General features: G+C 65.0%; 46 protein-coding genes and 1 tRNA gene (2 of these 47 cut by a window edge). 25 read left to right on the forward strand and 22 right to left on the reverse strand.

All coding sequences use genetic code 11. The annotated features are described in order from the left end of the window. The 4 genes in view from ACZZZM_RS09115 to nadA are tightly spaced (at most 57 nt apart) and all read left to right on the forward strand, a layout consistent with a single transcriptional unit that may run on beyond the window. A protein-coding gene (locus ACZZZM_RS09115; RefSeq protein WP_463594788.1) for an MBL fold metallo-hydrolase crosses the window boundary here: on the forward strand, window positions 1-760 show its 3' portion. 98 nt of this gene lie to the left of the window's left edge; the window shows 760 of its 858 coding nt (coding positions 99-858); the start codon falls outside the window, past its left edge; its stop codon occupies window positions 758-760. Beyond that, a complete protein-coding gene (locus ACZZZM_RS09120; RefSeq protein WP_463594789.1) occupies window positions 757-1443 on the forward strand; it encodes a DUF4230 domain-containing protein in 687 nt (228 codons plus the stop codon). The genes ACZZZM_RS09115 and ACZZZM_RS09120 overlap by 4 nt, the downstream gene beginning before the upstream one ends. A 57-nt stretch (window positions 1444-1500) precedes the next feature. Then, the gene (locus ACZZZM_RS09125; RefSeq protein ID WP_463594790.1) at window positions 1501-2301 is read left to right on the forward strand and encodes a hypothetical protein; all 801 of its coding nucleotides are present in this window, start codon (window positions 1501-1503) and stop codon (window positions 2299-2301) included. Between the two features lie 29 nt (window positions 2302-2330). After that, window positions 2331-3359 carry a quinolinate synthase NadA gene (gene nadA, locus ACZZZM_RS09130; RefSeq protein ID WP_463594791.1) on the forward strand — a complete coding sequence of 343 codons (1029 nt, stop codon included), beginning with the start codon at window positions 2331-2333 and terminating at the stop codon, window positions 3357-3359. On the opposite strand, the gene ACZZZM_RS09135 is transcribed toward nadA, so the two are convergent. Further along, window positions 3356-3967 (reverse strand): hypothetical protein, encoded by a 612-nt coding sequence (locus ACZZZM_RS09135; protein WP_463594792.1) that lies wholly within the window; start codon window positions 3965-3967, stop codon window positions 3356-3358. The two genes, nadA and ACZZZM_RS09135, sit on opposite strands and share 4 nt — an antisense overlap. 100 nt (window positions 3968-4067) lie before the next feature. Beyond that, window positions 4068-5039 (reverse strand): phytanoyl-CoA dioxygenase family protein, encoded by a 972-nt coding sequence (locus ACZZZM_RS09140; protein ID WP_463594793.1) that lies wholly within the window; start codon window positions 5037-5039, stop codon window positions 4068-4070. Between the two features lie 100 nt (window positions 5040-5139). Between ACZZZM_RS09140 and nadC the strand changes: the two genes are divergently transcribed. Both nadC and ACZZZM_RS09150 read left to right on the forward strand, forming a co-directional pair. Further along, the gene (gene nadC / locus ACZZZM_RS09145) at window positions 5140-5985 is read left to right on the forward strand and encodes a carboxylating nicotinate-nucleotide diphosphorylase (protein WP_463594794.1); all 846 of its coding nucleotides are present in this window, start codon (window positions 5140-5142) and stop codon (window positions 5983-5985) included. Between the two features lie 11 nt (window positions 5986-5996). Next, a complete protein-coding gene (locus ACZZZM_RS09150; protein WP_463594795.1) occupies window positions 5997-6716 on the forward strand; it encodes a ribonuclease T2 family protein in 720 nt (239 codons plus the stop codon). A 3-nt stretch (window positions 6717-6719) separates the two neighbouring features. Here ACZZZM_RS09150 and ACZZZM_RS09155 read toward each other — a convergent pair whose 3' ends face one another. The 3 genes from ACZZZM_RS09155 to ACZZZM_RS09165 are packed head-to-tail and all read right to left on the reverse strand — an operon-like array spanning window position 6720 to window position 9084. Continuing rightward, window positions 6720-7121, reverse strand: coding sequence for a DUF4112 domain-containing protein (locus ACZZZM_RS09155; RefSeq protein ID WP_463594796.1), 402 nt, complete (start codon window positions 7119-7121; stop codon window positions 6720-6722). A gap of 22 nt (window positions 7122-7143) precedes the next feature. Next, window positions 7144-8589 (reverse strand): ABC transporter substrate-binding protein, encoded by a 1446-nt coding sequence (locus tag ACZZZM_RS09160; protein WP_463594797.1) that lies wholly within the window; start codon window positions 8587-8589, stop codon window positions 7144-7146. 9 nt (window positions 8590-8598) lie between these two features. Continuing rightward, window positions 8599-9084 carry a MarR family transcriptional regulator gene (locus tag ACZZZM_RS09165; protein ID WP_463594798.1) on the reverse strand — a complete coding sequence of 162 codons (486 nt, stop codon included), beginning with the start codon at window positions 9082-9084 and terminating at the stop codon, window positions 8599-8601. 70 nt (window positions 9085-9154) lie between these two features. On the opposite strand from ACZZZM_RS09165, the gene ACZZZM_RS09170 reads away from it, so the two are divergent. After that, window positions 9155-10252: a branched-chain amino acid aminotransferase gene (locus ACZZZM_RS09170; RefSeq protein WP_463594799.1), complete on the forward strand. Its 1098-nt coding sequence runs from the start codon at window positions 9155-9157 to the stop codon at window positions 10250-10252. A gap of 22 nt (window positions 10253-10274) precedes the next feature. After that, window positions 10275-10349, forward strand: a tRNA-Gln gene (locus ACZZZM_RS09175). Between the two features lie 12 nt (window positions 10350-10361). Here ACZZZM_RS09175 and ACZZZM_RS09180 read toward each other — a convergent pair. Beyond that, window positions 10362-11360: a LacI family DNA-binding transcriptional regulator gene (locus ACZZZM_RS09180; protein ID WP_463594800.1), complete on the reverse strand. Its 999-nt coding sequence runs from the start codon at window positions 11358-11360 to the stop codon at window positions 10362-10364. A gap of 169 nt (window positions 11361-11529) precedes the next feature. Here ACZZZM_RS09180 and ACZZZM_RS09185 point away from each other — a divergent pair, with 169 nt between their 5' ends. Continuing rightward, a complete protein-coding gene (locus ACZZZM_RS09185; protein WP_463594801.1) occupies window positions 11530-13818 on the forward strand; it encodes a glycoside hydrolase family 3 N-terminal domain-containing protein in 2289 nt (762 codons plus the stop codon). Here the strand turns inward: ACZZZM_RS09185 and ACZZZM_RS09190 are convergent. The 3 genes from ACZZZM_RS09190 to ACZZZM_RS09200 all read right to left on the reverse strand — a co-directional run bounded on the left by ACZZZM_RS09190 (window position 13809) and on the right by ACZZZM_RS09200 (window position 19694). Next, window positions 13809-15167, reverse strand: a complete 1359-nt coding sequence (locus tag ACZZZM_RS09190; RefSeq protein ID WP_463594802.1) for an MFS transporter — start codon at window positions 15165-15167, stop codon at window positions 13809-13811. The two genes, ACZZZM_RS09185 and ACZZZM_RS09190, sit on opposite strands and share 10 nt — an antisense overlap. Then, complete coding sequence (locus ACZZZM_RS09195; RefSeq protein WP_463594803.1) at window positions 15164-16627, reverse strand: glucoamylase family protein; 1464 nt, start codon at window positions 16625-16627, stop codon at window positions 15164-15166. The genes ACZZZM_RS09190 and ACZZZM_RS09195 overlap by 4 nt, the downstream gene beginning before the upstream one ends. A 76-nt stretch (window positions 16628-16703) precedes the next feature. After that, window positions 16704-19694, reverse strand: a complete 2991-nt coding sequence (locus ACZZZM_RS09200) for a TonB-dependent receptor (RefSeq protein WP_463594804.1) — start codon at window positions 19692-19694, stop codon at window positions 16704-16706. A 218-nt stretch (window positions 19695-19912) separates the two neighbouring features. Between ACZZZM_RS09200 and ACZZZM_RS09205 the strand changes: the two genes are divergently transcribed. Continuing rightward, window positions 19913-20752, forward strand: coding sequence for an endonuclease/exonuclease/phosphatase family protein (locus tag ACZZZM_RS09205; RefSeq protein WP_463594805.1), 840 nt, complete (start codon window positions 19913-19915; stop codon window positions 20750-20752). A 151-nt stretch (window positions 20753-20903) separates the two neighbouring features. Further along, entirely contained in the window at window positions 20904-21221 is a 318-nt protein-coding gene (locus ACZZZM_RS09210) for a helix-turn-helix domain-containing protein (protein ID WP_463594806.1), read from the forward strand. Here the strand turns inward: ACZZZM_RS09210 and ACZZZM_RS09215 are convergent. The 4 genes from ACZZZM_RS09215 to manD all read right to left on the reverse strand — a co-directional run bounded on the left by ACZZZM_RS09215 (window position 21200) and on the right by manD (window position 25558). Further along, complete coding sequence (locus ACZZZM_RS09215; protein WP_463594807.1) at window positions 21200-22111, reverse strand: 1-phosphofructokinase family hexose kinase; 912 nt, start codon at window positions 22109-22111, stop codon at window positions 21200-21202. The two genes, ACZZZM_RS09210 and ACZZZM_RS09215, sit on opposite strands and share 22 nt — an antisense overlap. Next, the gene (locus ACZZZM_RS09220; protein ID WP_463594808.1) at window positions 22108-23109 is read right to left on the reverse strand and encodes a P-loop nucleotide/nucleoside kinase family protein; all 1002 of its coding nucleotides are present in this window, start codon (window positions 23107-23109) and stop codon (window positions 22108-22110) included. Before ACZZZM_RS09220 ends, ACZZZM_RS09215 begins: the two co-directional genes overlap by 4 nt. A gap of 70 nt (window positions 23110-23179) precedes the next feature. Further along, on the reverse strand, window positions 23180-24331 hold the full coding sequence (locus tag ACZZZM_RS09225) for an endo-1,4-beta-xylanase (RefSeq protein ID WP_463594809.1): 1152 nt from the start codon (window positions 24329-24331) through the stop codon (window positions 23180-23182). Between the two features lie 15 nt (window positions 24332-24346). After that, complete coding sequence (manD, locus tag ACZZZM_RS09230) at window positions 24347-25558, reverse strand: D-mannonate dehydratase ManD (protein WP_463594810.1); 1212 nt, start codon at window positions 25556-25558, stop codon at window positions 24347-24349. Between the two features lie 126 nt (window positions 25559-25684). Here manD and ACZZZM_RS09235 point away from each other — a divergent pair, with 126 nt between their 5' ends. Beyond that, window positions 25685-27841, forward strand: coding sequence for an alpha-glucuronidase family glycosyl hydrolase (locus tag ACZZZM_RS09235; RefSeq protein ID WP_463596413.1), 2157 nt, complete (start codon window positions 25685-25687; stop codon window positions 27839-27841). 99 nt (window positions 27842-27940) lie between these two features. On the opposite strand, the gene ACZZZM_RS09240 is transcribed toward ACZZZM_RS09235, so the two are convergent. Continuing rightward, complete coding sequence (locus ACZZZM_RS09240) at window positions 27941-28945, reverse strand: cupin-like domain-containing protein (protein ID WP_463594811.1); 1005 nt, start codon at window positions 28943-28945, stop codon at window positions 27941-27943. Between the two features lie 71 nt (window positions 28946-29016). Here ACZZZM_RS09240 and ACZZZM_RS09245 point away from each other — a divergent pair, with 71 nt between their 5' ends. Then, on the forward strand, window positions 29017-29727 hold the full coding sequence (locus tag ACZZZM_RS09245; RefSeq protein WP_463594812.1) for a DUF6445 family protein: 711 nt from the start codon (window positions 29017-29019) through the stop codon (window positions 29725-29727). A gap of 75 nt (window positions 29728-29802) precedes the next feature. On the opposite strand, the gene ACZZZM_RS09250 is transcribed toward ACZZZM_RS09245, so the two are convergent. Next, window positions 29803-33078 (reverse strand): TonB-dependent receptor, encoded by a 3276-nt coding sequence (locus tag ACZZZM_RS09250; RefSeq protein ID WP_463594813.1) that lies wholly within the window; start codon window positions 33076-33078, stop codon window positions 29803-29805. Between the two features lie 334 nt (window positions 33079-33412). Between ACZZZM_RS09250 and ACZZZM_RS09255 the strand changes: the two genes are divergently transcribed. From ACZZZM_RS09255 to ACZZZM_RS09280, 6 genes are read left to right on the forward strand one after another with little or no spacing between them, the layout of a single operon-like run. Further along, window positions 33413-34909, forward strand: a complete 1497-nt coding sequence (locus tag ACZZZM_RS09255) for a tryptophan halogenase family protein (protein ID WP_463594814.1) — start codon at window positions 33413-33415, stop codon at window positions 34907-34909. A 2-nt stretch (window positions 34910-34911) separates the two neighbouring features. Continuing rightward, window positions 34912-36351: a tryptophan halogenase family protein gene (locus ACZZZM_RS09260; RefSeq protein ID WP_463594815.1), complete on the forward strand. Its 1440-nt coding sequence runs from the start codon at window positions 34912-34914 to the stop codon at window positions 36349-36351. Further along, entirely contained in the window at window positions 36348-37868 is a 1521-nt protein-coding gene (locus ACZZZM_RS09265) for a tryptophan halogenase family protein (protein WP_463594816.1), read from the forward strand. Before ACZZZM_RS09260 ends, ACZZZM_RS09265 begins: the two co-directional genes overlap by 4 nt. Continuing rightward, a complete protein-coding gene (locus ACZZZM_RS09270; protein ID WP_463594817.1) occupies window positions 37865-39370 on the forward strand; it encodes a tryptophan halogenase family protein in 1506 nt (501 codons plus the stop codon). The genes ACZZZM_RS09265 and ACZZZM_RS09270 overlap by 4 nt, the downstream gene beginning before the upstream one ends. Then, a complete protein-coding gene (locus ACZZZM_RS09275; protein ID WP_463594818.1) occupies window positions 39367-41055 on the forward strand; it encodes a glycoside hydrolase family 43 protein in 1689 nt (562 codons plus the stop codon). Before ACZZZM_RS09270 ends, ACZZZM_RS09275 begins: the two co-directional genes overlap by 4 nt. Window positions 41056-41057: 2 nt before the next feature. Beyond that, a complete protein-coding gene (locus ACZZZM_RS09280; protein WP_463594819.1) occupies window positions 41058-42872 on the forward strand; it encodes a glycoside hydrolase family 9 protein in 1815 nt (604 codons plus the stop codon). 143 nt (window positions 42873-43015) lie between these two features. On the opposite strand, the gene ACZZZM_RS09285 is transcribed toward ACZZZM_RS09280, so the two are convergent. Beyond that, a complete protein-coding gene (locus tag ACZZZM_RS09285) occupies window positions 43016-45415 on the reverse strand; it encodes a glycoside hydrolase family 3 N-terminal domain-containing protein (RefSeq protein WP_463594820.1) in 2400 nt (799 codons plus the stop codon). Window positions 45416-45573: 158 nt separating this feature from the next. Here ACZZZM_RS09285 and ACZZZM_RS09290 point away from each other — a divergent pair, with 158 nt between their 5' ends. The 3 genes from ACZZZM_RS09290 to ACZZZM_RS09300 all read left to right on the forward strand — a co-directional run bounded on the left by ACZZZM_RS09290 (window position 45574) and on the right by ACZZZM_RS09300 (window position 50085). After that, window positions 45574-46659 carry a LacI family DNA-binding transcriptional regulator gene (locus ACZZZM_RS09290; RefSeq protein WP_463594821.1) on the forward strand — a complete coding sequence of 362 codons (1086 nt, stop codon included), beginning with the start codon at window positions 45574-45576 and terminating at the stop codon, window positions 46657-46659. Between the two features lie 84 nt (window positions 46660-46743). Beyond that, window positions 46744-48159 (forward strand): sugar porter family MFS transporter, encoded by a 1416-nt coding sequence (locus tag ACZZZM_RS09295; RefSeq protein ID WP_463594822.1) that lies wholly within the window; start codon window positions 46744-46746, stop codon window positions 48157-48159. Window positions 48160-48309: 150 nt separating this feature from the next. Further along, entirely contained in the window at window positions 48310-50085 is a 1776-nt protein-coding gene (locus ACZZZM_RS09300) for an IlvD/Edd family dehydratase (RefSeq protein WP_463594823.1), read from the forward strand. 40 nt (window positions 50086-50125) lie between these two features. Here the strand turns inward: ACZZZM_RS09300 and ACZZZM_RS09305 are convergent, their stop codons facing one another. Beyond that, a complete protein-coding gene (locus tag ACZZZM_RS09305; RefSeq protein ID WP_463594824.1) occupies window positions 50126-50437 on the reverse strand; it encodes a hypothetical protein in 312 nt (103 codons plus the stop codon). A 62-nt stretch (window positions 50438-50499) separates the two neighbouring features. On the opposite strand from ACZZZM_RS09305, the gene ACZZZM_RS09310 reads away from it, so the two are divergent. Next, window positions 50500-51771 (forward strand): hypothetical protein, encoded by a 1272-nt coding sequence (locus ACZZZM_RS09310; RefSeq protein ID WP_463594825.1) that lies wholly within the window; start codon window positions 50500-50502, stop codon window positions 51769-51771. A gap of 36 nt (window positions 51772-51807) precedes the next feature. After that, window positions 51808-52476, forward strand: a complete 669-nt coding sequence (locus tag ACZZZM_RS09315) for a GNAT family N-acetyltransferase (protein ID WP_463594826.1) — start codon at window positions 51808-51810, stop codon at window positions 52474-52476. Between the two features lie 21 nt (window positions 52477-52497). Here ACZZZM_RS09315 and ACZZZM_RS09320 read toward each other — a convergent pair whose 3' ends face one another. The 4 genes from ACZZZM_RS09320 to ACZZZM_RS09335 form a co-directional block, all read right to left on the reverse strand. Next, window positions 52498-53385, reverse strand: a complete 888-nt coding sequence (locus ACZZZM_RS09320; RefSeq protein WP_463594827.1) for an SMP-30/gluconolactonase/LRE family protein — start codon at window positions 53383-53385, stop codon at window positions 52498-52500. Continuing rightward, a complete protein-coding gene (locus ACZZZM_RS09325; protein ID WP_463594828.1) occupies window positions 53385-54179 on the reverse strand; it encodes an SDR family NAD(P)-dependent oxidoreductase in 795 nt (264 codons plus the stop codon). Before ACZZZM_RS09325 ends, ACZZZM_RS09320 begins: the two co-directional genes overlap by 1 nt. Before the next feature lie 36 nt (window positions 54180-54215). Beyond that, on the reverse strand, window positions 54216-55340 hold the full coding sequence (locus ACZZZM_RS09330) for a fumarylacetoacetate hydrolase family protein (RefSeq protein ID WP_463594829.1): 1125 nt from the start codon (window positions 55338-55340) through the stop codon (window positions 54216-54218). 86 nt (window positions 55341-55426) lie between these two features. Further along, on the reverse strand, window positions 55427-56095 hold the full coding sequence (locus ACZZZM_RS09335) for a nucleoside/nucleotide kinase family protein (protein WP_463594830.1): 669 nt from the start codon (window positions 56093-56095) through the stop codon (window positions 55427-55429). 155 nt (window positions 56096-56250) lie between these two features. On the opposite strand from ACZZZM_RS09335, the gene ACZZZM_RS09340 reads away from it, so the two are divergent. Continuing rightward, window positions 56251-56583, forward strand: coding sequence for a hypothetical protein (locus ACZZZM_RS09340; RefSeq protein WP_463594831.1), 333 nt, complete (start codon window positions 56251-56253; stop codon window positions 56581-56583). Here the strand turns inward: ACZZZM_RS09340 and ACZZZM_RS09345 are convergent. After that, on the reverse strand, window positions 56576-57031 hold the 3' portion of the coding sequence (locus ACZZZM_RS09345; protein WP_463594832.1) for a response regulator transcription factor. The gene runs 156 nt beyond the window's last position; the window shows 456 of its 612 coding nt (coding positions 157-612); its start codon lies off the right edge, out of view — the gene reads right to left on this strand; it ends in the stop codon at window positions 56576-56578. The genes ACZZZM_RS09340 and ACZZZM_RS09345 overlap by 8 nt on opposite strands.

Below are 57031 nucleotides of genomic sequence, written 5' to 3' on the forward strand. Positions count from 1 at the left end.
GACCTATCTGGTCGGCACCAGCGAACTGGCCGTGATCGATCCCGGGCCGGACGAGCCAGCGCATATCGAAGCGCTGATGGGGGCGATCGGCGGGCGCAATGTCGCCGCGATCGTCTGCACGCATACGCATCGCGACCACAGCCCGGGCGCGGCGCCACTCAAGGCGATGACCGGCGCGCCGATCATGGGCTGCGCGCCCTTGTCGCTTGCCGATGCTGGGCCGCGTGCCGATGCGGCGTTCGATACCAATTATGCGCCCGACCGCGTGCTCGGCGATGGTGAGCAGGTGGAAGGGCCGGACTGGACGCTGATCGCGGTGGCAACGCCGGGGCACACTTCGAACCATCTCTGCTTCGCTTTACCCGAGAGCGGCGCGCTGTTCACCGGCGACCATGTCATGGGCTGGTCGACCACGGTGGTGGCGCCGCCCGATGGCGACATGGCAGATTATATGGCGAGCCTGGCCAAGCTGATGGAGCGCGAGGACCGCATCTATTATCCCGCGCATGGCGAGCCGGTCGAGAAGCCGCGCCGCTTCGTTCGCGGGCTGATCGGGCATCGCAAGCAGCGCGAGGGACAGATCCTGCGGCTGCTCAAGGCCGATGTCGGCGAGATACCCGCGCTGGTCGAGCGCATGTATGCCGGGCTCGATCCGCGCCTGACGGGCGCCGCGGGGCGCTCGGTGCTCGCGCACCTTATCGACTTGCGTACGCGCGGCATGGTCGCCGAGCATGGCGACGAATGGAGGATCGCCGCATGAGCAAGGGATGCGCCGGCATCATCGGTGCGCTCGCCGCGCTGATCCTGGTGGTCGGGGCCGGCTTCTGGTTCCTGGGCGACCAGATCAAGCGGCAATTCGCTTCGCCCAGCCCGGTGACGGTGGCGCAGGCCAGCCTGGAGGGGCTGCGCGAGCAGAACCGCCTCTCGACGTTTGCGGCGCGCTATGTTGCGGTGGTAACCTCGACGCAGAGCCGGCTCGGTCTTTCCGCTAAGAAGACGCTGATCATGCCGGGCATGGTCCGCTACGAAGTCGATCTGTCCAAGCTCGAGCAGCGCAACCTCAGCTGGGATGCGGGGGCAAACCGGCTGACGATCACGCTGCCGCCGGTCGAAGTCGTCGGGCCCGAAGTCGATATCAACAATATCCGCGAATATGGCGAGGGCGGCATCCTGACCACTTTCACCAATGTCGAGGAACAGCTCGATCAGGCCAATCGCAAGGCGGGGCAGGCCGAACTGGTCCGTCAGGCGCGCGAGGAGATGCCGATGCGGCTGGCCCGCGATGCGACGCGCCGCGCCGTCGAGCGCAGCTTCTCCATGCCGCTCAAGGCAGTGGGCGTGACTGCTAATGTCGAAGTGCTGTTTCCCGACGAGACCAAGGGACCCCGCGAGCGATGGGATGTGTCGCGCAGCGTGGAAGATGTGATCGCTAACCGCCGCTGATATTGAGACTCCTTCGTAGCTGCGCTAGCCTGCAGCAGATCGAGGGGAGAAGACGATATGGCAACGATAGCGGGCCCATTGCCGGGATTGGGCCGGGACGACCGCTTTTTCCTGACCATGGCGATCGTGATGGCGCTGACCGTCGTGGCCGGCTTCTCGGTCCAGCTTGCCATGGGCCGCTCGACCTTCGCCGCGCCGGCGCTGGTCCATTTCCATGCGGTGATCTTTTTCGGCTGGATCGTGCTGTATGTAACGCAGAACGCGCTGGTGACGCGCGGCTCGATCGGTCTCCACCGCCGGCTTGGGTGGCTCGGCGCGGTCTGGGCGGCGGCGACGGTGGCGATGGGCATCTTCACGACGATGGTGATGGTCCGGCGGGGCGCCGCGCCGTTTTTCTTCCAGCCGGCATATTTCCTAGTCATGAATTCGCTGAGCGTTCTCGCCTTTGCCGGATTGACCGCGGCCGCGATCCGCCTGCGCCGCCGCACCGAATGGCACCGGCGGTTGATGTTCTGCGGCACGGCGATGCTGACCGGACCGGCATTCGGGCGGCTGCTGCCGATGCCGCTGATGATCCCTTATGCCGAATGGGGCGTGTTCGCCGGGGTGATGATCTTCCCGATCATCGGCATGGTGGCGGACCTCAGGCGCCGGGGATCGGTGCATCCCTCATGGTGGTGGGGCATAGGCGCGATGGTCGTCACGCAAGTGGCGATGACACTGATCGCGCATGGCCCGCTGGGGCTGGCGATCTACGACGCAGTGACGAGCGGCTATCCCGGGGCCTCGGTTCCAGCGCTCGACTTCCCGCCGCCGCCCGCAGGTCCCTTGATCACCGGGGGCCGTGCGTCCATCTGAGGGGCTCATAGTTGGAAGGCCGTTTCAGGATGAATGCAAATGTGGGCCAGGGCGGCAGCCTGGCGGGGCTGGACCTGCGCGCCGAAATCGATCGGCTGCGCAAGGAGCGCAACGCGGTCATCCTCGCGCATTATTACCAAAAGCCCGAATTGCAGGACATTGCGGACTTTGTCGGCGACAGCCTCGATCTGAGCCGCAAGGCCGCGGAGACCGACGCCGATGTGATCGCATTCTGCGGCGTGCGCTTCATGGCGGAGACCGCGAAGGTGCTGTCACCCGACAAGATCGTCGTGCTGCCCGACATGAATGCCGGGTGCAGCCTGGAGGACAGCTGCCCGCCCGACCAATTCGCGGCGTTCCGCGCGGCGCACCCCGATCATATCGCGCTGACCTACATCAACTGCTCGGTCGAAGTGAAGGGGCTGAGCGATATCATCGTGACCAGCTCATCGGCCGAGAAGATCCTCAGCCAGATTCCTCCGGAGCAGAAGATCATCTTCGGCCCCGACCGCAATCTGGGCGGCTACCTGACCCGCACGCTGGGCCGCGAGATGCTGCTATGGCCGGGGGTGTGCATCGTCCATGAGGCGTTCTCGGAGACCGAGCTATTGAAGCTCAAGGCGCAGCATCCCGGCGCGCCGATCGCCGCGCATCCGGAATGCCCGCCGCACATCCTCGACCATGCCGATTATGTCGGATCGACTCGCGGCATCCTCGATTTCGCCAAGACTTTCCCCGGTCAGACGCTGATCGTCGCGACCGAGCCGCATATTATCCACCAGATGGAGAAGGCGCTGCCGGAGAAGAATTTCATCGGCGCGCCAGGTGCGGACGGCAACTGCAACTGCAACATCTGCCCATATATGGCGCTCAACAATATGGAGAAGCTCTACCTCGCGTTGCGCGACCTGGAGCCGCGGATCGAGATCGAGGAAGGCCTGCGGCTCAAGGCCAAGCGGTCGCTCGACCGGATGCTCGAAATGGCGAGCGCCACCGTCGGGCAGGGCGATCTGGGGCCGGTGCCCGCGGTGGGCGGCAACCCGATGAAGGGCGATTAGCCGGCCGCTTTCGGCAACGAAAGAACCGGCACCGGTGGGGGATTTCCCTTACAATCGGTGATCGCTTCCGATTTCGCCTTCGGGCCATTATCATTGACCATCACGCGGACGGCTCCGTTGGCGGCGCGCTCGATCGGAACCGTGATGCATATCGGAATTTGGCAGTGCCCGTCGCAATAAGCGCGCAGGATCTGGTGATCGTCCTTCGTAATCGGGATCATGGCGCCACGCGGAAGCGGCAGACCATAGGGGTTGATGATCGCCCAGTGCGAATGGTCGCGGTCATCCGTTACCTTGGTCAGGCGAAAGGTCCGCTGCTCGGCGACTCCACCAGCGCGGAAGGACGATGCGCCCACTGCGGCAGCCACGCTCAGATGGCCTAAGACTGTGCCCAAGAGCGCGCCGATGACAATCAGCGAAATGCGTTTGAACCGGTCCATCGCGTCGCCCCTCAGCCGCCCGATCAATTGGGCTAGGCGAGATCCCACTGCAGCGCCGAGGATTACTCCGGCACTATCGGCAGCGGGTGAAACAGGCGTCAGCAGCTGCCACCCTGGCCCGAGGGAATAGAAAATTCCGGCAACGAAAAGCGGTGCCAGGATCGTCATCTGCGCCCCGGCCCAATCTCTTGGCCACCATTTCCCGAACCGCATACGGCCGCCCTTTTTCATGCGACGTCGACGCACCAGCGCGCGCGTGCCGGAGGCACTACAGCCACTCGGCGTGCCGCGTAAGCGCTGGCGAATACATGTTCACATATTGCGCGAGGCGGGGGCGGTTGCTGCTATTGGGGCTGGCGCCGTGGGGCAGATCGTTGCGCCAGATGATCAGGTCGCCGGCGCGCGCCGCGATGCGAATGGCGTGCGGGCTGAGGTCGATCGTGCGTGGGTCCTGACCGCCGAGCGCGTCCAGCCATTGGTCGATGCGGTGATGGAAGCCGGGGACCAGTTCGAGCGCGCCCTGGTCCTCGCTGGTGTCGGTCAGATAGAGGATGCCCTGGGTCGCGAAGGGGATCGGGCGAGCGAGGCTTACGTCCCAGTGAAGGCGCGGGGCGTAGAATCGGTTGGCGGAGCGCTCGGGCGGGTTGAAGCTCATGCGGTCGACGATCGACCATAAGTCACTGGTGCCCCAGAGTTGCGCAAAGGCCTTGTGGACGCGCCGGCTGCGGCGGCCGGGTTCGAGCGCTGGGTGCTGGAATTGCTGGACCATGATGCCGTTGGTCCGCCCGGGGCGGTACCAGCTTTCGGGGTCGTTGGGGGTGGCGCCGTTGACTTCCCATAACAAAGCTGTGGCGGCCTCCGCTTCGTCGGGAGCGATTGCGCCGCAGAGGATGACAAAGCCCATCCTCTCCCAATGGTCGAGGTCAGCCTCGTCAAGCACCGGGGCCATCGCGTCGATGGCGGCCAATGATTGGCGGACGGCCTCGGGCAGCGGCATCCCGGCGATTGCGGCCTCGTAGCGGGCTAGCCGCAGCGCGTCGGGCGGTCCGGCGGTGGCGGTGATCCAGTTCGCGAATTCTGTGAATTCCGGCTGGGCCTGGCCGAGATAGGAAAGCGTCTGTTCGAGGCCGAGACCGAGGGCATCGAGGAGCATCTGCTCGTGCATGTCGTGCCGCGGCACGGGCGCAGTGCGGAGCGTGCGCATTTCCCAGAAGGCGCGCAGCCCGGTGGTGTGCAACAAAAGGGAGTCGCCGTCGGCCATGTGCTGCGATGGTGTCGCACCCGCGGCCCGCCTGCGCAACGCGGTTCCTTTGCCGCGCGCCTGGCGCTAATGGCGCTTGATGACCTTTGCGCTTCCCGGCTTCGACCTTCCGGCCTTTGTCCACTCCACGCTTGCCGAGGATCTGGGCGATGGCGGCGACATCACTTCGGCCGCGGTGATCCCGGCCGATGCCGTGTTCGATGGAGTGATGGACAGCCGCGATGCAATCGTGGTTGCGGGGCTCGGGATTGCCGAGGCATTTTTCCGGGCGCTCGATCCGGAGGTACGCATCGAGCGGCTGGTCGAAGATGGCGACCGCGTTGCCGCAGGCAGCGATCTGATGCGGCTGCGGGGCAAAGCGCGGGCGCTGCTCACGGCCGAGCGGTCGGCGCTCAATACCGTCCAGCATCTCTCGGGCATCGCGACGATGACGCGGGGCTATGTCGATGCGATTGCGGGGACCGGCGCGACCCTGCTCGATACGCGCAAGACCATTCCGGGGCTTCGCGTGCTCGAGAAATATGCCACGCGGATGGGCGGGGCGACCAATCACCGCATGGGGCTGTGGGACGCGGCGATGATCAAGGACAATCATGTCGCGGTCGCCGGCTCGGTGGGCGAGGCGGTGCGCCGCGCAGTCATCGCGGGGATCGCCAGCATCATCGTCGAGGTAGATCGGATCGACCAGATCGCACCGGCGCTGGAGGCGGGCGCGACGCATCTGCTGCTCGACAATATGGGGCCGGACATGCTGCGCGAAGCGGTGGCGCTGGTGGGCGGGCGCGTGCCGACCGAGGCTTCGGGCGGAGTGCGCCTCGATACGATCCGCGCGATTGCCGAGTCCGGCGTCACTTATGTCAGCGTCGGGCGATTGACACAGTCGGCGCCGGCGGCCGACATCGGGCTGGATTTCACGGCGGCCTGAAGGGATTGGCGATGCGATCGATAATGACCAGCGCCGGAGCCGCGGCGATGCTGCTGGCAAGCCCGGCCTGGGCGCAGGCACAATCCTGCGTGCCCCCAGCCAAGATCAAGCGGCCACTGCCGGACCTGCCCTCTGCCGATCAGCCGAAGCGCGTGCTGCCGATCGGCAGCTATACGCTGGCGTTGACGTGGAGCCCGGGCTTCTGCCGCGCCAATGGCAAGGCGGCGGACAACCGCTTCCAGTGCGGCGGGGGCAACCGGTTCGGTTTCACGCTGCACGGGCTATGGCCCGACGGCGTGGGCAAGAGCTGGCCGCAATATTGCACCAAGACCGCGATCGTGCCCGACGCGGTGATCCGCGCCAATCTGTGCGCGACGCCGTCAGCGCAGCTGATCCAGCACGAATGGGCGAAGCACGGGACCTGCATGCCCGGAACGCCAGGAGATTATTTCGGCAAGGCGCGGCGGCTCTACGACGCAGTCCGCTATCCGGACATGCAGGCGCTGTCGCGGCGTTCGCTGACGGTCGGCCAGTTCAAGGCCGAGATGGCGGCGGCCAATCCGGGCATCCCGGCAAATGCGATGCGAGTGACGCTGACGCGGCAGAACTGGCTCGACGAAGTCTGGCTGTGCCTCGATACGCGCCTGCGATATGCGCGGTGCAAGGCGGGCACGGGCGGGGCGGCGGACACGGCGCTGGTCAAGATCTGGCGCGGCGGCAGAGGCCGCTGAGGCTTACTGGTCGATCGTCGCGGTCGAGGGGTGGTGCTTGTCGAGATGCTTGCGGATGATCCGCAGATTGCGCGAATTCGAGCGGAAGAAGAAATCGGCCGCGTCGCCCACGAGCGGGATTGCGCCGATCGCAGTATCGAGCCCGACATTGCCGAGCATGCGGATGATCTTGGTCTTCGGCATGCCGAGGTTGCGCGCTTCCCAGACCATGTAGAGTCCCATCGCCGCGGCGATGACGTCGCCGCCGACGGGGATCAGGCCGACGATGAAATCGAGCCCGAATTTCTGGTTGGTGCCGGGGATGGTGAAGCCGCGCTCGAGCAGCTTTTCCATGCCTTCGATCCGGCGGCGCACCGCGGCGGCGTCCCTGCCCAGCGGCAAGTCACGGCCCAGTCCGGAAGCCATTCGCGTCGCCTTTGCCACTGGTTCACCTCGTTTCGTTTCGCAGGTGGTTCAACGGGTGCCACGCCCGACTGTTCCCCTGCCACGCCCGCAGCCTGAGCGCGACGATAGACCAGCGCAGCGGCTGGGCAATCGGAATGTAGCTGGCGTCGGCAGTCAGGGCCAAGTCGGCCTCGGCAATGCGCCGCGCGCGGGTGGGGAGATCGGGGGCGTCGCGGCCGGCCTCGACCAGCGCAGTGGCGGCCTCGTTGCAGGTCACGCAAACCGTCGCGACGAACCAGCGCCCGCTGTCATAGGGCGCGACTGCGTCGATCAATTGCAACTCGGCCTCGTCGGACACACCCATGCGGACGGGTTCGACTCCGATCGCGCGCATCGCCGCTGCGAAATGCGCCCATAGCAGGGTGGCGCCGGGCCCGGAGGGCAAAGCTAGGCGCACCACCGGGGCGGCGTTGTTCGCGCGACGCCAAGCGGCGACGCTTGCGGCGGCAGCGGCACGGCGCGCTTCGAGCGTGAGCGGTGCCCAAGCGGGCCGGGCCGGCGGCACTGCAGAATCGAGCTGGGTGGGTAGGAGCGTCTCGACGGGCGTCCAATCGGAGTTGAGCGCCGCGGTCAGCGCCGTGCGGTCGATAGCCATGGCGATTGCGGCGCGATTGGCCGGATCGGCGAGGAAGCCCTCGCGGCGCACCACGGCGAGCCCGAACAATCCAAGGGCCGGGTCGATGCGGATATTTGCCGGGGCGATCCCTGCGGCGGCGACGATCGGCCAATCGGCGAAGGTGCCGCCCAGGATCAGATCGGATTGGCCATCCTTGAATCGAGCCAGCGCCAGTGCCGCGCGCTCGCCGCGCAGCAATATCGTCTCCTCGGGCGCAGGCGCGGCATCCTCGAGCGCGCCGGGTTCGCGCACCGGGCTGAGCAGCATGCCCCGCCGATCCGAACGCGCGATCCGGAAGGGCCCGCTGCCCGCATCGCCGCGCGCGATCGTCAGCTCGGGCTGGGCGAAGAGCTGGAGCAGATCGGGCCGCGGCCGCTTGAGGCGGACTTCGATCACTTGCGGCGTCATCTCGACGATCTCGTCGATCACCTGGAGGAACGGCGCGAGGACGTTGCGGCTGTTGGGCGCGGCGGCGCGGCGCAGCGCGCGCACGACCTGGGCGGCGGTGACCGGCTCTCCGTCGCTCCATTGCGCCTCGCGCAGGCGGAAGATGAAGCTGCGCCCGTCATCAATCACGATCCAGCGCTCGGCAAGGCCGGGCTCGATCTGTCCGGCAGCGTCGAAGCGCACCAATCCCTGGGCGGTGGCGTTGAGCAGCACGCGCGCGGGCATATCCAGCGGCCCGGCACTGGCATCGCTAGCGCGCGGCGCGCCGCCGATCGCGCTCACCGTCACCGGCGCATCGTCCTTGCGCTGGCCGCTGCCGCCGCAGGCGGCGAGAGCGAGGGCGAGAAGGAGAGGGAGGCGGTTCATCATGCCCGCCTATTTGCCGAGATCGGCGATCCGCGCGCGCTCGGGCTCGGGCACCAGGCCTTCCAAGACCGCCCAGAACCCGCCCACGGCGCCCTGCCCCGCGCTCGAATAGGCGCCGGACATCTTCTCGCGCAGCGCGTCGAACAATTCGGTTTCGAGCTTGGCGCCGGCGGGGGTCAGCCGCAGCAGGCGCTGGCGCCGGTCGCGCTCGCCTGCGCGCGTCTCGACCAGCCCGCGATCGGCAAGCTCGCCCAGCACGCGTCCGAGCGACTGCTTGGTGATTGCCAGCAAGGCTAGCAGATCGCTCACGGTCAGCTCGGGCTTGCGGGCAATGAAATAGAGCGCGCGGTGATGGGCGCGGCCAAGGCCTTGCGCCGCTAGCCCGGCATCGATCGAGCGCGTGAGATGCGCATAGCCGAAATAGAGCAGCTCCACCCCGCGGCGGATTTCGGGCTCGCGCAGGAAGAGCGGCGAGGCGGGAATTGGGGCAGCCATGTTGACCATGTTTGCCACCGCGCCTAACCCTTCGCAACCCAAAGGCGACCCCTCTAACCGGACTAGGCAAATGGCAGACGCGACGATCCTGGACTATGAGTTCGAAGCGCATGCCGATCCGGTATCGCCCGCCGACCGCGCCGGGATCCTCGCCAATCCGGGCTTCGGCAAGAGCTTCACCGATCACATGGTGGTGATCAAATATTCGGCCGATCGCGGCTGGCACGACGCGAAGGTTCAGCCGCGCGGCCCGCTGCAGATCGATCCCGCGTGCGCCGTGCTCCATTATGCACAGGAGATTTTCGAGGGGCTCAAGGCCTATCGTACCCCCGATGGCGGCGCCCAGCTATTCCGCGCCGAGGCCAATGCCGCGCGCTTCCGCGAATCGGCCGAGCGAATGGCGATGGCGCCGTTGCCCGACGAGATGTTTCTCTCTTCGATCCGCAAGCTCGTCGAAGTCGATCGCGACTGGATTCCCGAGATCGAGGGCGGCGCGCTGTATCTGCGGCCCTTCATGTTCGCCAGCGAGGTGTTCCTCGGCGTCAAGCCCGCCAGCGAATATCTCTATATGGTGATCGCATCCCCCGCCGGCGCCTATTTCAAGGGCGGTGCGCCTTCGGTGACCCTTTGGGTGAGCGAGCATTACACGCGTGCTGCTCCGGGCGGCACGGGCGCGGCCAAGTGCGGCGGCAACTATGCTGCGAGCCTGATCGCGCAGAAGGAAGCGATCGCCGAGGGGTGCGACCAGGTCGTGTTCCTCGACGCGGTCGAGAACCGCTATGTCGAGGAACTGGGGGGCATGAACGTGTTCTTCGTCTTCGAAGATGGCTCGATCGTCACGCCGCCGCTCGGAGGCACGATCCTGCCCGGCATCACCCGCGATTCGCTGCTCACGCTCGCACGCGACGCCGGGATCATGGTGCGTGAGGAGCAATACGCGCTCGAGCAATGGAAGGCCGATTCGGAGAGCGGCAAGCTGCGCGAAGCCTTTGCCTGCGGCACTGCGGCGGTGGTCACGCCCATCGGCCGGGTGCGCGGGCGCGGGTTTGAATTCCAGATCGGGAATGGCGGGCCGGGAATGCTTACCGAGCAACTGCGCGAGCAGCTCGTCTCGATCCAGCGCGGAACCGCACCCGATCCGCACGGCTGGGTTGAAAGGCTTTTCTAAGCCCGTATAAGCCCGGCTCCGTTGGGGCGTCGCCAAGTGGTAAGGCAGCGGCTTTTGGTGCCGCCATTCCCAGGTTCGAATCCTGGCGCCCCAGCCAATTCTTCGTAACTTAGGCGCCGTTTGCGCGCGGACTGGTGGTTGCGCGCACGATAAGCTCGGGCATCTGGACGTCGCTTTCGCTGCCCGCGCCAGTGCCTTCGAGCAGCTCGATCAGCCGCGCCACGGCGCGCTCTCCCATTTCGGCGATGCGTACGCGCACCGTGGTCAGGGCGAGATAGCGGGCGAGGGGGACGTCGTCGAAGCCCGAGACGGCGATATCCTCGGGCACGCGCTTGCCTGCGCTGCGGAGCGCATGGAGGCAGCCGAGCGCCATCATGTCGTTGGCGGCGAACACGGCGTCGCATGGCTCGGTGCCTGCTAGGATCGTGCGTGCGGCTTCCTCGCCGGCCTCTTCGTTGAAATTGCCCTGAATGATCCGCGGCTCGCGGCCGTGGCGCTCCATTTCCTGGCAGAAACCTTCGGCACGCTGGCGGGCGTCGGCATTGTTCTGCGGGCCGGAGAGGTGGACGATGTGGCGGAACCCATTCTCGATCAGATGCCGCACCATTGCCGCCGCCCCAGCATGGTTGTCGATCCGCAGCGACGGCCAGGGTCCGATAGGGGCAGGGCTGTTGATCAGCACCGTGGGGAGGGCATGCGGCAGTGTCGCCGCCAGCACATCCTGTTCGATATGCGGGGCCATGACGAGCAGCCCGTCGACGCGGCCGCGCATCGCGCGCAAGGCCTCGACGGCCTGGTCGCTCTCGTCGTGCATGTTGGACAGCAACAGCAGATAGCCGCGGCGGCGGGCTTCGCGGTCCATGCCGCGCACGCATTCCGAGAAGAATTCGCCGTGAAGATCGGGCAGCACCACGCCGATGGCGTGCGCGCGCGCGAGGCTGAGGCTGCGCGCGCCGGCATGCGGGACATAGCCGAGTTCCTGTGCCGCCGCGACGATGCGCGCGCGCGTCTCCGGGCGGACGTTGGACAAGCCATTCAGCGCGCGCGACACGGAAGCGACCGATACTTCGGCCTGCCGTGCCACATCGCGAATCGTTGCCTGCCCCATCTGCACCCCTTTACCGCCTGGCTCTTTCGTCTCAGACCGGATGGCCGATTGCAATGACAGCTTTGCCACGGCTATGTAACCGGTTACGGGAGCATGTCGGCGGCGACGCGGCGTTGCTGATATATAGATTAGTGCGGGCCAGCCTCGGTCCCTCAGGGAGAGAAACACCATGCTCGACACCAGGATTTCGCGGCGCGCCGCGCTACTCGGTGCGAGTGCGGTTGCGGCGTGGGCGGCGAGCCCCGCGCGCGCATTTCTCCGTGCGGCCGGCGGCCTGCAGGTTCCTCCGTTCGTCGATTCGCTCCTCTCGCAGATGACGGTGGCCGAAAAGGCCGGGCAGTTGAGCCTGATGGCATCGGCCTGGGGGGGGGATGCGGCGCCGTCGCTCAACCCGGCTTCGCGCGGCCCGAATTTCGAGGGACAGCTCGAAGAAGTTCGCAAGATGCAGCTGACCGGTGTGTTCAACGGCAACGGCGCCGAGATGGCGCGGCGGATGCAGATGGCGGCGATGAACGATGCGCGGCTCAAAATCCCGCTAATCTTCGCCGCCGACATCATCCACGGCCACCGCACGATCTTCCCGATCCCACTGGGCGAGGCTGCAAGCTTTGACGCCAGCATTGCCGAGCGGACGGCGCGGATGGCGGCCTTCGAGGCCTCGGCATCGGGCATCGACTGGACCTTCGCGCCGATGGTCGACATCGCCCGCGACCAGCGCTGGGGCCGGACGATGGAGGGCGCGGGCGAGGACGTGCTGCTCGGCGAGTTGATGGCCGCAGCGCGCGTCCGCGGCTTTCAGGGCAAGGACCTCAAGGCCAATGACGCGATGCTTTCCTGCGCCAAGCATTTCGTGGCCTATGGCGCGGCGGAGGCGGGGCTCGATTACAATACGGTCGACGTTTCCGAGCGCACGCTGCGCGAAGTCTATATGCCGCCGTTCCGCGCCGCGTTTGATGCCGGGTCGCTGACCACCATGGCTTCATTCAACGAGCTTTCGGGCATTCCCGCGACCGGCAACGAATGGCTTATGCGCGATGTGCTGCGCGGCGAATGGGGTTTTCAGGGCTTCGTCGTCTCCGATTATACCGGCGACGAAGAGATGATTGCGCACGGCTTTGCCGCGGATGCGCGCGACGCGACCAAGCTGGCCTTTATGGCGGGCGTCGACATGAGCATGCAGAGCGGCTTCTACCGCCAGCATCTGCCGAGCCTGGTCGAGGCGGGCGAAGTGCCGATGGCGCGGCTCGATGAATCGGTGCGCCGCGTGCTGGCGATTAAGGCCAGGCTCGGCCTGTTCGACGATCCCTTCCGCCGCATCGACGTGAAGCGCGAAAAGGCGCGGACAAGGACCAAGCCGGCGCTCGATCTGGCGCGGGAATCGGCCAAGAAGTCGATCGTGCTGCTCAAGAACCAGGGCGGGCTGCTGCCGCTGGCCAAGGCGGGCAAGAGGATTGCGATCATTGGGCCGTTCGCGGAAGGCCAGCACGACATCAATGGCGGCTGGGTCGTCTATGGCGACAACAAGCAGGCCGTCGACCTTGCCACCGGCATCCGTGCCGCGGTGAGGGACAAGGCCGGCGTCACGGTTGCGCTGGGCTCGGGGATCGAGGAGCCGCTGGCAGGGGGGATCGAGGCCGCAGTCGCCGCGGCGCAGGCGGCCGACGTGGTGCTCCTCGCGATCGGGGAGAGCGAGAAGATGTCGGGCGAGGCGCAGTCGCGCAGCGAGATCATCGTGCCCAAGCCGCAACAGGCACTGGCCGACGCGATCGCCGCGACGGGCAAGCCTGTGGTGGTGTTGCTCAAGAACGGCCGCAGCCTCGCGCTGGAAGGCGCGGTGGCCGATGCCCCTGCGATTCTCGTCACCTGGTTTCTCGGCACCGAGAGCGGGCATGCCATCGCGGACGTATTGTTTGGCGATTACAGCCCTTCGGCCCGCTTGCCATGCAGCTTCCCGCGCCGTCCTGGCCAACAGCCTTACAGCTATGCGCACAAGCCGACCGGCCGGCCCAATCCTTCGGATGCCAAGCTCGAACCCTATAAGGCGCATTACCGCGAGGCGCCCAATTCGGCGCTGTACCCGTTCGGGCACGGCCTGACTTATGGCGACATTGCCTATTCCGAGATCTCGGTGCCGGAGATGCTGGCATGGGACGGCGAAATCACGGTTTCGGCCAAGGTCACCAACCGCGGCAAGCGCGCCGCCGAGGAAGTGGTCCAGCTCTATATCCGCGACCGCACCGCCAGCGTGACGCGGCCGGTGCGCGAGCTCAAGGCGTTCCGCAAGCTTGCCCTCGCGCCGGGGGCCACCGAGACGGTCAGCTTCAAGCTGCGCCGCGATCAATTGCTGTTCATTGGCCGCGACAATAAGCCGACCGTGGAGGCGGGGCTGTTCGATCTGTGGATCGCGCCGTCGGCCGAAGCCCAGGGCGTCCACGCGCAGTTCACACTTCAGCGCTGAGCCTGGTCCTCGTTGCGAAGCTCGCGCACGATCCGTGCGTGGGCGCCGCGGCCCAGCGGGTTGAGCAGCATCAGCGCGCAGGACAAAGTCAGGAAGGCGAGCGGGACCAGCGCGATCGTCCAGCGCATGCCGGCGAGCGTGCCCGCGCTCTGCGTGACGTTCGAGACGAAGCCCGACGCGCCGAAGCCGAGCCCGAGCACCGCGGTGGCGATGGCGATCGCGACGCGCTGGAGCAGGGAGGCCAGGCCGAACACAGCGCCTTCGAGACGTAGCCCAGTGGTTCGCTCGCCGAACTCGATGGTGTTGGGCAGCATCGCCCAGAAGACGAAATGCAGCCCGACGATCGCCGCCTGCATCGCGACGAGGAAGATCTGCATCGATTGCGTGTTGGCGATGCCGATGGTTGCGAACAGCGTCAGCCCGGTGATGCACAGGCCTGCGGCCAGGAACCAGAGGCTGCGCGTGCCGATCCCGCGCTGGAGCAGCATCCACACCGGGACTGCGACCCCGCTGACCAGCCCCATCCAGGCGAGCGCGCTCTGCCCCGCGGCATCGTCGCCGAGGAAATATTTGAAGTAATAGAGCACCGATTTGTTGAGCACGGTGACCGCGACGATCATGGCCATCATGGCCAGGTTGAGCGTCATGAAGGCGCGGTTGCCGAACAGGCTCTTGAGGCTCGCTGCGATCGAAGGCGGCGGGGCGGAGGAGGGCACGAGTTCCTCGCGATAGGTGGCGCCGACCAGCAGCAGGATCGCCGTTGCCACCAGCGCGAAGCCGATCGCCGCGCCGAGATAGGCGTTCGCGGGCACCGCACTGCCGCTCAGCCATGCCCCCAGCGGCACCGTCGCGCGCGCGACTAGCACCCAGGCCATCGTCCCGAACAGCATCCGCATCCCCGCGACGAAGGCGCGATCCTTGCTGTGCACGCTGATCCGCGCCGACATCGCCAGATAGGGGACGTTCACCGCCGCATAGGCCGTGCGGAACAGCAGATGCCCGATGACGACACAGGCAATGCCGATCGCACCGCTGGTCAAGGGCGGGAGATAGGTGAGGACGCAGGCCAAGCCGAGCGGCAGGCTGCCGAGCATGAGCACGCGGCCATAGCCGCGCCCGGGCTCGCGCCGATCGACGATGGCGCCCGCGATGAAATTGGCCAGCCCGTCCCAGATCGAGGCCAAGGTGTAGATCGCTGCGGCCGTGGCCACCGGCAGGTTGAGCGCCTCGGTATAATAGAAAAGCAGGTAGAGCATGATGCTCTGCCAGTAGAGATTGAACGCGAAGTCCCCGAAGGCGAACAGGACGAGCCTGAGCTTGGGGGGAGCCTCGCGCAGCCGTGCGATCATTTTTCCAGCCAGCCGCCCTTGAAGCCGAGCCGCTTGAGCCCGGTGCGGATATGCGGGTTCTTGCGCATCGTCTTCCAGATCAGCCCGGAGCGGTGGTTCTCGAGCATCGCGAGGATCGGCCCCTGATCGATCCCGAGATGATCATTCGCCACCCAGCCAGTCTGCGGATCGACCGTGCCGCCGCGGTTGGCCTTGTCGGTGAAGGTGAAGCTGGGGTTGAACGCATCCTTGAAGCCGTAGCGGGTGTAGAGCCGCTCGCCATATTGCGCCTTCATGTGCATCAGCGCCGGCAGCGCTACTTCGGGGGCAAAGGCGATCGAGCCTCCTGCCGCGGTCGGCACGATCGTGCCGTCGTCCACGACGCGATTGGGGCTGACGCCGCGCGCCGAATAGCCCATGAAATCGCGCTCGACGCCGTTCACCCGGCGCTTGCCGCCGCCGGGGCCGTCCGAGGCGGTCCAGCCCCAGATGTTGCTCGAATAGCCGGCCCATTTGTTGGGGTTGTCCGCGCCGTACGCGCGCTGCGCCAGGGTCGCGCGGCGGCTATTCTCGAAATAGTCGATGCCCTTGCCGGCCATGAAGCTGTCCTGGATGCCGCGAAAATCGACCCAGACGTGCGAATATTGATGCCCGAACAGCGGCTCGAAGGTCAGATGCTCCTGGCCGTAATAGGTGCCCCAGTCCTTTTGCAGATCGGCCGCCCAGCCCTGGTCCCAGGCGTCCTTGCCCACCGGATGCGTCGGCGATGCAGCCGCCAGCACATAGACCAACATGCCTTCGTTATAGCCGACCCAATCGTGCGTCTCGAAGCCGCGCTCGGGCTTCCAGCCCATCGTGATGCCATGCGAGTTGGCGAGGTTGCGCGCCTGGGTGGCGGTGGTGCTTCGCTGCGCCCATTTCCAGTCGACGCGGCGGTAGATCGCCTCGGCGAGTTCGCGGATGCGGCGCTCGGTGGCGTTGTCGCGATCGTAATAGGATTGCGCGAACAGCATGCCGCCGAGCAGCAGACTCGTATCCACCGTCGATAGCTCGGTGGTGCCGTAGCGCTGGCCGGTGTCGTTCTTCAGGAAATGATAGAAGAAGCCCTTATAGCCGGTGACGCCGCTCGCTTCGGGGCCTTGCGGCGCATCGTGATAAAATTCCATGCAGCGCAAGGTGCGGGCGGCTGCGTCCGCGCGGGTGACGTAGCCGCGCTCGGCGCCGACGGCATAGGCAGTGATCGCAAAGCCGGTCGCGGCGACGCTCGAGAAGGGACTGGAGGGCCAGCGATCGGGCGCCAGGCAATTGGCAGCCGGAGTGGTCTCCCAGAAATAATCGAAGGTCCGCCGGCTGAGATCCTCGGCAAAGGCTGCCTGCGCACCGGCCTGGGGGGCGGGACGGGCGGGCGAGGGCGCCTCCTGCATCGTGCAGCCTGCCAGAGCGGAGGCGAACAGGATGGCGAGGGGGCGCTTGGATTTCATGATGACGCTCCAGGAGTACAAACAAAAATGCCGCCGCGCGAGGGCAAGCCCAGGCGCGGCGGCAAGGAGGACGCTTTTAGAAGTTGAAGCCGGTCGAAAGCTTGAACGTGCGCGGCGGGCCATCGGTGGCCAGGCTGGTGTTGCGCAGCCCGGTCACGTCGTTGAAGCCGTTATAGTTCTTGTCGTCGAGCACGTTGAGCACGTCGACGCGGAACCAGATACTGGTGTTCTCGGTCAGGAAGCCGAGCTTCACATATTTGGTCAGCGCCAGATCGAGCTGGCGATAGCCCCACAGCGCGCCATTGCCTTCGGCTTCCACCGTGGTGACGAAACGCTGGGGCGGCGTGCCGGCGACGCCCACCAGGCGGTTAAGCCAGATCGGAGATGCGATCTGGAACTTGCCCGCCAGAGTGAAGTCGAACGGCAGATCGGCCGTGGCCGCCACGACCAGGCGGTGGCTACGGATGCCCGCCGAATGTGCGAACGGATAATCCTGGATGCTCGGGAAATCCAAGCTGAAGACCTCGCCGAACTTCCGGTTCTCCTCGCCGTACATATAGGTGTAGGTCGCATCCACGCTCCACGGCGAAGTGGGCGTGTAGCGCTTGGTCAGCTTGGTATAGACCGTGTTCGCGCGGGTCTCGAGGCCGTTGTCGCCGATGATGATCGAGCCGAACGGCGATGGCGGGTTGCCGAACGGCGAGTCCGGATTGCCGGTCGCCGGGAAGAAGCTGCCATCCGGGCGGCGGTTGCCGAGCAGATAGACGAACCCGTCATAGCTGTTGACGCGCGACATGCCGACTTCGGCATTGAGCAGGCCGAAGCGACCGCGCACGCCGATGCTGAACTGGTCCGAATAGGGCGTCTTCAGGTCGTTCTTGATGAAGCGCAACTCGCGGCCGGCACCTGCCGGGAGGCCCGCGACCAGTGCTTCGCGCCCTGCCGGAGTCAGATAGACCGGGTTCCAGGCGATGCAGGTGGCACTCGGCACGCAGGTGTTCACCGTGTCGCCGGGATTGTTGAAGTTGAAGGTGCGGCCCGCGGCCTGACCCTGGGCCAGCTCCTGCTGGATGAAGTCGAACTGGGTGCGATCGTACGAACGGCCATAGCCGCCGAACAATGCGAACTGGCCCTCTTCATCGAGTTCCCAGGTGAAGCCGAGACGGGGCTGCCATGCGCCCTTGAACGCCTCCCGCTCGGTGCCGGTCGAGATATAGTCGCGGATATTGTAATTGGCGTTGTTGAGGTTCGGATAATTGGCCGGACCGACCGCAGTTACCTGCGCCGCGGGATGCACGTAATTGAGGAACGCGGGCGTGCTCTCATAATCCCAGCGCAGGCCGAGGTTGAGAGTCAGTCGGTCGGTCACGTCCCAATCGTCTTGGGCATAGATGCCGAACTGGAAGTTCTTCGAGCGCAGATCCGGATCTGCCCCGCCAACCAGCGACTGGAAGGTCATCCGGTAGGGAATGGTCGTGTTGAACGTGCCACCCACGGGCGTGAAGAAGTTGAAGGTCGGGTTGAAACCGTTGAGCTGGAGCGACTGAAGCGTCACCCACTTCGCCTTGACGCCGACCTTGAGCGTGTGGCCGCCAAAACCGGTGTAAGTGAAGTCGTCCGAGACCTGCCAGCCCTTCTGGCCCTTGTCCTGGAAGTTGGTGCCGCCGCCGACGCTGAGCACGTCGCCGCGCCGCGTGCCGCCGCCGGCAACCGGCAATTGCACGTTAAAGACTAGTCGCGGCGCTTCGAGAAACGGACTGGGGTTCCAGCTGACATTCTCATACGCGACCTTGAAATCGTTGTTCCAGGTGTCTTCGCTATGCTGCCAGCGTGCGAGGCCGCGCCATTCCCTGACGCGTGCCAGCGTGCGCGTTTCATAAGCGGCGTTGCCGCTGTTGAACTGCTCGCCGGACTCGTTGCGATACTTGCCCGATATCTCGAACAGGTCCTTGTCGGTCGGCGAGAAATCGATCTTGCCGAAATAGAGGTCCTCGTTGAACGTCTCGTTGGTCGAGCCGAACACGCTTTGATACTGGGTCGGGAAATAGCTCACCGGCAGGTCCAGGCCGGGGGTGATGTCACGCGGATTGATGCGGCGCTTGCCCTCGTAGGTGACGAAGAAGTGCGCGACATCCTTGATGATCGGACCGCCCAGCGCGCCGCCGAACTGCAGATCACGCGTCTTGATCTTGCCGGCCGGGCTCGCCGCTTCGGTCGGGCGCGCATTGCGGAAATTCTGGTTGGTGAAATCGACGAAGCCCTGGCCATGGAACTCGTTGGTGCCGGACTTGGTAACCGCGGTGATCGCCACCGAGCTGACCTGGTCGAACTCGGCCTTATAGTTGGAGCTGATCACGCGATATTCGCCGACCGCGAGCTGCGGGAAGGGATTGCCCTGGGTCGAATCCTGCCCGGTGATGCCGTTCTTGAGGACATAATCCTTCTGACCGACGCCATCGATGAAGATGTTGACCGAATTGCTGTTCTGCGCGCCACCCTGGAGCCGCGACTGATCGCTGCCATTGGTGATGAACTGCACGCCCGGCGCGAGATCGGCGAAGGCGAGGAAGTTGCGGTTGTTCTGCGGCAGCTGCTCGATCAGGCGCTGGGTGATGTTCACGCCGACTTCGCCGCCCTCCATCGAGCGGATGCGGTTGCCGGTGACGACGACGTCGCTGCTGGCGGCCGCTTCGGGCGCCGAGAAATCGAAATCGAGCACAGCATTCTGCGCGACGTTCAACGTGAATTCGTCAGTCGTGCGCGAGCCTGCCGAGGTGGAGATCTCGAGCATATACGTGCCGCGGCGAAGCGAGGCGAAATTATAGCTGCCGTCCGGGCGGACATCGGCATTGCGACGGAAGCCGGTGGCATTCTCGACCGCGACGACCTGCTGGACGGTCGCGCCCTCGCCGAGCGTGATGGTGCCGCGCAACGAAGCATCGGACTGCTGCGCGAATGCCGGCGTCGCCATCACTGCCGCGGCGGATGTGCCGATCAGAAGCGCAGCGGCAAGCCGGAGTGCGCGTCCACGATGAGCAGGGCGCGCCTGAAACACTTGAAAAGACATATATTCCTCCCCGTTGCCGCGCCGGTACCGGTCTCCGCCAGCCACACGCGCAGGAATTGCAATGCACCGCCCGCCACGAGTCGATGGCGTTCGGTCCGATGCGGCTAGCATATGTAACCGGTTTCATATAGAGCAATTCGTATCGGAAGCGGCTGGTGTAACGAGCGCCATTTCCCGCTGCAGCACGCCGCCCGATGCGGTCTTCCATGGAGTAGATGATGCGCGTTGCCCGCTTGCTTGCCGCGATGGCCGCGCTGCTGTTTGCCACTGGCCTTCCCTCCGCCGCGGGCGCGCAGGCGCTGCGGGTGATGACCTTCAACGTGCGCCTGCCGATCGCATCGGACGGGCCCAATGCCTGGCCCAATCGCCGCACGCTCGCTGCCCGCACCATTGCCGCCGCAGCGCCCGACATCATCGGCACGCAGGAGCTGTTCGAGGAGCAGGGCGATTATCTGGTCGAGCAGCTGCCGCATTATGCCTGGATCGGCAGTGGCCGGCGCGGCGGGGACGGCGACGAGCATATGGGACTCTTTTACAGGCGCGATCGGCTGCGCCTGCTCGGCTCGGGCAATTTCTGGCTTTCGGACACGCCCGAAGTGCCGGGTAGCATGACCTGGGGGAACATCTATCCTCGGCTGGTGACCTGGGGACAGTTCCGGACGCGCGACGGCCGCCGCTTCTTCGTCTTCAACACGCATTTTCCCTATCGTGCCGAAGACGATGAGGCCCGCCGGAAATGCGCCGAGCTTCTCCTCAAGCGAATCCACAGCATCGCGGGCAAGGCGCGCGTCGTGGTCACCGGCGATTTCAACACCATTCCCGATAGCGAAGCGCACGCGCTGCTGACCCGCGAACTGGCAGATGTCTGGCTGGGAACGAAGCTGCGCAGTGGCCCGGCGGAAACCTTCCATAACTTCACGGGAAAGTCCGATCGGCGGATCGACTGGATACTGACGCGCGGCTTCAAGATTGGCAGAATCGAGACGCTGACGGCGCATGACGGGGCGCTATATCCCTCCGATCATTTCCCGGTGCTGGCCGAACTTCGCTGGCACTGAACGGGTCAGAAACGTCCCGGAAACAGTCGGGACGCGAAACGGTAAAACTAGACGGTTGCATTTCCTGCAATCACGATTTCTAAGCGATTTACCTTCGCTTTCCGTACGATAGCGGTTGCCAATATGGGTATTCGTCCATAGCTGTCGCGGCGTGAAAGACGATATGATTGCCGTAGTCGACCGAGCGTCGCTGTTCCTGAAGGCCTTGTCCGGACGCAGCCGATTGCTCCTGTTGTGTCACCTCCTCGATGGCGAGAAGTCGGTGGGCGAGCTTGCCCGACTGACGGGCTCGCGCGACACTGCCGTGTCGCAGCAGCTTGCCTTGCTGCGCCGCGAAGGCATGGTCACCGCGCGCCGCGCGGGGCAGATGATCTTCTATTCGCTGGCCAGCGCGGACGCGGTGCGGATGCTCGAAGCAATGCATGCGCTGTTCTACCCGAAGCCCGCTCAGGACGAACTCGCCGCATAAAGTCGCTCGACATCCTCGCGCCGGGCCAGCTCGGTTGCGGGAGTCATCAGCGTCGCCGCACCTGCCGCGATTCCATAATGCAGCGCATCGCCGAGCGGCTTGCCGTGCGCGAGCGCCAGCGTGACTGCGCCGACCATCGAATCGCCTGCCCCGACTGCGCTTTTGGTTTCGACCGGGAGCGCGGGCAGGCGCAGCTCGATGCCATCGGCGACCAGCAACGCGCCGCGATCGGCAAGCGACAGGACGATCACTTCGGCGAAGCCCCGTTCGCGCAGCGTTCGGGCGGCTTCAAGCTCGCCGGCTTCTCCGGCGATCGGCTTGCCGATCAGGTCCTCGACTTCGCGAAGGCTGGGCTTGAGCAGATAGATGCCCGCGCCCTCGCAGGCGGCCAGTGCCGGCCCCGAAGTGTCGACGACGAGCCTAGCGTCGCGGTTCGCGGCAAGCGCGCCGAGCCGCTTGACGATGGCCGGATCGCATCCGGGCGGCAGGCTGCCGCTGACGACGATATGCGATGCCTCTGGAAGCGCCGTCAGCAGCGCCTCGATCTCCGCGGCGCTGAGCTCCGGCCCGGGCAGTACGAAGCGATATTGCAGCCCGGTCTCGCCTTCATCGACAGTGAAACTCTCGCGCGTCGCGCCGGCGATCCCGACCGGTACGATCGGCATGCCGGTCTCGCGCAGCAATGCCTCGAAGGTTGCGCCGGCGGGCCCGCCCCGCGGGAACACGGCGGTCACTTCGCCGCCCAGCGCATGGATCACCCGGGCGACATTGACCCCGCCGCCGCCGGGATCGAGCCGCGGCGCGGTGCAGCGCAATTTGTGCGTGTGCTGGACTTTCTCGGTGCAGGTCGTGACGTCTAGCGCGGGATTGAGCGTCAGGGTCGCGATCATCGCAGCCGTGCCCGATCGACGGCAGCGCGTGCGGCCGCGACGATCGATTCGATCGGTCGGTTGACGCGGATGCGGTGCCAATCGGCAAGCACGCCCACCGGGCGGCGCGATTGCTCGCGCGCGACTTCGATCGTGGCGTCCGAAGCGTCGCCCGCGCGTGCTGCGACGCGCGCCAGCCGGTCGCGTTCGGGAGCCTCCAGCCAGATGCCGACAAAGGGCACACGGTGGCGATGGGCGATCGCCGCGGCGACGTCGCGCTCGCTGCGACTCATGAACACGGCGTCGAGGACCACGCTGTTGCCACAGGCAAGGTGATCGTCGGCCGATTCGAACAGGGTTTCGTAAGTGTGCTGGTCATTCAGCCGAGTATAATGCGCGGGAGGCAGCCGTGTTTCCGGCGGGACGCCCGCCAGCCGCTTGCGGAACACGTCCGAGCGCAGCACGCGCCCACCCGGCGCGCGGCCGAGCCGGGCACCGAGCAGCCGCGCCAGGGTCGATTTGCCCGTGCCCGATAGCCCGCCGATCGCCACGAGGCGGGGTGGGGAGGGGGCGAGTATCGCATCGGCTAGACCCACCTCGCCTGCGCGGAGCGAGAGGTATAGCGGCAGCAACGCCCAGCCGGTCGCGCCCTGCGGAGTCACGTCGAGATAGCGGTTGGCGAGCAGATTGGCATCGGCCGTACGCCCGAGCCCGATCAGGGCGGCGAGCGGCATGGCCAGATCATAGAGGATGTCCTCGTCCCCGGATTCGAGCTGGCGGATGCGGCGGGCCTTGATCCGGCGATCGAGCTGGGGGCGATGCCGCGCCAATTCCTTCCGCTGCACCGGAGTATGCGCAGCGGTATCGAGCATGTGGAGGAAGGCCTCGCTCGGTGCCGGCGCCGCACCGGCATGCTCCGTGCCGAAGCCATCGGCGAGCGCCTGGATCGCAGCCGCGTCGAGCCCGCCTTCGCCCAGCAGGGCGGCAAACCAAGCCTCGCGCTGTGCGGCCGCCGCCATGCTTTCGACCCTCCCGCCGATTCCCTGCACCCTCTAGCAGGTCAGCCGGGTTTCGCGCGGCAATTCGGCGTCAGGTACGTGCGGATGTTGCGTCGAAAGCCTGCTTGATCGCGCGATGCAGTGCCTTGGGGCGGAAATTATCGTCATAGGGGGTGGCGCGCTGATGGGTCTTGTCGGCGCGCGGGTTGAAGCCGTTGAGCCAGCCATATTTGTCGCACATGCCCCAGGCGAGCACATCCTTGAGCTGCGGATAGGAGAACATGATCTCCAGATAGGCGGCGGCATAATTGGCGATGATGCCGTCGCGCACCTTCGCGTCGCTGGGCAGCACCTTGTCGTTCACGTCGAACTCGGTGATCAGCAATTTGTAGCCCATCGCCGTGACGGCATCGAGAAATTCGCGCCACGGCTTTTCCTGCTTGCTCACCAAGGCGCCGACGGTGCCGCCGGAAGTGAGCCCGATATGCGATTGCACGCCCAGCGCATCGCATGGCACGCCGCGGGCCTTGAAGCCCTCCAGCAGCTTGAGCACGCCCCTGCGGTGCGCCTCGTTGCCGGGTTCCCAGCTCATATAATCGTTATAGACCAATTCGGCCTTGGGCATGTGCTGGCGCGCGAGATGGAAGGAGCGATCGACCATCGCATCGGCGCTGCCGAAGGCCCTGGACAGCGAGGATTCGCGCTGCGCTCCCGTCTTCTCGTCGACGGTTTCGTTGACCACGTCGAAGCTGACGATACGGGTGCCGTAGAGCTTGCCGATGGTCTTGATGTGCTGGGTGAGGACTCGATCGGCCTCGCTGGCAGGGGCTGCGCCGAAATCATGCTCGTTCAGCCATTTCGGGAAATATTGGGTCTTGTGCCAAAGCAGCGTGTGCCCGCGCATCGGCAGCTTATTGCGCTCGGCATAGTCGAGCATTGCCGCAAAACGCTCGAAATTGAAGGTCTTGGCATCGGGCCGCAGCGCCTGCCATTTGAATTCGTTCTCGGGCACCAGGATGCCGCAATCGCGCTCCAGCAACGCCGCATAGGCTGGGTTGGCGAAGGAGCCGCGATCGGCGCCGGGCGGGCTCCAGGCCAGGCACGATCCGAAGCGCATGCCCTTGGCGCTGGCGGCGGCATTGAGCCCGGTGCCGGCTGCCTGCGAAAATGCCGGAAGCGCCAGACCTGCGCCTCCCAATGCGGCCGCTCCGCCAAGCATGTCGCGCCGCGTAAATCCCGTCATTTGAGCTTCTCCTGCTCACCAGTTGAACATCGTTCCGTCTTCGAGCCGCGCGACCGGCAGGTAGGCCCGCTTATATTCGTATCGGGCGGCAAGCGCTTCATCGATTTCCACGCCCAGCCCGGGCGCGTCGCCGGGATGCATCATGCCCCGATGGTACGAATAGGCATGCGGGAAGACGGCGTCGGTGGTCGAGGTGTGCGGCATCAGTTCCTGGATGCCGAAATTGGGGACCGAGAGCCCGAAGTGCAGCGCCGCCGCCATGGTGACCGGCGACAGATCGGTGGCGCCGTGGCAGCCGGTGCGGATCTGATAGAGATCGGCCAGCGCGGCGATGCGGCGGATATGGGTAAGCCCACCGGCATGGACGATCGTCGTGCGGACATAATCGATGAGCTGCTCCTCGATGAGCTGCTTGGCGTCCCAGATGGTGTTGAAGATTTCCCCGACAGCCAGCGGCGCACTGGTATGCTGGCGGATCAGGCGGAACGCGGCCTGGTTCTCGGCCGGAGTCGGGTCCTCAATCCAGAAGGGGCGGAAGGGCTCAAGGTCCTTGCCGAGCCGGCCCGCCTCGATCGGCGTCAGCCGGTGATGGACGTCGTGGAGCAGATGCACGTCCCAGCCGAGGACTTCGCGCGCTTTCTCGAACAAGGGCACGACCGAGCGCATATATTTCTCGGTCGACCACAAGCTTTCGGTCGGCAGCGTTCCGTCGGCGGGCTCGTAGCGCTCGCCGGACTTGGCGACGCCATAGACCGCGGCCAGTCCGGGCACGCCCGATTGCAGCCGGACGGCCTTATAACCCTGCTCGACATGCGCGATCGCGGCTTCGATCGTCTCCTCGATCGTCTCGCCATTGGCATGGCCATAGATCATGCAGCCTTCGCGGCTGGCGCCACCGAGCAATTGATAGACGGGGAGGCCGGCGACCTTCCCCTTGATGTCCCACAGCGCCATGTCGACCGCGGCGATGGCGCTCATCGTCACCGGGCCGCGGCGCCAATAGGCACCCTTGTAGAGATATTGCCAGATGTCCTCGATCCGGTGCGCGTCGCGTCCGATCAAGCAGGGGATAACGTGATCGTTGAGGTAGCTCGCCACTGCCAGCTCGCGGCCGTTGAGCGTGGCGTCGCCGAGGCCATATACACCGTCGCGGGTCTCGATGCGCAGCGTCACGAAGTTGCGATCGGGGCAGGTGACGATCACGCGCGCGGATAGTATCTCGGCCATGCGCGCGCTTTGCCCCCTCCTTATCGGCAGCGCTTCGCGAACGGCTGCCTGTTGGTAGCGCTACCAAAAGCAAGCTGCTATCGGCTTGTCAACGGCGGCGTTGACCGTTTGGGCGAGAGGATGACGATGCGTCGGATATTGCTGGCAATTTTGTCTGTGTTTTGTGTTTTTGCCGTGCCGAATCAGGGACGTGCGGAAACCGGCTACGACCTTTGGTTGCGCTATCAGCCGCTCGACTCCGCCGCCAAGGCCCGTATCGGGCGCGTCGGCGCCTATTTCACGGCGCAGTCAGATCGCCCGACGATCGCCGCTGCCGCGGATGAGCTCCAGCGTGGGTTCAAGGGCATGCTTGGCCATGAGATCGTCCAGCGCAGCACCGTGCAAGGCGTTGGCGGGATACTTCTCGGCACCGGCGAGTCTCCGCATATCGCGCCGCTCGGCCTGCCCCTCGCGGATCTCGGCGACGAAGGCTATCTGATCCGCAGCGTCACCATCCAGGGCAAGCGCGTCATCGTCATTGCCGGCAACAAGGATGTCGGCGTCCTTTACGGGGTCTTCGCGTTTCTCAAACGATTCCAGTTGGGGCAGTCGCTCGAGACGATCGACATTGCCGACAAGCCCAAGCTGCAGCTGCGCGTGCTCAATCATTGGGACAATCTCAATCGCCATGTCGAGCGCGGCTATGCCGGCCAGTCGATCTGGGACTGGCAGAAGCTGCCCGGCTATAAGGACCCGCGTTACACCGATTACGCCCGCGCCAATGCCTCGATAGGCATCAACGGCGTTGTGCTGACCAACGTCAATGCGAATGCCGAAGTGCTCAAGCCCGAATGGCTGCTCAAGGTGAAGGCGCTCGCCGAGGTCTTCCGGCCCTATGGCATCAAGGTCTATCTGACGGCGCGCTTCTCCGCGCCGATCGAGATCGGGGGGATGAAGACCGCCGACCCGCTCGATCCAGCGGTGGCCGCCTGGTGGAAGGCCAAGATTGACGAAATCTACACCGTCATTCCCGATTTCGGCGGCTTCCTGATCAAGGCCAATTCGGAGGGGCAGCCGGGGCCCAACGATTACAAGCGCAGCCATGCCGACGGGGCCAACATGTTCGCCGATGCACTCAAGGCGCATGGCGGTGTCGTGATGTGGCGTGCCTTCGTCTATGCCGCCGAGAACGCGCAGGACCGGCATATGCAGGCCTTTGCCGAATTCCAGCCATTGGACGGCAAGTTCCGCGACAATGTGCTCGTCCAGGTCAAGAACGGCGCGATCGACTTCCAGCCGCGCGAGCCCTTCCATCCGCTGTTCGGCGCGATGCCCAGGATGCCGCTGATGATGGAATTCCAGATCACCAAGGAATATCTCGGCTTCGCTACGCACCTCGCCTATCTCGGGCCGATGTGGGAGGAGGCGCTCAAGGCGGACACCTTCCGCCCCGCCAAGGGCAATACAGTCGCCAAGGTGATCGAGACGCCGGTCGATCCGGGGGCGGTCACCGGCATGGCAGGCGTCGCCAATATCGGCAGCGACGTGAACTGGTCGGGCTCACAATTCGATCAGGCCAACTGGTACGCTTTCGGGCGCTTCGCCTGGGATCCCGATGCGTCTTCGCAAGCAGTGGCGCGCGATTGGGCGGCGCTGACCTGGGGCAATGATCCGGCCGTGGTCGATCCGATCGTGGCGATGATGATGGGGTCGCGCGAGGCTGTGGTCGATTACATGACGCCGCTCGGACTTACGCATCTGATGGCGACCGGGCACCATTACGGGCCGGCGCCCTGGGTCGCCGATCTGGCGCGGCCCGAATGGAACCCGGCTTATTATCACAAGGCCGACGCAAACGGCATCGGCTTCGACCGGACCAAGACCGGGAGCGATGCGCTCAGCCAATATGCGACCGAGGTGGCGAAGCTATGGGGCGATCCCAACCAAGTGCCTGAGAATCTGCTCCTGTGGTTTCACCACGTTCCCTGGGACCGCAAGATGCAGTCCGGCCGGATTTTGTGGGACGAACTGGTGGTCCGCTACGACACCGGCGTCGATGCGGTTGCCGCGATGCAGACGCGCTGGGACGGGTTGAAGGGGCGGATCGATGCCCGCCGCTGGGCAGAGGTCCGCGACTTCCTGGCGATCCAGCATCAGGAAGCCGAATGGTGGCGCGATGCCTCGATCGCTTATTTCCAGTCGATCTCGAAGCGGCCGCTGCCCAAGGGCCACGCCGCACCGCCGCATGATCTCGCTTACTATAAGGCGATCAACAACCGCTATGCGCCGGGGAATGGGGAGTAAGCCACTGGCGTCATCCGCGCGAAAGCGGGCACCCGGAGCCAGGCAATGCGTCGCCTGATAACCCTGGGTCCCCGCTTTCGCGAGGAGACGATTAAAGGCCTAAGGCCGCCCCAAGCCTCGCATCAGATATGCCTTGATATAGTCCCGAAGCCGCGGCGTGGGCTCGCCTAGCACGCCGCGACGCTCGGGCGCGAGGTGCGCGGCGGGCTCGCCGTGGCGCTTGAACACGAAATTGTCGAACATCGCGCGCCAGGCGTCGCGCCGGTTGTCGGGCAAGTGGCTGACCGTCAGCACCGCATGCACCACCGCATCGAAGCGCGCGGCCATGTCGGGTGAATCCGCCCACCAGTAATTGACCAGTATGTTGAACGGCGAAAGCGCATCGACCTGATGCCACCACAGCGCAGGAATGTAGATCGCGTCGCCCGGCTCGAGTTCGCCGACCAGAGCATGCTCCAGTGCCTCGCGGAAGCGCGGGTAACGCTCGAAATCGGGGTTGTTGAGTTCGACCATGCTTGCGGGCTGGCCAGCCATGGTATGATCGAGCGGGCCGACATAGAGATTGTGGATCTGATCGGGCGGAAACAGCATGAAGCGCCGCCGGCCAGCCGCGACGACCGCAACATTGTCCGAAGCATCGAAATGGGTGCTGACGGTGGAGGCGTTGCCGATCCAGATGCGCGGATCGGCGCCCAGCCCCTCGACGAGGGGCATCGGATTGGCCTCTGCCAGCCCGGGCAGTGCCGCGGGGGTTTCCAGCGCGCCGGCGTAAACCGAAGGTGCGTCCGGCCTTCCGCCAACTGCGAGCACATAGCGCAGCAGCTCGGCAAGGCTGCCCTTGCGCCGCTCGAAATTGAAGCCGCGGATATCCTCCGCGTAGAAGAAGCGCCCCTTGATCGCGGCAGGCCCGACGAACGCCTCTGCCGCCGCGCCGCGATCGAAGCCGAGAAGGTAATTGACCGCAGCCTGATCGGACTGCGCGGCCGCAGTGACCAGCGGCCAGTCGCGCGCAATTCCGCGCAGCACGATCGGCGCGTAGCCAGGCACGATCTCGGCACGGAAGGTGGCGGGATCGATGCCCGTGCATTCGCGGATCGGAGTCATCGTGCGACTGTAGCGCGCTCGCGGCGCGACGCCAGTTTGCACGACGCAACGAAGCCCTTAGGGTCGCGGACATGAGCGCCCATGATTTGAGCCTGAACCCCGCGGCGGAGCCCAGCCACACGCATATCGGGCGCGAGCGCGAGCCTTTGCTCCAAGTGGACGGGCTCCTCAATCGTCCCGAAGACCTGGCGGAATATGCCGCGACCGAAACCAGCTTCGTGCCCGCTTATGGTCCGGACGGCGGCTATCCAGGCATCCGCGCGCCCGCGCCGTTGGATTATGTCGAGGCCGTAGTGCGCGGCGTCGATCCGCTGCTGCGCCAGGCGTTCGGGCTTGGCCGCGCGCGGCTCACCAATGCCGAGTGCAATTTCTCGCTGGTGACGCTCGCGCCCGACGCGCTCGTCGCTGCGCAGCGCATCCCGCATGTCGACACCACTTATCCGCTGCAATTCGCCTTCCTCCATTATCTTTGCCGCCCCGATCAGGGAGGCACTGCATTCTATCGCCACCGGGCGACGGGTTTCGAAGCGCTGACTCCCGAGCGCGCCCCGGATTACGCCGCGGCGCGGGCGGCGGAGGAGGGGCAGGAGCCTGAGGGCTATATCGGCGGCGATACCCCGCATTTCGAGCAGACCGGCACAGTCGATGCGGCATTCAACCGGCTCGTCATCTATCGCAGCCGCGTGCTGCATTCAGGCCGGATCCCGCCTGGCGCCGTGCTTTCGGACGACCCCCGCCGCGGGCGGCTGACCGCCAATATCTTCGTCACTTACCGGGCCTGAAATCCCTCCGCGGCCAAGAAAAAGGCGCCGCCGGTCCGAGGACCGACGGCGCCAGTGCAGGGTGATTGTCTGCGGTTAGAAGTTGAAGCGGGCGACTGCCGAGAGGCGGCGGTCGTTCATGTACCAGCCACGCGGCACTTCCTTGATCCCGCCGCCGATCGCCGTGATCACGGCGTTGGTGCGCGTGACCTCGTTGGTCAGATTCGAGCCCTGGACGCCCAGCTTGATGTTTGGCGTGATCGCGAAGAACAGCGAAGCATCGAGCTGGCCGGTGGCCTTGTTGATGATCGGATCGAACGGCGTGATCACATCGCGGACCGTAAGCAGGAAGTCGGAGCGCCACGAATAAGTGACACGCGCCGAGATCGGGCCCCAATCGAAGAACGGCGTGATGTTCACCTGGTGACGCGACAGCCCCTGTAGCGGCAGCAGCGAAGTGTCGACCGTCGTCACGCGGCCGGCGGCCACGTCCGGATCGGTTTCCGACAGCGTCGACTGCGGCACGCCCGACGAGTCCACATAAGTGTAGTTCGCCTGGAGCCCCAGGCCCTTCAGCGGCCCCGGCAGGAAGTCGTAAGTCTGCTGATAGCTGACTTCGAAGCCCTTGATCTTGCCGACCTTCGTCGCGTTGGTCGGGGTGGTCACGAGTGCCTCGAACGTCGCGCCATTGTTGGTGAAGCTCTGGCGGACCGTGTCGTTGGTCAGCACGCCATGGAGCTCCTTGTAGAAGCCCGAAATGGTCAGCTGGCCGACGCTCGAGAAATACCATTCCGCCGTAAGGTCGAAGTTATCGGCCTCGGTGGGCCGCAGGTACGGGTTACCCGCGGTCAGCGAGCCCTGCAGCCTGAAGCTGTTCGCGATCGGCGTACCAGCGGCATCGGTATTCTGCACCACACCCAGATTGACGGGGAAATAGTTGCGGATGAAGCCGGTCTGGGGAGGCGAGACGCCCTTGAAATAGGCTGCGCGGAACTGAAGCCCGCCGCCCACTTCGAACTTCACGTTCACGCTTGGTAACCAATAATCGTAACGCAGCTTGGCTTGCGACGCGACGGTTGCACCGTTGATATAGTTGCGGGCCGCGGTGCGCGTTGCGAGGTTGAACGTGCAGAAGGGCGATGGCGTCTGGCCCACGGGGACGGGCGTCAGACAGACGGTCTCGGTCGGGAATGCAGTCGTGTTGTTGAACGACTGGAAGCCGCTCGAGGTGCGGTCCGTTCGCGTGAAGCGCAGCCCGACATTGCCGCTCAGCCGCAGTCCGCCGCCGAATTCGCTGTCGAAGCGTGCCATCGCATAAGCCGAGTAATTCTGCTCGCGGATCGGATTGATCTCGTCGGGCAGGAACGGCGTTCCGGCCACGACGCCGCAACGATTGGCGAGCGCATTCCAGCCGGTGTTGATCGTCCGGCCATCTGAAGCGCAGGTCGTCGTCCCCTGCCATTCGCGAGCGATCTGACCGACATAATCGACCATCTGGTCATAATTGGCGACGGTGTTGCCCGCATAGAACAGACGGCCTGCGCCGATCGGGTTCGTAACGGTGTTGCGGAAGAAGTTGGGGAAGGCGAAGGCTTCGTAGCGGGTCGGCACGGTGCCCTGGGTATGGCCATTGGCATTGTTGCCATCGACCGGGGTGTCAAACCAGATCGGGCCGTTATTGCCCCATTGCTCCGAAAGCACGCCCCAATTGTAGCGCGAGAAGCGCGAAGTCTGGTCGCGATCCGCATAGCGCACGCCGGTGCGGATGGCCTTGAGGAAATTCGAGTCCGGGAAGGAATATTCCAGATCGATGCGGGCCGCGTCCGAATTGCCGGTGCTGCGCTCGATATGGTCCATCGCGGCGCGATAGAAGCTGTTGAACGGATCGACGAAGCTGGTGTGACCCGCGCCGTAATAGTTCGGCATGTTCTGATTGGGATTGTTGACGTCGCCACTGGCACGGCAATCCTGATCGGTGCCGGGAGGATCCTGCGAGTTCGCCGCGGGGCCGCTGCAGACCTGCGGCGGCAGGAAGGCGACGGTCGGGAAATCATCGCCGTTCAGGCGCAGCGAAGCGTTCTGATAGGTCGATGCCCAGACTGTATTGTCGACCAGATCGGTGCTCGAATCGACATGCTGATAGTCGAACACCACGCCGAGCCGATCGCTGGCATCCCATTTGAAGTTGAAGCCGTAATCGTCGGTGACGAGCTTTTGCTCCTGATCGCGGCGGATGTTGTTCGATTGCAGGCCGAGCATTGGCACGCGCGGCGTGATGCCGGCGGGCTGCTGGTTCTGATCGCCGCGCCAGCCGGTCGGGCCGGTGATGGTGCCGCTGGTGAACATCCCGTCGCTGCCAAAGGCGAGCGTAGTGCCGGGAACGCGGCGCGAATCACCGTTGGCCGAGACGTTATCGGTGGTGATTTCAAGCGTGCGCTCGGTCCAGGCCTGGCGCGCGTCCGAGCGCAGGAACTGGAAGACGGCTTCCATCGAGCCATCGTTGCTGCGCCACTGCGCGGCGGCGGCATAACCGTAACGCTGGCGGTCGAACTCCTGCGTCCCGACCACGGCGCCGCGGGGGAAATAGACCTGGCCCGCGGCAGTCGCGCCCGGATTCTGCACCACATCGCCATCCGAATAAAGCGTGCGGATGCGGAAGCTCGAGAGCTGGAAGCGGTCCGAACGGGTCTTCAACTGCGAATAGGAGGCGTTGGCGAGCAGGCCGAATTCACCGATGCCGGTTTCCCAGCGGTTGCTGACGAGGAACGATGCGGTCGGCGCCCACTTCTTGACGAAGTCGCCATAGTTCGCCTCGACCGAGCCCGCGACGACCAGGCCCTTGCCGTCGAACGGCTTGCGGGTGCGCAGGTTGACGACACCGGCGATGCCGCCCTCGATGCGATCGGCCGATGGCGACTTGAACACGTCGACGCCGCCCAGCATTTCCGAAGGCACGTCGGCGAAGCTGAGCGAGCGGCCGTTATTGGCGGTGAACGCCTCGCGGCCGTTAAACTCCGAGCGGATATAGGTAAGGCCGCGGACGGTGACGCCCGAGCCCTCGGCAGTGAAGTGATCGGGATCGACGCCGGCGGCGAAGCGATTGATCGACACGCCGGGAATGCGCTGGAGCGCCTCGGTCACCGAACGATCGGGAAGGGCACTGATGTCCTCGGCGGTCACCGAGTCAACGATCACGTCCGAATTCTTCTTGAGTGCCTGCGCGCTCTGCAGCGAGGCGCGATAGCCCTGAACGATGACTTCTTCGCCCTCGTCCTGTGCCGCCTGGCCGGCTGCCGGAGCATCCTGTGCCCAGGCGGGCGCGGCAACGGCGAAGCACGCCACGGCCGCGGCGGAAACGCCGGCCCGGAGCATTCCGGTACGTACCCTGCCAGCGTTGTCAGCTGTCTGAATTGCATAGAGCTTGCGCATCAAGCCGTCCTCCCCTTGGTTATGTTAGCGCTATCACTTTGTAGCGTCGTTTTATCTGCGTAGAACTTAAATGAGGTTCCTCCAAAAGATCAAGCCGTGCGTGAAACAAATTGGAAAACTCCTGATTTTGTGGCGGATTTGCAACGGTTCTGGCGTCTCAGGCCCGTGCGGACCGGCACCTTCGGCGCGGTTTTGCGCCAGAATCATGCGCTGGGTGCGATTGACCGTTGCGCTTGGGGAGCGCTAACATTTGGGCCAGGGAGAGGGGCATGACCCTATGTTGGTAAAGCGCGTGCTGGTGGTCGGCGGGGGAACGGCCGGCTGGATGACGGCGGCTGCGCTGTCGAACAAATTCGGTGATTCGCCGCTCGAGATTCGCCTGATCGAATCGGTTGAAATCGGCACCGTCGGGGTGGGCGAGGCGACCGTGCCGCACATCCGCCACTACAACGCGACGCTTGGCTTCGACGAGGCCGATTTCATGGCCCGCACCAAGGGCACCTTCAAGCTTGGCATCGAATTCGTGAACTGGGGGCGAATCGGCGATTCGTACATCCATCCGTTTGGGGTGTTCGGCCAGGATTTCGGCGGTGTGCCCTTCCACCAGCATTGGCTCCGGATGCGCGACAATCCCGGTACGCCGGCGTTCGAGGAATTCTCGCTGCCGATCCAGGCGGCGCGGCGGGGGCGCTTCCACCATCCCAATGACGACCCCGCATCGCTGCTCAACACCTTCAACTATGCCTATCAGTTCGACGCGAGCCTCTACGCCAAATTCCTCCGCGAATATTCGGAAGCGCGCGGCGCCATCCGACAGGAGGGCAAGGTGGTCGACGTCACGCTCAACAGCGAGACCGGCTTTGTCGAGGCAGTGACGCTCGACAGCGGCGAACGCATCGAGGCCGATCTGTTCGTCGATTGCTCGGGGTTTCGCGGGCTGCTGATCGAGCAGACGCTCAAGACCGGATATGAGGAATGGACGCACTGGCTGCCGTGCGACCGGGCGATTGCGATTCCCTGCCCAAATGACGGTCCTCCGCTGCCGCTGACGCGCTCGACGGCGCAGCAATCGGGCTGGGTGTGGAAGATCCCGCTCCAGCACCGCTGCGGCAACGGCCATGTCTATTCGAGCAATTTCATCTCCGACGACGACGCGCTCGACGTGCTGCTCGGTGCCATCGCCGCGCCGCCGCTTGCCGATCCCAACAAACTTCGCTTCGTCACCGGCAAGCGCAAGAAGCAATGGGTCGGCAATGTCGTGGCCATCGGGCTGGCCTCGGGCTTTCTCGAGCCGCTCGAATCGACCAGCATCCACTTGATCCAGCTCGCCATCGGCCGGTTGCTCGATTTCTTCCCGACCGGGGCATGGGACCCGCTCGACCCCGAGGAATTCAATCGCGTGATGGTGCTCGAATATGAGCGCGTCCGCGACTTCCTGATCCTCCACTACAACGCCACCCAGCGCGACGATTCGGACTTCTGGAATTACTGCCGGACGATGGATCTGCCGGATTCGCTGGAATACAAGATCGAGTTGTTCCGCGAGCGTGGCGTGGTCGTGAATTATCGCGACGGCATGTTCCTCGAGCCGAGCTGGCTGGCGGTCTATCTCGGGCAGAATGTTCTGCCGCGGGCGCATGATCCGCTGTCCTCGCGGCTTTCCGACAGCGATCTGATCGAGGCGATGGCCGCGCTGCGCACGCGCTACGCAGCGGCGGCGGAGGCGATGCCGAGCCATGACGCGCTGCTCGCCGGCCTGGCGGCGGCGGCCTGAACATGACGGCGATCCGGCGCATCGTGATCCTGGGCGGCGGCGTGGCCGGTTGGATGAGCGCGCTCGGCCTGTCGCGCGCGCTTAAGGGCAGCGGTATCGCGATTGACCTCGTCGAGACCGGCGGGCCGGACCACAGCATCGGCCCGTTCGGCGCGGGGGAGACGGCACTTCCCGCCTTTCACGACTTCCTTGGCGATCACGGCATCGACGAGGAGGCACTGCTCCGCGCCGCCCGGGGCACCTTTGCGCTGGGCGCGGCATTTGTGGGTTGGGCCGGCGCGCAAACGGGCTGGTTCTTCCCCTTTGGCGATGTCGGCGCGGGGATGGGTACGGTGGCATTCCCGGCGCTGGTCGCGCGGTTGCGCAGCGCCGGACATTTCGTGCGCCCGACCGATTTCTCGCTGGCGGCAGTGGCGGCGGCAGCGGGTCGATTTGGGCGCCCGAGCGAGGATCGCCGTTCGGTGCTTTCGAGCTATGGCTATGGGCTGAACCTCGACAAGGTCGGGCTTGCGAACGCCTGCCGCGGGCTCGCCATCGGAGTTACGCATCACGAAGCGCCGTTCGCGGGCGCGGTCCGCTCCGACAATGGCCACGTCGCTGCGCTCGAACTCCAAGGCGGCGCGCAGGTCGCGGGCGACCTGTTCCTCGATTGCTCGGGTCCAGCGGCATTGCTTAGCGAAGGTCATGGCTTCGAGAGCTGGGCGCAGTGGCTTGACTGCGACCGGGTGGTCGAGCGATCCAGCGCGCAGGATGGCGTGCCGCCTCCTTATGCCCATGCCGGGGCGCATGCCGCAGGATGGCTGCGCAGCGTGCCGCTGATCGGCGGGCCGAGTGAGGCGATGATTTACGCCTCCGCGCATCAAGCTGACGCCGCTGAGGCAATACCGTTCGAGCAAGGGCGGCGCGAGCGTGTTTGGCAGGGCAATGTCGTTGCAATCGGCGCTGCTGCCGCGGTGATCGAGCCGCTTTACGGGCACAACCTCCAACTGGTCTGCAATGCGATCCGCCGCCTGATCGCGCTTTTTCCGACGCGGGCCGCGGGGGTCGAGGCGCTGGAATATAACCGCATCACTGCGGAGGAAGCCGACCGCGTCCGCGACTTCGTCATCGCGCATTACAAGACCAATAGCCGCACCGGCGAGCCCTTCTGGGATCATGCCCGCGCCATGCCGGTGCCCGAAGCGCTGCAATATAAGCTCGACCTCTATGCCAGCCGCGGCCGCATGCCGATATATGACGAGGAATTGTTCGACCGCGCGGAGTGGATCGCGGCGCTGGACGGTCAGGGGCTGCATCCCCGCCGCTACGATGCACTCGCCGATACGTTTCCCGAGACCGCGATCATCCAGCATATCACTCGGCTGCGCGAAGTGATCGTCGAAGCCGCCAAGGCGATGCCCAATCATGGCGCGACACTCGCGCAGATCGGCGCATCCGCATGACTGCGCCGCGGCCGATCCGCAGCATCGTCATCGTCGGCGGGGGCACGGCAGGCTGGATGGCCGCAGCCGCCTTTTCACGTCTGATCCGCACCGGCGTGAAGGTCACCCTGGTTGAATCCGACGCGATCGGCACGGTCGGCGTCGGCGAGGCGACCATCCCCCCGATCCGCAACTTCAACGGGCTGCTCGGGATCGACGAGAACGAATTCATCGCCAAGACCCAGGGCACGCTCAAGCTCGGTATCGATTTCCAGGGCTGGACCCGCGAGGGCGACCGCTATTTCCATCCGTTCGGCGAGTTCGGTTTCGATATCGAAGGCGTCAAGTTCCACCAGTTCTGGCGCAAGCTGCGCGAGAGCGGGCAGGCGGCCGACATTGGCGAGTATAATCTCTGCGCGATGGCGATGAAGCTCGGTCGCTATCAGACGCCGTCGCCCGATCCCGCATCGATTCTGTCGCGCATGGCCTATGCCTATCAGTTCGATGCGTCGCTCTATGCGGCGTTCCTGCGCGACTATGCCGAGAAGCGCGGCGTCGTCCGTCTCGAAGGCAAGGTGGTCGACGTGCCGCTGCGCGGCGAGGACGGGCATATCGAGGCAGTTTTGCTCGAAGGCGAGCGGCGGATCGAGGGCGAGCTATTCATCGATTGCACCGGCTTCCGGGCGCTGCTGATCGAGCAGACATTGGGGGCAGGCTGGGAAAGCTGGGCGCACTGGCTGCAATGCGATCGCGCGATGGCGGTGCCCTGCGAGTCCGTGCCCGAAGGCACGATCACGCCGTACACTCGCTGCACTGCGCGCACCGCGGGCTGGCAATGGCGCATCCCGCTCCAGCACCGGATGGGCAATGGCTATGTTTATTGCAGCAATGACATTTCGGACGACGCTGCGCGCGAAACGCTGCTCGCCAATCTTGACGGCAGGCCCTTGCGCGATCCCTTCATTCTCAAGTTCGAAGCGGGGCGCCGCAAACTCGCCTGGCACAAGAACTGCGTTGCGCTAGGGCTGTCCTCGGGCTTCCTAGAGCCGCTCGAATCGACCAGCATCCACTTGATCCAGACCGGCATCTCGAAGCTGATGGCGCTGCTTCCCGATGCGGGCTTTTCGCCGGTGGAGCGCGACGAATATAACCGGCTGACCGACATGCAGATGGAGCAGGTCCGCGACTTCATCATCCTTCATTATCATGCGAACGAGCGCCAGGATGGCGACCTCTGGCGCCGCGTCCGCGAGATGGAGATCCCAGAGACGCTCAGCCGCAAGCTCGATCTGTTCCGCGGCCGCGGCCGCTTCTTCCGCTATGAGGACGAGCTTTTCGCCGAATCCTCATGGATCGCAGTGATGCTGGGGCAGGGGGTGATGCCCGCGGGCTGGGACCCGCTCGCCGATGCGATGGATCCCGGCCAGGTCCGCCAGACGCTTGATCGCATCAAGATGCTTTTCGCGCAGACTGCGCAATCCATGCCGCGCCATGAAGAATGGCTCGCGCGCAATGCACCCGCCCGGAGAATGGCATGACCGACAGGAGAATCCGCAGCATCGTCATCGTCGGCGGGGGCACCGCCGGCTGGATGGCGGCGGCGACGCTCTCACGCATCCTCACCACCGATTATGCCAGCATCACGCTGATCGAATCCGACGAGATCGGCACGATCGGCGTGGGCGAGGCCACCATCCCGCAAATGGCGACCTTCAATCGCATGCTCGGGCTGGACGAAGACCAGTTCATGCGCGAGACCCAGGGCACCTTCAAGCTCGGCATCAAATTCATCGACTGGGCGCGCAAGGGTCACACTTATTATCACCCATTTGGCAAATATGGCCTCGATATGAAGGGTGTTTCGTTCCACGCCTTCTTCCAGCGGCTTCACCAGATGGGCGAAGCGCCCGATATCGACGATTGGTCGCTTCAGGCAACCGCGTCGCGTGACAATCGCTTCATGCGCGCGATCGAAGCGGGCAATTCGCCGCTCAGCGAGATCCCCTACGCATTTCATTTCGACGCGGGGCTCTATGCGCGTTTTCTGCGCAAATTCTCCGAGAATCTCGGGGTAGTGCGGCAGGAGGGCAAGATCGTCGAGGTGAAGCTGCGCGGCGAGGACGGCTTCGTCCAGTCGGTCGTGCTGCAGGACGGCAGCGAAGTAGAGGGCGATCTGTTCGTCGATTGCTCGGGCTTCCGCGGGCTGATCATCGAGCAGACGCTCAAGTCCGGCTATACCGACTGGTCCAAATATCTGCCGTGCAACCGTGCGATCGCAGTGCCCTGCGAAAGCGTGGACGAATGGACGCCCTATACCCAATCGACTGCGCATACCGCCGGTTGGCAATGGCGCATCCCGCTCCAGCATCGCATCGGCAACGGTCATGTCTTCTGCTCCGAATTCATGAGCGACGACGAGGCGACCGGCATCCTGCTCGCCAATCTCGACGGCAAGCCGCTGGCCGACCCGCGCGTCGTTCCCTTCACGACCGGGCACCGCAACAAGCTGTGGGTAAAGAACTGCGTCGCGCTGGGCCTTTCGGGCGGTTTCATCGAGCCGCTCGAATCGACGGCGATCTGGCTGGTGCAATCGGGCCTGTCGCGCTTCCTGACGATGTTCCCCGACCGCGATTTCAATCAGGCCGATATCGACCGTTACAATCGGATCATGACCACCGACTATGAGGAAATCCGCGACTTCATCGTGCTTCACTATAACGCCACCGAACGCGATGATTCGCCCTTCTGGGATTATTGCCGCAACATGGAAGTGCCCGAGCGACTCGCGGAAAAGATGCGGGTCTATCGCTCGCACGGTCGCTGCTTCCGCGAGAATGAAGAGCTGTTCAACGATACCAGCTGGTTCGCAGTGATGCACGGCCAGCTGATGAAGGCCCAGTCCTATGACCCCGTCGCCGATATCATGAGTTTGGACGAGACCCGATCGCGGCTTGCGCACATCAAGGAAGCGATCGCCAATTCGGCCGACTACATGCCCAAGCACAAGGCGTTCGTCCGCGAACATTGCGCGGCATCATGAAGCTGCTTCTCGCCCTGAGCCTGTTCATCGCAGCCCCCGCGCTGGCGCAACAGCCCGCCCAGTTCAACTGGTTCGAATATCAGGGCGCGGACCCGATCGACGCGGTCCCCCTCAAGCCAGACGAGTACCGCAACCCGATCCTGCGCGGCTTCTATCCCGATCCTTCGGTCACGCGCGTCGGGGACGATTTCTATCTGGTCACTTCGACCTTCAGCTATTTCCCCGGCATTCCGGTGTTCCGCAGCAAGGATTTGGTCAATTGGACCCAGATCGGCAACGCGATCGATCGCCCGAGCCAGCTCGACTTCAAGCAGCTCGGTCTGTCGCGAGGGGTCTTCGCTCCCACGATCCAGGCCAAAAACGGCATCTTCTACATCCTCAACACCTGCGTCGATTGCGGCGGCAATTTCGTGATCACGGCAAAGAATCCCGCCGGGCCGTGGTCCGATCCGGTGTGGCTGCCGGCGTTGGAGGGCGGGATCGATCCTTCGCTGTTCTTCGACACGAACGGCCGCACCTGGATCCTCAATAACGGCCCGCCCGAGGGTCAGCCGCAATATGAGGGCCACCGCGCGATCTGGATCCAGGAGTTCGATCTCAAGACCCTCAAGTCGTTCGGCCCGCGCACCGTGTTGGTCAATGGGGGCGTCGATTTCGCCAAGAAGCCGATCTGGATCGAAGGACCGCACATTTTCCAGAAGGACGGTTGGTATTATCTGAGCTGCGCCGAAGGCGGCACCGCGGAGGGGCATAGCCAGGTCACCCTGCGCTCGAAGAGCGTCACCGGTCCGTTCCTGCCCAATCCGAACAACCCGGTGCTCACCCAGCGTGACCTGCCGATGGATCGCGATCATCGCATCACCTCGGCGGGCCACGCCCAGCTTGTGACCACGCCGGACGGCAAATGGTGGGCCACTTTCCTCGCAGTGCGGCCCTATGCAGGCGATTTTTACACCACCGGGCGGGAGACTTTCCTGCTGCCGGTCGAGTGGAAAGACGGCTGGCCGGTGATCACGCGCGCTGGCCAGGCAATCCCCGTAACGCACGCGCGGCCGCAACTCCCGCTCGGCCCCAGACCGCCCATACCAACCAGCGGCGCTTTCACGGTGCGCGACCAGTTCGGCGACAAGCCCTTGCCGCCTTACTGGATGATGCTGCGCAACCCGCGCTCGGACTGGTACGCAATCGACAAATACGGCCTAAGCCTCACGCCGCGTCCCGTTGGGCTCGGCGACAATGCCAATCCGTCCTTCCTCGCCCGCCGGCAGCAGCACATCAATGCGACCGCGACCACCAGCATGTTCTTCGCGGCGCGAGGCGAGGGTGATCGCGCCGGGCTCGTGGCCTTCCAGAACGACGATTGCTGGTTCTTCCTCGGGCTCAAGCGCGTGGGCGGCAAGGTCGTGGTCACGGTCGATCAACGCGACGGACCCACGCAGCCGCGGCTGGGTAGAACCCTGTTCGCCGTCGAGGATCCGCGCATTCATAGCGGTCCGCTGTACCTGCGCATCGCCGTCGAGCAGAACCGCTACACGTTCAGCTACGGCCGCCCGCATCCGGCGCGCAATCGCCGTCCCGAAATCTGGACCACGCTCGGCACCATTCAGTCCGACAGCCTCACCACCAGGACCGCTGGCGGTTTCGTCGGCTCGGTCTTCGGCCTCTTCGCCGCAACGGGAGAATAGACATGCGCCTGATGCTTCTCGCCGCGCCCCTGCTTGTCAGCGCTGTCATCCCGCCGCCGCTGCCGGTCCATCTCAACCAGCTCGGCTTCGAGCCGGGCGATGCCAAGGTGGCGATCGTCCAGGGCTCGGACGTGCCGCTCGACTGGAAATTGGTCGATGCCGCGGGCAAGACGCTGCTGAGCGGCAAGGCCAGCCTTTACGGCGACGACCCCGCTTCGGGCGCGAAGCACGTCCAGCGCGTCGATTTCAGTGCGTATAACGGCGAGGGGCAAGGCCTCCGCCTGATCGTCGCGGGCTCCGAGAGCGCCCCCTTCGCGATCCGCCGCAACCTGTATGCGCCACTCGCCAAGGATGCGCTGGCCTTCTTCTATCACCAGCGCGCGGGCGTGCCGATCGAGGCGCGCTTCGTCGGCGAGAGATGGGCGCGCCCCGCGGGCCATGCGAAGGAAGTCGCCAAATGCTTCGCGGGCGCCGACGAGCGCAAGCTTGTCTGGAAGGGCTGCGACTATAGCCTCGACGTGACCGGCGGCTGGTATGACGCGGGGGATCACGGCAAATATGTCGTCAATGGTGGCATCTCGCTGTGGACGCTGCTCAATGCCTATGAGCGCCGCCCCAATGCCTTTGCCGACAAGTCGCTCAAGATCCCCGAGGCCGGCAACGGCACCAGCGACTTGCTCGACGAAGCGCGCTTCGAGATGGAGTGGATGCTGCGGATGCAGGTGCCCGCGGGCAAGCGGCTGAGCGTTCCCGCCGGGCCCTTCAAACCCGCCGAGGCAGGGCAGCCGCAATGGATGCGCACCCCGCCCGCATTCGCCGAGATTGATGCAGGCGGGATGGCGCACCAGAAGGTCGCCGACGGCAACTGGACGATGCTGCCGATGCCGCCGCAGAACGATCCCGAAGAGCGGCTTCTCTATCCCCCCACTACCGGCGCGACGCTCAATCTGGCCGCGACTGCGGCGCAATGTGCGCGGCTGTGGAAGCATGTGGACGACGCATTTGCTGCACGTTGTTTGAGTGCAGCAAAAAGCGCCTGGACCGCAGCAAAACGCAATCCCGAAATCTATGCGACCAACAGCTTCACCGGCAGCGGCGGCTATGGCGACAGCGACGTCTCGGACGAATTCTATTGGGCCGCGGCCGAGCTGCTCGCGACCACCGGCGAGGACGAATATGCCCAAGCAGTCCGGACCTCACGCCATTATGGCGCAGAGGTCCGCGAGCCCAGTTGGCCGGGCACCGCGAGCCTGGGAACCTTGCTGTTGGCGACGCGTCCCGCCATGCTTCCCGCGGCAGACGTGAAGCGCCTGCAGGCATCGGTGGTCGCCGCCGCCGACCGCTTCCTCGCCGACGTAAAGGACAATGGCTATGCGATCCCTTACATCGCCAAGGATTACCCTTGGGGCTCCAATTCGAGCCTGCTCAACCGCGCAATGATCCTCGCGACTGCACACGATCTGACGGGCGATACGAAGTACCGCGCTGGGGTCATCGCTGCGCTCGATTACGTGCTCGGCCGCAATCCGATGAACATATCGTACATCAGCGGATATGGGGCTCGCTCGCTGCAGAACCCGCACCACCGCTTCTGGGCGCACTCGCTGGATGGGAAGCTGCCGGGACCGCCTCCGGGCGTGCTCTCGGGCGGGCCGAACTCGACCAGCATGTCCGATGAGGTCGCAAAGAAGATGAAAGGCCAATGCGCCCCGCAAATGTGCTGGGCGGATGACATTCATGCCTTCGCGCTCAACGAAGTGGCGATCAACTGGAACGCGCCATTATTCTGGGTCGCGGCTTGGGTGGATTCGGACTGAGCCATTTTCCTCCCTCGCGCAGCGGGGGAGGGGCCCACGAAGTGGTGGAGGGGCCTAGCCGCAGGCAATATCGTTTGCGGCCACGCCCCCTCCGTCAGCTTAGCTGCCACCTCCCCCGCTGAAGCGAGGGAGGAAAGAAGCGCTCACTTCACCGTCAGCGTCGTGCTCTTCAGCTTCACCGAATCCGGCCCGGACGAGATCGTGAACGTCCCCGGCTCGACCACGCGCTTCATGTCGACATTCCAAAGCGACAGATCGCGCGGCGTCAGCTCGAACTGCACCGTCTTCTTCTCGCCCGGCGCCAGCGTCACGCGCTCGAAGCGCTTGAGCTCCTTCACCGGTCGCGTCACGCTCGCCAGATCGTCGCGCACGTAAAGCTGCACGACTTCGTCGCCCGCGCGCGTGCCGGTGTTGGTCACGTCCACGCTGACCTTGACGTTGTTGTATCGCCCGATCGTCGGGGTCGCGAGCACCGGGGCGGCCACGTCGAACGTCGTGTACGAAAGCCCATAGCCGAAGGGGAAGAGCGGGCTGGTTTCGGCGAACAGATAGCCGCGGCGCGCGCTCGGCTTGTGATTGTAGAACATCGGCAGCTGGCCGACATCGCGCGCGATCGTAACCGGCAGTTTGCCGCCCGGATTGGCCCGGCCGAACACCACATCGGCGACGGCGTTGCCGGTCTCCTGCCCGAGATACCAGCCCTCGATTACGGCCGGCGCGTTCTCGGCGAGATACTTGACCGCCAGCGGGCGCCCGTTGAGCAGCAGCACGACCACCGGCTTGCCCAATGCGAGCAGCTCCTTGGCGAGCTGGTTCTGCGGCCCGATCAGCTCCAATGAATTGCGGTCGCCCAGATGGTTGTCGGCCCATGCCTCGCGGCTCAATTGCTCGTTGTCACCGAGCACGAGGAAGATCACGTCGGCGTTCTTCGCGGTCTCGAGAGCTTCGGCACGCAGCTTGTCGTTGGTCGCATCGTCGACCAGTTCGACTGCGTCCTGTGCCCAGAGGCGGCTCTTGGTAAGCTTCACGCCCTCGGCAAAATCGACTTCGAACCTGCCCTTGCCCTCGGCCTTCATGCCCTCGAGCACGCTCACCACGTGGCGCGGAATGTCCGAATAGCCGCCGATCGGGGTGTCGTTCGCATGCGTACCGATCACTGCCATCCGCTTGATCTTGCTCGCGTCGAGCGGAAGCAGCCCGCCCTGATTCTTGAGCAGCACCATTGCCTGCCGCGCGGCTTCGCGGGCGAGCGCGATCGCGTCGGGCGTCTCGGTCTTCCGCGCCGCGGCCTTGGCATCGACATAGGGGTTTTCGAACAGCCCGGCGTTGAACTTGAGTTTGAGGATGCGGCGCACAGATTCGTCGATTTGCGCAACGTCCACCCGGCCTTCGCGGACCAACTGCGGGAGCAGCGCATAGGCCTCGCCGTCCGGCGTTTCGAAATCGACCGTGGCATCGAGCGCGCGCACTGCGGCATCGCCCAGATTGTCGAACAGATGGTGCCGCGTGTTGAGCTCGCGGATCGCGAAATAATCGCTCAGCACCACGCCCTTGAAGCCCCATTCCTTGCGCAGAACATCATGGAGCAGCCAGCGATTGGCGTGGCTGGGGATGCCGTCGATCTCGTTATACGAAGGCATCACCGACATCACCGGAAGCTCGGTCACTGCGCGCTCGAACGGCGGGAAGAAATTCTCGCGCAGGGTACGCTCGGAAACGGTGGCGGGGCCGATATTGGTGCCGCTCTCGGGCGCGCCGTGGCCGGTCATGTGCTTGAGCGTGACATAGACCTTGTCGGGCGCAAGCGGCAGTGTCGTGCCCTGGAAACCGCGGATCGCTGCGAGGCCCATCTCGCCGACCAGATACGGGTCCTCGCCATAGGTTTCCTCGATCCGGCCCCAGCGCGGATCGCGGGCGATATCTACCACTGGCGCCAGCGCGAGGTTCGCGCCGCGCGCGCGCATTTCGCGAGCTGCGACCGAGAATATCTTCTCCTGCAGTTTGGGATTCCAGGTGCTCGCAAGCGCTATCGCCTGGGGGAAGCTAGTCGCGCCGGGGGCGACATAGCCGTGCAGCGCTTCCTCATGCATGATCAGCGGGATGCCGAGCCGGGTCTTTTCGACCGCCCATTTCTGCGCGGCGTTGATGTAGCGCGCAGTGTCCTCGGGCCCGCGATTGATCGTCCCCGCGGCAGCGCCTGCCGCCGGGCCTTCGGTGACCGAGCGGCGGTCATAGGGGCGCGAAATCTGGCCCAGTCCATTGGGGAAATTCTGGCTCGCCTTCGCCGCGTCGAATTCGCCCGCAGGCGTCTGGATCTTCTCCTTGGCAAGCCAGATCGCGACCATCTGCTGGACCTTCTCCTCCAGGGTCATCCGCTTGAGCAGATCCTCGACGCGCGCATCGATCGGCTGGGCGGCATCCCTGTAGAGCGGCTTGTCAGCCTTGCTCGACTGGGCAAAGGCGGGGGCTGCGGCGATCGGAGTGAGCGCCGTGGCGGCCAGCGCAGTGAGCGCGATCATCGGCAAGCGGCGGAAGTCCGTCATTTTTCTCTCCTGATGCGCAGCGCTCAAGCGCCATCTCGCGAATTGTGGTAGCGCTATCAACTATAGATCGGCCGCGCTCGCGGTCAACCGTAACGGCCATGTTACGGGATTGCATTCGTAACATCGCGCTTCTATCCCAGCGCGGTGAAGACAGTCGCATGAGCAGGCCCAGCCGCAGAAGCCGGGGCACCGTAACCGTTCAGGACGTGGCGCGCGCCGCCGGCGTATCGGCGATGACCGTGTCGCGCGTCGTCAATGGCGGCGCCAATGTCCGCGAGACCACGCGCACCGCGGTGCTGGAGGCGATCGCCAAGCTCAATTACTCGCCGAACAGCGCCGCGCGCAGCCTGGCCGCGGGCGACGCGACCCAGATCGGGCTGCTCTATGCCAACCCGTCGGCCGCCTATCTTTCGCAGTTCCTGATCGGCGCGCTCGCGGCGGCTCGCCGCGCCGGCTGCCATCTCGTGCTCGAATCGTGCGAGAGCGAGCGGGCAGAGGAACAGGCCGAAGCAACGCGCGCCTTTGCCTCCACCAATGTGGAAGGGGTGATCCTGCCGCCGCCGCTTTCCGAAGCGGCACCAGTGCGTGCGGAACTCGAATCAGCGGGCATTCCCTGGGTGTCGGTGGCGATGGGCCTGCCGCCCGAATGCAGCCTCAACGTGCGGATCGACGATTTCGGTGCCGCCGCGGCGATGACCGAGCATCTGCTGGGGCTGGGTCACAAGCGCATCGGCTTCATCCGCGGCAATCCCAACCAGACTTCGAGCGCCGAGCGCTATCGTGGCTTCGTCGCCGCGCTTAGCGATGCCGGGCTCGACGTCAACGACATGCCGGTCGAGCAGGGCTATTTCACGTTCCGCTCAGGCATCGTCGCCACCGAGCGGCTGCTCGACCGCGCCGATCCGCCGACGGCGATCTTCGCCTCGAACGACGACATGGCGGCGGCCGCAGTCGGGGTCGCGCATCGCCGCGGCCTGCATGTGCCGCAGGATTTGAGCATTGTCGGTTTCGACGATACTTCGCTTGCCACCACGATCTGGCCCGAGCTCACCACGGTGCGCCAGCCGATCGCTGCGATGGCCGAGGCTGCGCTCAACCTGCTGCTCGCCCGCGTGCGCGAGCGGCGCGGGGCGGGGGGCGAAAAGCTCGAGGAACAAGTGCTCGATCACGAGCTCATTGCGCGCGAATCCTCCGGGCCGCCGCCGGGCAAGCCGGCCTCGCCCAAGACTTCTGCGCGGCGCTGACAAGCGCGCTTGCATTTCGCCCGCGACCGGGCCACCGTTACCGCTAACACGCCCCAATAAAAGGGCGCAGGAGAGGGGAAGATCATGAATCAATCGGCGGAGAGGACGAATTTCGGCCTCGTCTTCGCCATCGTCGCGGTGGCGACGATCGGCGGCTTGCTATTCGGCTATGACAGCGGCGCAGTGAACGGCACCCAGCCGGGCTTGACCGCGGCGTTCGGCCTTGACGATGCCAGCCTCGGGTTCACGGTCGGCTCGCTGCTGATCGGCTGCGTTATCGGCGCCTCGCTCGCCGGCGTCCTTGCCGACGCGATGGGCCGCCGCAACGTCATGCGGATTGCTGCCGTGCTCTTCCTCGGCGGCGCGCTGGTCCAGGGCTTCGCCCACGATCACACGATCTTCGTCATCGCCCGGATCATCGGCGGCATGGCAGTCGGCGCGGCGTCGGTGCTCTCGCCCGCCTATATCTCCGAAGTCGCCCCCGCCAACATTCGCGGACGGATGACCACGGTGCAGCAGGTGATGATCATTACCGGGCTCACCGCGGCGTTCCTAGTCAATTACTATGTCACTTCGGTGGCCGGGGTTTCGACCAACAAGGTCTGGGGCGATATCGAGGCATGGCGCTGGATGTATCTGATGCAGGCAGTGCCGGCGGCAGTGTTCCTCATCGCCTTGTTCTTCATCCCAGAGAGCCCGCGCTATCTGGTTTCGAAGGGCCGCAACGAGGAAGCCAACCGGGTTCTTACCAATCTGTTCGGCGCCACCGCCGCCGCCGCCAAGGTCGCCGAGATCCAGGCGAGCTTCTCCAACGATCACCGTCCGCGCCTGAGCGACGTGCTGACTCCTGCTGGCGGCCGTGGCTTCCTGGGTGTCCGCAAGATCGTCTGGGTCGGAATCATGCTGGCGGTGTTCCAGCAGCTCGTCGGCATCAACGTGATCTTCTATTACGGCGCGACCCTGTGGCAGGCAGCCGGCTTCAGCGAACAGGATTCGCTGATGATCAACATCGTCTCGGGTGCCGTATCGATTGCGGCGTGCTTCGTGACGATCGCCGTGATCGACAAGATCGGCCGCAAGCCGCTGCTGCTGATCGGCTCGGTCGGCATGGCGGCATCGCTGCTGGCGATGGTCTATGCGTTCAGCCAGGGCGGCCTCGTCGACGGCAAGCTCGTCCTCTCGCCCGACACCGGCCAGATCGCTGTTTGGGCTGCCAACATCTACGTGATCTTCTTCAACGTCAGCTGGGGCCCGGTGATGTGGGTGATGCTGGGCGAGATGTTCCCGAACCAGATTCGCGGCTCGGCACTTGCGGTTGCGGGCTTCTTCCAGTGGACCGCAAACTACGCCATCGCGCAGGCCTTCCCGATCATGCTCGCATCGATCGGCCTTGCCGCCAGCTACAGCTTCTATGCGGTGTGCGCAGTGATCAGCTTCTTCCTGGTCGCCAAGTTCGTCCACGAGACCAAGGGCAAGGAACTGGAAGCAATGGAGGGCTAACGCCTTTCGATCCTCCCCGGCACGGGGAGGGGGACCAGCCAAAGGCTGGTGGAGGGGGCTCTCCACCAGCCGATTCCCCAATGGAGAGCCCCCTCCGCCACCGCTTCGCGGCGGTCCCCCTCCCCGTGCCGGGGAGGATAGAGGACAAAAATGACCCGCACGCCCGCACGCCCGTTCCGCTCGCGCGAATGGTTCGCCGCTCCCGGCCGCAGCGATATGGCGGCGCTCTATCTCGAGCGCTTCATGAACTACGGCATCACGCCGGAGGAGCTCCAGTGCGGCAAGCCGATCATCGGCATCGCGCAATCGGGCAGCGACATCGCCCCGTGCAACCGCATCCACCTCGAGACGGTAAAGCGAGCGCGCGAGGGCGTGATTGCCGCGGGCGGAATTCCGATGGAATTCCCGCTCCACCCCATCTTCGAGAATTGCCGCCGGCCGACCGCGGCGCTCGACCGCAATCTCGCTTATCTCGGGCTGGTGGAGATCCTCAACGGCTATCCGATCGACGCGGTGATCCTGACCACCGGCTGCGACAAGACCACGCCTTCGTCGCTGATGGCGGCATCCACCGTCGATATCCCGGCGATCGTCCTCTCGGGCGGCCCGATGCTCGATGGCTGGCACGAAGGCGAGCTCGTCGGATCGGGCACCGTCATCTGGCGCTCGCGCCGCAAGATGGCGGCGGGCGAGATCGACGAGGCCGAATTCCTCCGCCGCGCTACGGACAGCGCGCCTTCGGCGGGACATTGCAACACCATGGGCACCGCCTCGACGATGAACTCGATCGCGGAGGGACTGGGCATGTCGCTACCCGGCTGCGCGATGATCCCGGCGCCGTACCGCGAGCGTGGCCAGATGGCCTATGAGACCGGCAAGCGCATTGTCGAGATGGCTTATGAGGATCTGCGGCCTTCGAAGATCCTGACGCGCCAGTCGTTCCTCAACGCGATCAACCTGCTTACCGCGATCGGCGGCTCGACCAATGCCCAGCCGCACCTCATCGCCATGGCTGCGCATGCCGGGATCGAGATCACTCCGGCCGACTGGATGCAGGGCTATGACCTGCCGCTGGTGGTCAACATGCAGCCGGCGGGCAAATATCTTTCCGAGCGTTTCCACCGCGCCGGCGGCATCCCTGCCGTGCTGACGGAGATGATCACCGCCGGCCATATCGACGGCAGCGTGATGACCTGCACCGGCAAGACCCTCGCCGAGAATGTCGCGGGCCGCCACGCGACCGACCGCGACGTCATCTACCCCTATGATCAGCCGATGATGGAAAAGGCCGGCTTCCTGGTCCTGTCGGGCAATTTGTTCGATCAGGCGATCATGAAGACCAGCGTGATCTCCCCCGATTTCCGCGCCCGCTACCTCTCGAAGCCCGGCCAGGAGGGCATATTCGAAGGCCGAGCCATCGTCTTCGACGGATCGGACGACTATCACCATCGCATCAATGATCCCGCGCTGGCGATTGACCAGGATTGCATCCTCGTCATCCGCGGCTCGGGTCCGCTCGGCTGGCCCGGCTCGGCGGAAGTCGTCAACATGCAGCCGCCGGATCACTTGATCCAGGCCGGCATCATGAGCCTGCCGACGCTGGGCGACGGTCGCCAGTCGGGCACGTCGGACAGTCCCTCGATCCTCAACGCTTCGCCCGAAAGCGCCGCGGGCGGTGGCCTCGCTTGGCTGCACACCGGCGACATCGTCCGCATCGACTTGAACGCCGGCACCTGCAACGCGCTGGTCGAGGCGGACGAGATTCAGCGCCGCAAGGGCGAACCAGCCCCGCCGATTCCCGAAAGCCAGACGCCCTGGGAGGAGCTGTACCGCGCGAAGACCAACCAACTCGGCCAGGGCGGCGTGCTCGAATTCGCGCTCAAATATCGCAAGACCAGCGAGAAGGTCCCGCGCCACAATCATTGACCCGCAAAAACACTTGCGCGTGTATTATTGATATATATCACTAACTCTCTGGGCGTTGGGGGGAAGTGATGTGCGCATGACTGGATTGGCGGCATTTTTGGTAACGGCGGTCTGCGCCGCGCAGCCAGCTTGTGCGCAGACGCCGCCTGCATTGACCGCAGCGCAGTGGCGCGAGGATTTGCGCTTCATGGCTGCCGAAATGCGAACGCGGCACGTGAATCTCTATCATACGGTCAGCCGCGAAGCGTTCGATGCCGCGGTGGCCGATCTCGACGCGCAGATCCCCACGCTCGCGCGCAATCAGATCATTGTCGGCATGATGCGCATCGCTGCATTGGTGGGAGACGGCCATAGCCGCGTCGAACCGCGCAAGGACAAGGCATTCGCCTTTCCCTCGCTACCGGTGAAGCTCTATTGTTTGAGGATGGTGTCTTCGTCCGCGCCGCGCGGCCTGAACAGGCGGCATTGCTCGGCGCGCAGATCGAGGCAATCGGCGGCGTCCCGCTCGATGAAGCGATCCGCCGGGTCAGCGCGCTCGCGCCGCGAGACAACGAGATCGGCGTGAAGCTGTACGTGCCGCTCTATCTGGCGATGCCCGATATCCTCCAGGCACTCGGCCTCGCGACAGCGCGCGACGCGGCAGTGCTGACGCTGCGCAAGGGCAGCCGCCGCTGGACGGTTACGCTTCCGGCAGCCGGCGTCGATCCGGTCTGGCCCGCCGACACCGATATCTCGCTGGTTACGCCAGAGGGCTGGGTGGATGCGCGCAGCGCGGCCGAGCCTTTATGGCTGCAGGCGCCGCTCGATCAGCATCGTCTTGTCGACCTCCCCGAAGCCCATGCGCTCTATGCGCAGCTCAACATGGTCGCGAATACCGACACCGAAACGCTCGACGACTATGGCGCGAAGATCCGCGCCCGTGCCGAAGCCACCAATCCGCGCTCGGTGATCCTCGATCTGCGGCTCAATCAGGGCGGCAATGGCGATCTGCGCAACGGGTTGGTTCGCGAGCTGATCAAGACCGAGGATGCGGATACGCGCCTGTACGTGCTTACTGCACGCGGCACTTTCTCGGCCAGCCAGTTCATCCTCGACGATCTTTCCCGGCTGAGCGGCGCCGTCATCGTTGGCGAACCCGCGGGCTCGAAACCGAGTTCGTACGGCGATTCCTATCGCACGCCGCTCCCCAATAGCGGAATCACCGTGCGCACTTCGATCCGCTGGTGGCAATCGGGGCAGAACCGCGACCCTTATACTTGGGTGGATGTCGCAGCGCCGCTGCGGTTCACCGATTATCTCGCGGGACGCGACCCCGCGCTGGCTGCCGCGCTCGCCTATGCGCCGGAGCAACCGCTTGCCGAGAGGCTCGACGTTGCAGGCAAGTCGGGCGGCGCAAAGGCTGTCGCAGCGGCGATCCAGGCCTATCGCAGCGATCCGCGGCGCGCCTATGCCGATCAATATTCGGCACTGCTCGAAGCTGCCCAGCGGACCAGTCCGGAGACAGGGCTGGTGGTAGCGCAGGCGGCGACGGCGGCCTTCCCGCAAAAGTCCGATGCCTGGCTGGTTCTGGCCTTCCTGTCCGAAGCGGCCGGCCGGAAGGAGGAAGCGCTGGCCGCGGCGCGCAAGGCGCTCGCGCTCGATCCAAACAGCCGCCAGGCGCGGAGCCTGGCGGAACGGCTCGGCTGAAGTGACAGCATGGGGGCGGGCGCGTAGGAATGTGCAGTGACCGCGCATCCTCTCGATAATCCCGTCTGGCACGCACTGACGACACGCCAGTCCTATCTTGCCTCGGGCGAGGGCGGGGCGCTGCGCTACCGCGGGGATCACGCGATCTTCGCTGCCGCGGAGGACTACCGAGCGGACGCGCTGGGGTCGTTAATCCGCGAACAGGGGCCGTCGATCCTGTTGCAGGCCGCGGTCTCTGACGTGCCGGGCACGCGTGTCGAGAAATCCGCGGTGGGGGTCCAGATGGTTGCGGAGGCCGTCATTCTGCCCGATCCGCTCCCCGATTTCCTCGAACTTGGCGACGCCGAGGCGCCCGAGATGCTCGCGCTCGCCACGCTGACCGAGCCAGGTCCATTCTTCAGCCGGACCCATTGTCTCGGCGGCTTTGTCGGCATCCGGCGCGAAGGACGGCTGATCGCGATGGCGGGCGAGCGGATGAAGCTGATCGGCTACACCGAAGTCAGCGGCGTCTGCACGCATCCCGATTTCCGCGGGCAAGGGCTGGCAGGCGCGCTGATGCGGATCGTCGCCGCACGCATTCTCGCCGCGGGCGAGACGCCTTTTCTCCATGCCTATGCCGACAATCACGGCGCAATCGCGCTCTACGAAAGCCTCGGCTTCCGCGTCCGGCGCGAGATGGCCGTGGCGTTGCTCGTGCCGGCTTGAGGCCCGCTTAGTCCGACGGTGTCAGATGCCTTCGCGGATCGTATTTCCCGGATGCCCGGCAACGCTGACTTCGAAGCGGAACAGGTCCCCGGCGCCCGGCATCGCGGCCTTCTGGTCCGCTGACAGATGTTTTGCCGCAGTCGTGGCATAGACCGTTTTCAGGTCCGGGCCGCCGAACGCGATCTTGGTAATGGCATCAACCGGGAACTTCACGATCTCGAGCAGCTCGCCCGCAGGCGAGTAGCGCCGCACCGCCGATCCGCCATATAGCCCGACCCAGAGACAGCCTTCGCTGTCGACCGTGGGGCCATCGGGATAGCCCTCGGCGCTCGGGATGCGCGCGAATTCGCGGCGGTTGGTCAAGCTGCCATCCTCATCGAAATCGCAGGCGAAGATCACGCCGCCCAGCGTATCGACATGATAGAGCGTCCGCCCGTCGGGGCTCACTGCCGGGCCGTTGGTGATCGAGACGAGGGGGCTCGATGCGACGCAGCTGCCATCCGCCGCCAGCCGGTAGATCGCCCCGGTCGGGGCCGCCTCGGCATCGTCCATCGTCCCGAACCATAGCCGCCCCGCGGGATCGACCGTGGCGTCGTTCAGCCGGTTGCCGGGCAGCGCCGGTTCCGGATCGACGATCGCCGTGAAGCTGCCGTCCGCCGGATCGAACCGCGCGAGGCCAGTCTTCAGCCCCGCGACAAAGCCGCCGCCTTCGATGGGCGCAACGAAGCCCACCTGATCGGGTGCACCCCAGCTGCGCCTATCGTCGCTCGCCGGATCGTAGCGGTGAACCTTGCGGCCCTTGATATCGACGAACCACAGCGCCGCATCGCGCGCGACCCAGACCGGTCCTTCGAGAAGCGGCGCTCCGAGCTGCCAGACGCTGACCGGCTCGGAAAGCTGGACCGGCATCAGCGCCAGCCCGCATCCACGAAGAATTCATGGCCGGTGATCAGCCGCGCATCGTCGCTGGCCAGGAACAGCGCCATTGCCGCGATATCGTCGGGCACCAGCCGGCCCTTGAGACATTGCGCACTGACGATCTCGGCCTCGCCCTCGGGCGTGTACCAGCGCTCTTGCCGCGGGGTCTTCACATTGCCCGGCACGATGCACACCGAGCGAATGCCGTGCGGCCCCAGCTCGCGCGCAAAGCTGCGCGTCAGCCCTTCGATCGCCGCCTTGGCGGTCTGATAAAGCGTCAGTTCTTCGAGCGCCAAATGCCAGGAGATCGAGCCGAGATTGACGATCACGCCGCTGCCCTTGGCTTTCATGCCGGGGATGACCGACTGTGCGCAGAAGAACAGGTGCTTGAGGTTGGTGTTAAGCCGGTTGTCCCAATATTCCTCGGTGACTTGCTCGATCGTATGGCGATCGTCGTTGGCGGCGTTGTTGATCAGCACATCGAAAGCGCCATTCTCGTCGATCATCCTGGCGATGTGCGCCTGCACGGCCTTGACGTCGGTCAGGTCGCAGCGCTGGAAACGGGGCGCGGATTGCCCGCCGCTCAGGCTTTCCACCAGTGCCTGCGAATCCTCCTCGGCGATATCGAAGAACGTCACGTCCGCACCCTGGCGGACGAACCCTTCGACCATGCCTGCGCCGATGCCGGAGCCGCCGCCCGTCACGAGCACGCGCTTGCCCTTCAGGCTAGGATAGACCGCGCGCTGGTCGCGGGTCTTGGTCTGGGTGGGATCGGCTTCAGACATGGAGAGAGAGTACCTTGGAAAGAAGGAGCGCGCCGGTCACAGCAGGCCGCGGCCGGCGAGGTTGCGCATCAGATCGCGAATGCCGAATTCCCAAGGGGGAGCGGCCTTGGATGTAGTCACGCGGTTGATCAGGCTGCCGAGCTTCGGCGAGGAAATGCGAACCATGTCGCCATCCTTATGGGTGAAGCCGCGGCCGGGATGGTCGCGATCCTGGATCGGCGCGAAGAGCGTGCCGAGGAACAGTGCGAAGCCATCGGGATATTGGTGTTCGCTGAGTGTCTGGCGGACCAGCTCGGTCGGGTCGCGGCTGATCTGGCTCATCTTGTTGGTGCCTTCGAGCCGATAGCCCTCGGGGCCGTCGATCACCAGGTCGATCTCGGCCGAGCGGACATCGTCCATCGTGAAATGCTCGTCGAACAGGCGAATGAACGGTCCCAGCGCCGTCGAGGCGTTATTGTCCTTGGCCTTGCCGAGCAGCAGCGCACTGCGCCCCTCGAAATCGCGCAGATTGACGTCGTTGCCGAGCATCGCGCCGCGAGGGGCTCCGTGGCGATCGACGACGAGCACGACTTCCGGCTCGGGGTTGTTCCAGTCGCTGTCCGATCGCACGCCGATATCGGCGCCCCAGCCGACCGCCGACAGCACCGGCGCCTTCGTGAACACTTCGGCGTCCGGGCCGATCGCGACTTCGAGATATTGCGACCACATGCCCGCATCGATCAATGCGGCCTTAAGCTTGGCGGCTTCGGGCGTGCCGGGGACGACCGAGCGAATGCCCGAGCCGACCTTGGCCTCGAGATCGCCGCGGACTTCGACGGCACGAGCGGAATCGCCGCGCGCACGCTCTTCGATCACGCGCTCGATGGCCGACACGGCGAACGTGACGCCGCATGCCTTGACGACTTGCAAGTCTATGGGCGCGAGCAGGCGCGGACCGTTCTCGCTGCCGATCGCCTCTGCGCTGCAGATCAAATCGCCTTCGATCGTTGCTGCGTCACCGCGCTCAAGCAGGTCGGCAACGGTCGGGGCCGCGCGCGAAACATCGTAGAGATCGCCATTGCGGAGCACGACGGGGCTGGGCCCGGCGTCCGTCTGGACGCGGCCTACGAGAAGTGCCTGCGCATGATCCGCAGGCAAAATATCCGCCGGAAACGCCTTCAACTTCCTCTGCCCCACATATTCTTTGATAGCGCTACCATGTGCGGGGGCGGCGCGCCGCTGTCAAGCACCGTAAACGCTTACATTTATCAGTCGATCGCGCCGATATGCGCAAGGATTTCGGCGACGATCGCATGGCGCTCCCGCATCGCGCCATTTTCGCTTGCACGCACGATCCGCCACGGGCCGAGCAGGTCCGCGGCGACGATCGCTTCGTAATTGGCGCGCACGCGCTGCTGGAGGGTCACATCCGCCTCATATTCGTCATAGCTCTTGGCGGTGTAGCTCCGCTCCGCCTTTTGCAGGATCATCGCTTTTGCGAGCTCCCAGGGCGTATCGAGATAGATCGAGAGCGCAGGGGCGGGGAGGGCGAACTGCCCGGTTTCGAGCGCGAGGATCCAGTCCATCAGCGCGCGGCTCTCTTCCGGGGCTACGCGTGCACCCTGATAGGCCATGTTCGACGCGACATAACGATCGAAGATCAGAACATGGTTCGCGGCCACTGCCTCAACGATCGCACCGCGCCATTCGAGCCGGTCGAGCGCATAGAGTGTCGCGGCCGCGTGGGGTGTCACCGGCACGGTCATGTCGCCCGCCATGTAGCGGCCGATGGTCACGCCCGCGACCGTTTCGCCATAGCGCGGGAAGCCGATCACTTCGGCCTTGCGTCCCGAAGCCTGGATAGCTGCGCATAGCCCCGCGGAGGTGGTGTTCTTGCCGACCCCGTCGGCCCCTTCGATCGCCACGATGATGCCCATTTGCGGGCTTTAGCAGCACTGTCGCACAAGTCACGGGAGTCCCTTGCCGGGACGGCGATCCGGAGAAGCCCGGAGAGGCGCTTCAGGCCATTCTGGCTAGGCTGCAGGGCATCGCATATATCGGAAGCTTCGTGGTCTCGGAAACACCTGTCCTAGTGTTGATCGTCGGGGAAGCGGGCCTGCGGAGCACGCTGGTCGCGCGCCTCTCGATGGCAGGCGCCGATCTGGTGACCACCGACGACTTCGCCGATCGCCGGCTGATGCGCCACACGCATCGTCCCTTGGTTCTTATCGTGGACCAGGCTGCGGTGGATGGCCATGATGCAGGCTGCGAGGGGCTGCTGGCCGATCCGCGCTGGCACCGGCTTGTGCTGCTGTCGCCCAGTGCCTGCGCAAGCCAGGACCCGCGGCTGATCCGCATCGAGCGCCAGGGGGCCGCCGCGATCATCGCGCAGCTTATTCGCGAATGGCAGTCCCCGCTTAACTGAGCGGCACGATACCTGCTGCAAAGGCAATGCGGAGCGCTTCCGAAAGGCTGCGCACTTCGAGCTTTTCCATCACATTGGCGCGATAGATTTCGACCGTGCGCGGGCTGATGTCGAGTTCATAGGCAATGATCTTGTTGGATCGGCCCTCGATCAGTCCCCTGAGCGTGTCGGTCTCTCGCGGCGAGAGCAAGGCGATCTTGGCCTGGGCGCTTTGCACCCGGGCCGCAGCTGCCTCCCCTTGCTCGATCAGTCCAAAGGCCTGATCGATCACTTGCATCAGCATTTCAGCATCATAGGGCTTTTCGAGGAAATCGACTGCGCCCGCTTTCATTGCCCTTACCGCCAGACCGACATTTCCCTCGCCCGTAAGCATGATCGGCGCCATGCGCGGGCCGTTGCGGATCGCCTCGAGCACGTCGAGCCCGGTCGCTCCAGGCAAATGGAAGTC

This window comes from Sphingomonas sp. AC522 (genome assembly GCF_979258125.1).

Coding starts and splice junctions, on each gene's coding strand:
- ACZZZM_RS09120 (WP_463594789.1), top strand. CDS start 757: ATGAGCAAGGGATGCGCCGGCATCATCGGTGCGCTCGCCGCGCTGATC.
- ACZZZM_RS09125 (WP_463594790.1), top strand. CDS start 1,501: ATGGCAACGATAGCGGGCCCATTGCCGGGATTGGGCCGGGACGACCGC.
- nadA (WP_463594791.1), top strand. CDS start 2,331: ATGAATGCAAATGTGGGCCAGGGCGGCAGCCTGGCGGGGCTGGACCTG.
- ACZZZM_RS09135 (WP_463594792.1), bottom strand. CDS start 3,967: ATGACGATCCTGGCACCGCTTTTCGTTGCCGGAATTTTCTATTCCCTC.
- nadC (WP_463594794.1), top strand. CDS start 5,140: ATGACCTTTGCGCTTCCCGGCTTCGACCTTCCGGCCTTTGTCCACTCC.
- ACZZZM_RS09150 (WP_463594795.1), top strand. CDS start 5,997: ATGCGATCGATAATGACCAGCGCCGGAGCCGCGGCGATGCTGCTGGCA.
- ACZZZM_RS09155 (WP_463594796.1), bottom strand. CDS start 7,121: ATGGCTTCCGGACTGGGCCGTGACTTGCCGCTGGGCAGGGACGCCGCC.
- ACZZZM_RS09160 (WP_463594797.1), bottom strand. CDS start 8,589: ATGAACCGCCTCCCTCTCCTTCTCGCCCTCGCTCTCGCCGCCTGCGGC.
- ACZZZM_RS09165 (WP_463594798.1), bottom strand. CDS start 9,084: ATGGCTGCCCCAATTCCCGCCTCGCCGCTCTTCCTGCGCGAGCCCGAA.
- ACZZZM_RS09170 (WP_463594799.1), top strand. CDS start 9,155: ATGGCAGACGCGACGATCCTGGACTATGAGTTCGAAGCGCATGCCGAT.
- ACZZZM_RS09180 (WP_463594800.1), bottom strand. CDS start 11,360: ATGGGGCAGGCAACGATTCGCGATGTGGCACGGCAGGCCGAAGTATCG.
- ACZZZM_RS09185 (WP_463594801.1), top strand. CDS start 11,530: ATGCTCGACACCAGGATTTCGCGGCGCGCCGCGCTACTCGGTGCGAGT.
- ACZZZM_RS09190 (WP_463594802.1), bottom strand. CDS start 15,167: ATGATCGCACGGCTGCGCGAGGCTCCCCCCAAGCTCAGGCTCGTCCTG.
- ACZZZM_RS09195 (WP_463594803.1), bottom strand. CDS start 16,627: ATGAAATCCAAGCGCCCCCTCGCCATCCTGTTCGCCTCCGCTCTGGCA.
- ACZZZM_RS09200 (WP_463594804.1), bottom strand. CDS start 19,694: ATGTCTTTTCAAGTGTTTCAGGCGCGCCCTGCTCATCGTGGACGCGCA.
- ACZZZM_RS09205 (WP_463594805.1), top strand. CDS start 19,913: ATGCGCGTTGCCCGCTTGCTTGCCGCGATGGCCGCGCTGCTGTTTGCC.
- ACZZZM_RS09215 (WP_463594807.1), bottom strand. CDS start 22,111: ATGATCGCGACCCTGACGCTCAATCCCGCGCTAGACGTCACGACCTGC.
- ACZZZM_RS09220 (WP_463594808.1), bottom strand. CDS start 23,109: ATGGCGGCGGCCGCACAGCGCGAGGCTTGGTTTGCCGCCCTGCTGGGC.
- ACZZZM_RS09225 (WP_463594809.1), bottom strand. CDS start 24,331: ATGACGGGATTTACGCGGCGCGACATGCTTGGCGGAGCGGCCGCATTG.
- manD (WP_463594810.1), bottom strand. CDS start 25,558: ATGGCCGAGATACTATCCGCGCGCGTGATCGTCACCTGCCCCGATCGC.
- ACZZZM_RS09235 (WP_463596413.1), top strand. CDS start 25,685: ATGCGTCGGATATTGCTGGCAATTTTGTCTGTGTTTTGTGTTTTTGCC.
- ACZZZM_RS09240 (WP_463594811.1), bottom strand. CDS start 28,945: ATGACTCCGATCCGCGAATGCACGGGCATCGATCCCGCCACCTTCCGT.
- ACZZZM_RS09245 (WP_463594812.1), top strand. CDS start 29,017: ATGAGCGCCCATGATTTGAGCCTGAACCCCGCGGCGGAGCCCAGCCAC.
- ACZZZM_RS09250 (WP_463594813.1), bottom strand. CDS start 33,078: ATGCTCCGGGCCGGCGTTTCCGCCGCGGCCGTGGCGTGCTTCGCCGTT.
- ACZZZM_RS09255 (WP_463594814.1), top strand. CDS start 33,413: ATGTTGGTAAAGCGCGTGCTGGTGGTCGGCGGGGGAACGGCCGGCTGG.
- ACZZZM_RS09260 (WP_463594815.1), top strand. CDS start 34,912: ATGACGGCGATCCGGCGCATCGTGATCCTGGGCGGCGGCGTGGCCGGT.
- ACZZZM_RS09265 (WP_463594816.1), top strand. CDS start 36,348: ATGACTGCGCCGCGGCCGATCCGCAGCATCGTCATCGTCGGCGGGGGC.
- ACZZZM_RS09270 (WP_463594817.1), top strand. CDS start 37,865: ATGACCGACAGGAGAATCCGCAGCATCGTCATCGTCGGCGGGGGCACC.
- ACZZZM_RS09275 (WP_463594818.1), top strand. CDS start 39,367: ATGAAGCTGCTTCTCGCCCTGAGCCTGTTCATCGCAGCCCCCGCGCTG.
- ACZZZM_RS09280 (WP_463594819.1), top strand. CDS start 41,058: ATGCGCCTGATGCTTCTCGCCGCGCCCCTGCTTGTCAGCGCTGTCATC.
- ACZZZM_RS09285 (WP_463594820.1), bottom strand. CDS start 45,415: ATGACGGACTTCCGCCGCTTGCCGATGATCGCGCTCACTGCGCTGGCC.
- ACZZZM_RS09290 (WP_463594821.1), top strand. CDS start 45,574: ATGAGCAGGCCCAGCCGCAGAAGCCGGGGCACCGTAACCGTTCAGGAC.
- ACZZZM_RS09295 (WP_463594822.1), top strand. CDS start 46,744: ATGAATCAATCGGCGGAGAGGACGAATTTCGGCCTCGTCTTCGCCATC.
- ACZZZM_RS09300 (WP_463594823.1), top strand. CDS start 48,310: ATGACCCGCACGCCCGCACGCCCGTTCCGCTCGCGCGAATGGTTCGCC.
- ACZZZM_RS09305 (WP_463594824.1), bottom strand. CDS start 50,437: ATGGCCGTCTCCCACCAATGCAGCGATGCGCATCATGCCGACAATGAT.
- ACZZZM_RS09320 (WP_463594827.1), bottom strand. CDS start 53,385: ATGCCGGTCCAGCTTTCCGAGCCGGTCAGCGTCTGGCAGCTCGGAGCG.
- ACZZZM_RS09325 (WP_463594828.1), bottom strand. CDS start 54,179: ATGTCTGAAGCCGATCCCACCCAGACCAAGACCCGCGACCAGCGCGCG.
- ACZZZM_RS09335 (WP_463594830.1), bottom strand. CDS start 56,095: ATGGGCATCATCGTGGCGATCGAAGGGGCCGACGGGGTCGGCAAGAAC.